Raw genomic sequence first — 56598 nt, forward strand, 5'->3', positions numbered from 1 at the left:
CTACAAGATGACGTCGATGCTGCCGGTGACGTCCCCGGCGAACACCAGTGTCCTGGACCCGATCCCGAAGGGATCGGGTTTCACCGCACCGGGCCGCTACATCACATTGACCACGTGCACGCCGGAGTTCACCAGCAAGTACCGGCTGATCGTGTGGGGCAAGATGGTCGAGGAACGGCCGCGCAGCAAGGGCAAGCCGGACGCGCTCATCTCGTAGGCGCAGGGCACGTGGACGCACGGGCACGTGGAACAGACAGGGCAGATGCAGTGGGAGTGACCACCGACCAGGACGAGCGGACCGCCGCTTCCCCGTCGGCTCGGGGCCGCGGGCGCGGCCGGATCGCGCTGGCCGTCAGCGTCTTCGGCGAGCTGCTGATCACGGCTGGCCTGGTGCTGGGCCTGTTCGTCGTCTACTCCCTGTGGTGGACGAACGTCATAGCGGACCGCAGGGCCGACCATCAGGGCGACAAGGTGCGCGACCACTGGGCGGCCGAGAAGGACAGCGGCCCGGGCGCCCTGGACACGAAGGACGGCATCGGCTTCCTGCACGTGCCGGCGATGAGGAACGGCGAGGTGCTGGTCGAGAAGGGCACGTCGACGAGCGTCCTCAACGACGGCGTGGCCGGCTACTACACGGACCCGGTCAAGGCGACGCTGCCGATGACGGGCAGGGCGGGCAACTTCACGCTGGCCGCGCACCGGGACGGGCACGGGGCGAAGTTCCACAACATCGACAAGCTGAAGAAGGGCGACCCGATCGTCTTCGAGACGAAGGACGACTGGTACGTCTACAAGGTCTTCGCGATCCTCCCCGAGACCTCGAAGTACAACGTGAAGGTGCTCTCGGCGATCCCGAAGGAGGCGGGCGTGAAGAAGCCGGGCCACTACATCACCCTGACGACGTGCACCCCCGTCTACACCTCGGAGTACCGGTACATCGTGTGGGGCGAACTGGTGCGGGTGCAGAAGGTGGACAGCGAACGGACGCCGCCGAAGGAGCTGGGCTGAGCGACACAGCCCCTGTGAGGAAGCCGCAACTACCACAGGCTCGACGGTCCGCGCGGCACCGGCGAACTTCTGCATGCCCGCGCTCGACACGTACTGCCGATGGTTGTACCGCTTGCACTGGACGGCCGCCGTGCGCCCGTCGGCCGTGCGGGCGGTGACGTCGATTCCTCGGTCGCTGTTGGCCCTCCGCACGACCACATCTGTACAGCCGTCGCGCCGGAGCAGGTCGGCGACGTGACGTTCAAGTTCTGAGCGGTGATCGAGATGTGGTCGGACGTCGTACAAAGAGCTGGACGTGCGGGCTTGGTTCCACGCGAGAGCCCCGGCACCTGCAGGTGCCGGGGCTCGATCGTCGGGCGTGGCCCGGTGCGGGCCGGTCGGCCTCAGCCGCCGGTCAGTCCGCTGAAGAAGCCGCCGCCGTCGTTGCCGCCGCCGTTGTTTCCTCCGGCCGGCACCGTGGTCAGGGTGATCGTCTGGCTGTTCGGGTCGGCCTGGGCGTTGGGCTGCGGGTCCTGGGCGGTGACCCGGGAGTTGCCGTCCGTCGGGCCGTTGACCTGAATGCGGGTGAAGCCCTTCTGCTGCAGGGTCTTCACCGCGTCGCTCAGCTTCTGGCCGAAGACGTTCGGGACCTGCGTCTGCTGGTTGGCCAGCTTGCCTATCTGGATGGTGACCGTCGTGCCCGCCTTCACCTGGGTGAGCACCCCGGGGTTGGTCTGTATGACCTTGCCGACCTGGTTCGGGTCGGTGGTGTCGGTGTCGACGCAGTTGCCCGGCGTGAGGTTGCTGGCCTGCAGCTGCTTCTTGGCGTCGTCACAGGACTGGTTCCTCACATCCGGCACCGTCACCGTCTGCGGGGCCGCGGCCACCGTGAGGGTTATCGTCGAGCCCTTCTCCCGATCCGTGCCGCCCGCGGGGTTCTGGTCGGTGACGACGCCCGGAGTCTGGTCGGACTCCGCCGTCTTCTTCTCGACCACGAAACCCTTGCCCTCGAGCTGGGACTTCGCCTTGTCGAACTGCAGTCCCCGCACGTCCGGCACCGCCACCTTGGGCGCCCCGGTGGACACCACCAGATTGACGGTGCTGCCCTTCTTGACCTCGGTGCTCGGCGTCGGGTCCTGGGAGCAGACGTTGCCCTTCTGCTGGTCTTCGCAGGGTTTCCTCGAGATGGAGAGCTTCAGGTCCGAGTTGTCCGCGAGCGTCTGCGCGTCCTTCTGGGACTGGCCGACGAAGTTGGGAGCCGGCACGGTGTCGTTGCCGATCCCGCCGTGGCCGCTGAAGATCCACTTGCCGATGAGGATCGCGCCCACCAGGACCAGGATGCCCGCGACGACCAGGAGGATCGTGGAGGTGTTCGACTTCTTGGGCTGGCGGCGGCGGTCCGGGCGGTCGTCGTAGCCGTAGCCCCCGTCGTCCGGGTTCATCGGCGGCATCATCGTCGTCGCGCCGGCGCCCGGGTCGGAGCGCAGGGCCGTCGTCGGCTGGTCGTCGGGGTAGCCGCCGTAGCCGACCGAGCCCATCGCCGCGGTCGCCGCGACCGGCTGGCCGTCGAGGCACGCCTCGATGTCGGCGCGCATCTCGTCGGCGCTCTGGTAGCGGTAGTCGGGGTCCTTGACCAGCGCCCTCAGCACGATCGCGTCCATCTCAGGCGTGATCTCGGGGTCGAAGACGCTCGGCGGCTGGGGCTCCTCGCGGACGTGCTGGTAGGCCACCGCGACCGGGGAGTCGCCGACGAAGGGCGGGCGGACCGTGAGCAGCTCGTAGAGCAGGCAGCCCGTCGAGTACAGGTCCGAACGCGAGTCGACCTGCTCGCCCTTCGCCTGCTCGGGCGAGAGGTACTGGGCGGTGCCGATGACCGCCGCGGTCTGCGTCATGGTCATGCCGGCGTCGCCCATGGCGCGGGCGATACCGAAGTCCATCACCTTGACCTGGCCGTTGCGCGTCAGCATGACGTTCGCGGGCTTGATGTCACGGTGGACGATGCCGTTGCGGTGGGCGTACTCCAGGCCCTGGAGGATGCCGATGGTCATCTCCATGGCGCGCTCCGGCAGCAGCTTGCGGCCGCTGTGAAGAAGCTCACGCAGGGTGGAGCCGTCGACGTACTCCATCACGATGTACGGGATCGAGACCCCGTCGATGTAGTCCTCGCCCGTGTCGTACACCGCGACGATCGCGGGATGGTTCAGCGAGGCGGCCGACTGGGCCTCCCGGCGGAACCGGGCCTGGAAGGAAGGGTCGCGCGCCAGGTCGGCGCGCAGCGTCTTCACCGCCACGGTGCGGCCGAGGCGGGTGTCGTGCGCGAGGTAGACCTCGGCCATGCCACCACGGCCGAGCACCTGGCCCAGCTCGTACCGGCCGCCGAGGCGACGCGGCTCTTCCATAGCTTCCTACCAGCCCTCTCCGTCGGTCCCGACCACACCCTCGTGTGGTCCGGCGGTGTGCTGTCCGGGCATACGGTACCCGGCTCGCTGTGTGTGACCTGGCCACATCCGCCACCCGATACAGGACCGGTATCGCAACGTGCACCGATGTGAAGGGGACGTGACAGGGGTCACTTCTTGCTGTTGATGACCGCCTCCATCACGTTCTTCGCGATGGGGGCGGCGAGGCCGCCACCGGAGATGTCGTCACGGTTGGCCTTGTCGTCCTCGACCACCACGGCCACGGCGACGGGCGAGCTGCCGTCCTTGAGCTTGGCGAACGAGATGAACCAGGCGTACGGCTTCTCGCTGTTGTTCAGACCGTGCTGGGCGGTACCGGTCTTGCCGCCCACGGTGACGCCGGGGATCTGCGCGTTGGTGCCGGTGCCCTTCTCGACGACGGTCTGCATCATCGACTGCAGGATCTGGGCGTTCTTCTCCGACAGCGGCCGGCTCAGTTCCTCCGGCTGGGTCTGCGTGATCACGTCGAGGCTGGGCGCCTGCAGCTTGTCCACCATGTACGGCTTCATCAGCTTGCCGTCGTTGGCGACGGCGGAGGCGACCATGGCCATCTGCAGCGGCGTCGCGGCGGTCTCGAACTGGCCGATGGAGCTGAGCGCGGTCTGCGGCCGGTCCATCTTCTCGGGGAAGGTGGAGGCGACCGAGCGCACCGGCGTGTACTGCTCGGAGTCGAAGCCGAACTTCTTCGCCTCCTCGAGCATCTTGTCCTTGCCGAGGTCGGCGCCGATCTTGCCGAAGACGGTGTTGCAGGAGTACCGCAGCGCCTCGCGCATGGTCGCGTTCTCGCAGGGGATGTTCCCCTCGTTCTTCAGTTCCGTCCTGGTGTTGGGGAGGGTGTAGGGCAGCGGGGACCTGGTCGGGTCGTCCGCGCTGGTGTACAGCCCGTTCTCCAGGGCCGCCGCCGCGGTGACCACCTTGAAGGTGGAGCCGGGCGGGTAGGTCTCGCGCAGCGCCCGGTTCAGCATCGGGTCGCTCGGGTCGTTCTTCTTCTGCAGCTTCTGCCAGGCCTTGGAGTCCGTCGACAGGGAGTTGCCCGCGAACGTGGACGGGTCGTACGACGGGTAGGAGGCCAGCGCCAGGATCGCCCCGGTCTGCGGGTCGAGCGCCACGGCCGCGCCCTTGCCGCCGACCTTCTTCAGACCGTCGTAGGCGGCCTTCTGCGCGGCCGCGTTGAGGGTGGTGACGACGTTGCCGCCCTGCTGCTGCTTGCCCGTCAGCATGTTGAGGGTGTTGCGGAAGAACAGCCGGTCGTCGGTGCCGGTGAGGATGCCGTCCTCGATGGACTCCAGCTGCGTGGCGCCGAAGGCCTGCGAGGCGTAGCCGGTGACCGGCGCCCACATCGCGCCGTCCTTGTAGGTTCGCTTGTACTTGAAGTCGTTGAGACTGTTGGTGGGCGTCTCCTTGGACCCGGTGATGGGGTTGCCGTCCACGATGATGTCGCCGCGCGGGGTGGAGTACCGCGCGATGAGGACACGGCGGTTGTTCGGGTCGGTACGCAGGCTGTCGGCCTGGAGGTACTGGAGCCAGTTGTCGCGGACGAGCAGCGCGAGGACGAGGAGCCCGCAGAAGAGCGCGATCCGGCGCAGGGGCTTGTTCACGGTCGGACCACCTGGGTCATTTCGGCGTCGGGGTTCGGGGCGGGGGCGGGGGCCGGGCGGCGCGCGGTGTCGCTGATGCGCAGCAGGATGCCGATCAGGGCCCAGTTGGCGATCACGGAGGAACCTCCGTACGCCAGGAAGGGCATCGTCATACCGGTCAGCGGGATGAGCCCCATCACACCGCCGGCGACCACGAAGACCTGCAGCGCGAACGCGCCGGACAGGCCGACGGCCAGCAGCTTGCCGAACGGGTCGCGGGCGGCGAGGGCGGTGCGGACGCCGCGCTCCACGATCAGGCCGTAGATCAGCAGGAGCGCCATGATGCCGGCCAGGCCCAGCTCCTCGCCGAAGGTGGCGAGGATGAAGTCGGAGTTGGCGGCGAAGCGGATCAGGTCGGAGTGGCCCTGGCCGAGGCCGGTGCCGAGGGTGCCGCCGGACCCGAACGCCCACAGGGCCTGCTGCAGCTGCTCGGAGTGGCCGCCGACGCCCTGGCGGCTGAGGGTGTACTCCTTCATCGGGTCGAGCCAGGCCTGGACGCGCATCTTCACGTGCGGCTCGATGCTGGCCACGCCGACGGCGCCGGCCGCGGACATCAGCAGACCGAAGACGATCCAGCTGGTCCGCTCGGTGGCGACGTACAGCATGATGACGAACATTCCGAAGAACAGCAGCGACGTACCGAGGTCCGTCTCGAAGACCAGGATGAGGATCGAGATCGCCCAGACGACGAGGATCGGTCCGAGGTCACGTCCGCGCGGCAGGTACAGACCCATGAAGCGGCGGCTGGCCAGGGCGAGCGCGTCGCGCTTCACCATCAGGTAGCCGGCGAAGAAGATCGCCAGCACGATCTTCGCGAACTCACCGGGCTGGATGGAGAAGCTGCCGACGTGGATCCAGATCTTCGCGCCGTAGATGTTGGCGCCGAGACCCGGGATGAGCGGCAGGATCAGCAGGACCAGCGCCGTGACCATGGAGATGTAGGTGTAGCGCTGCAGGACCCGGTGGTCCTTGAGGAAGACCAGCACGGCGACGAACAGCGCGATGCCCAGCCCGGTGTACAGCAGCTGCTTCGGCGCCGCGCTGCCCGCCTGGCCGATCGCCTGCAGCAGCTTGGACTGGTCGAGCCGCCAGATCACCACCAGACCGAGGCCGTTGAGCAGGGTCGCCAGCGGCAGTAGCAGCGGGTCGGCATACGGGGCGAACTTCCGTACGACGAGGTGGCCGACGCCCGCCAGCAGACCGAGGCCGACACCGTAGCTCAGCAGGCCGGGCGGCACCTTGTTGTTGATGGCGAGGCCCACGTTGGCGTAGGCGAACACCGGGATGACGACGGCGAACACCAGCAGCGCCAGCTCGGTGTTGCGGCGGCTCGGTGTGCCGATCGCGCCGATCGTGGACGTGTGGTGCGTCGACGTGTTCGTACTGCTGCTCATGGTGTGACAGGGCCCCTCACGGCTTGCTTACTGCTTACCGCACAGTGAGACGACCTTCTGCTCTTGCTCCGAGAGGCTGGGGCCGGGTGTGGGAGTGGGTGCGGTCTGGGTCTTGGACGCCGACGCCGAGGGGTTCGGAGTCGGTGTGGCCTTGGACGTCGGGGAGTTGCTCGCGGTTCCCGTGGTGCTGCCGGGCTTGGGGGTGTTCTTGGACTCCGCGGTGCGGCGTTCGACGTCCTTCCTGCACGCGGACGCCTGCACGGCCAGCTCGGAGATCTTCGACTGGGCCGCCTGGAGACCGCCCTCGGCGATGGTCGCCTTGACCTGCTTCTGCTGGTACGGCGGCAGGTACTTGAGTTCGATCTCCGGGTGGTCCTTCTCCACCTTGGACAGCGACACCCAGGCCAGGTCCTGGCTGATGCCGCGGTACAGCGCGACGTGCTCTGCGTTGGCGCCGACGTAGTACTGCGTCTGCGTCCACCGGTAGGCGCCGTAGCAGCCGCCGCCGATGACGGCGAGCGCGAGGACCGTGTAGAAGGATCTCTTCAGCCACCTGCGGCTCTTCCTCGGCTTGACGAAGTCCTCGTCGGTGTAGTCGCCGAAGCTGCCCGCGGGGATGTACCCGGTGGTGTCGCCGCTGCCGGGCGGCCCGAACTCGCCGCCGCCGCCGTGCCCGGCCGCGTGGCGGCCCAGGCCGGCGGCGCGGCCCGCGGGCGTCTGCATGATGCCGTTGTCGTGCAGGTGGTTCTGGTTCTCGGCGACCGCGCCCACCACGACCGGGGTGTCGGACAGGTGCCCGGCGAGGGTGTCCCCGGTGTCCAGGTCCAGCACGTCGGCCACGATCACCGTGATGTTGTCGGGGCCGCCGCCGCGCAGCGCCAGCTCGATCAGAGCCTGCACGGTCTCCTCGGGGCCGTGGTAGCTGGCGAGGGTCTCCTCCAGCGTCTGGTGGGAGACCACCCCCGACAGCCCGTCCGAGCAGATCAGGTACCGGTCGCCGGCGCGCACCTCGCGGATGGACAGGTCCGGTTCGACGTGGTCGCCGCTGCCCAGCGCACGCATCAGCAGGGATCGCTGCGGGTGGGTGGTGGCCTCCTCCTCGGTGATGCGGCCCTCGTCGACGAGCCGCTGCACCCAGGTGTGGTCCTGGGTGATCTGTGTGAGGACGCCGTCCCGCAGCAGGTACGCGCGGGAGTCGCCGACGTGGACGAGGCCGAGCCGCTGACCGGTCCACAGCAGCGCGGTGAGCGTGGTCCCCATGCCCTCGAGCTGGGGGTCCTCCTCGACCATGGCGCGCAGCTGGTCGTTGGCGCGCTGCACCGCGGTGCCGAGCGAGGTGAGGATGTCGGAGCCGGGGATGTCGTCGTCGAGCGCGACGATGGTGGAGATCACCTCGGACGAGGCGACCTCGCCGGCGGCCTGGCCGCCCATCCCGTCGGCGATCGCGAGCAGGCGCGGACCGGCGTAACCGGAGTCCTCGTTGCCCTCGCGGATCATGCCTTTGTGCGATCCGGCGGCGAAGCGCAGTGACAGACTCATGCGCACCTCGCCCGTCGGCTCCGGGTACATCCGCACGGTGCCCACCCTCCGGTCGGGAGCGCGCCGGGGCCCTGGGTGGGGGCCGCCGCTGCGTGCTCGCTCCGCTCGCTCATTGTCGTACTACTTCCGCAGCTCGATGACGGTCTTGCCGATGCGGATCGGCGCGCCCAGCGGAATCGGTGTGGGGGACGTCAGCCGGGTCCGGTCGAGGTACGTGCCGTTGGTGGACCCGAGGTCCTCGACGATCCACTGGCCGTCGCGGTCGGGGTAGATCCTGGCGTGCCGGCTGGAGGCGTAGTCGTCGTCCAGCACGATGGTGCTGTCATGGGCGCGGCCGAGCGTGATGGTCTGGCCCTGCAGCGCGACCGTCGTCCCGGTCAGCGAGCCCTCGGAGACGACCAGCTTGGTGGGGGCCCCGCGGCGCTGCCGGCCGCCGCCCGGCTGTTGGCGCTGCGGCGGGGGCGCCGCCTGGCGGGCGGTCTGCTGCGGCCGTGCGGCCTCGCGACGCGCGCCGCGCTGGGTGACCCGCGTACCGAACAGGTCGCTCCTGATGACCTGCACGGCCACGATCACGAACAGCCACAGTACGGCCAGGAAACCCAGCCGCATGACCGTGAGGGTCAGCTCTGACATTGCCCCCGCTTCACCCTTCGGCTTGCCTATAGATAACGGTGGTGCTGCCCACGACGATCCGCGAGCCGTCGCGGAGCGTAGCGCGGGTGGTGTGCTGCCCGTCCACCACGATGCCGTTGGTGGAGCCGAGATCCTGGATCGTCGAGGGCGTTCCGGTCCGGATCTCGCAGTGCCGGCGGGAGACGCCGGGGTCGTCGATCCGCACGTCGGCGTCGGTGCTGCGCCCCAGCACCAGCGTCGGGCGGGAGATCTGATGGCGGGTGCCGTTGATCTCGATCCAGTAGCGGGTGCGCCCGCCGGACGCCGGGGCACCGCCGGGGCGCTGCCCGGCAGGTTGCGGGTAGCCGTATCCGCCGGGACGCCCGCCGGGCGGTGGCGCGGACGGCATGGGCGGAGCACCCGCCGGCGGGGCGGCGGGCGGGTAGCCGTAGCCGCCTGGGCGCCCGGTGGCGCCGCCCTGCGCGGGAGCCTGCTGGTTGGTGGAGGAGGCGAGCGTACGGCTGCGTACCCGGTACAGGCCGGTGTCGAGGTCGTCGGCCTTCTCCAGATGGACCTTGATGGGGCCCATGAAGGTGTAGCGCTGCTGCTTGGCGTAGTCGCGCACCATGCCGGCGAGCTCGTCGCCGAGCTGCCCGGAGTAGGGGCTCAGGCGCTCGTAGTCCGGCGCGCTCAGCTCCACGATGAAGTCGTTCGGGACGACGGTACGGTCGCGGTTCCAGATGGTCGCGTTGTTGTCGCACTCGCGCTGGAGCGCGCCGGCGATCTCCACGGGCTGGACCTCGGACTTGAAGACCTTGGCGAAGGTGCCGTTGACCAGACCTTCGAGACGTTGCTCGAACTTCTTCAGGACTCCCATGGGGCACCTCCTCCGTCGTTGCCGTCCTGTGTACTGCTTACCTGGTACTGCTTACTGATCGTATCCACGCGCCGGAAAATCGGGTGGTTCCCCCCATCGGCCCTGTCGACGGGTGTCGACGCCTCCGGGTTTCCCTCCGGACGGCCGCTTCGAACACCTTCCGGGCGTACTCCTTGTCGTACTCCTCGGAGCACTCCGCGGTGGTACTCCCGCCATGGATCGTAGAGGCGGCCGCAGACCAGTGTCCCGCACCCGGCTGTGGACCCGGCCCGCCTCCTGGAGAGATGCGCGGGACCGGTACGAGGTTGATACGTGAACAGACACGCCTTGAGACGTGGCGGCGGCTCGGGGGCGGAGGGAGGCCGGGGTGCGGGGGCAGGGAGCTGGAGGCCTGGGAGCTGAGGGTGGGCGTCGGGCTGAGGCGTCGGTGGGTGGACCGAGCTGAGCTGGGGATGTCGGGTCGTGCCTGCCGAGGGCCGGATGTTCGATGTCTGGAGTCGGTGTCTGGTGTTCCGTGCCTGGTGCCATGCCTGGTGTTCGGCGGGGACAGGCGCCCGGGATGGGCCGGGGAGCCGGGGCGCTCGGGATGTCGCTGGTCGCGCGGGGTTTCCGGGGGCGGGGCCGCGGGCCCCAGGGGAAAGGGATGTGAACCCACCCTGCGCAGCGTGCTAATGTTCTGCGTGTCGGAAGGCGCCGGGCCGAAAGGGCCGGAGCCGGAGGACACACCCAATGCGCGGGTGGCGGAATAGGCAGACGCGCTGGATTCAGGTTCCAGTGCCCGCAAGGGCGTGGGGGTTCAACTCCCCCCTCGCGCACAGAGAGAAACCGACGAAACGGGTCTCTGCAGGTGACGGAAGTCACCGCAGGGGCCCGTTTCTCGTTCCATGATCGTTGTGAGGCATCACACAGCCCGATCAGGGCATACGGCAGGCCCCGGCGCGTGAGCTATCTCACGGGTGGGGGCCTGTCTTCGTGGTGCTGTGGTGCCGGAGTCGGATCGATCTAGGCCGCTGGCGCCAGGTGGCCGGTCGGGTCCAGCTCCTCGGCTCTTTTTTCGGTCGCCGGTGGTGGGTGCGTCGGCGGGGGCGTTCGCCGCCGAGCGACAGGGTGTGCAGCCACTTTCTGATCTTGCGGCGGTTGGCGTGGGCCAGTTGGAAGGCGAGCAGGATCGTTTGTGCTGCGATGCCGCGGATACGGCGGGAGCCCGCGGATTCGATGCCCTCGGCGAGGGGTTCTTGGCGTAGCCGTTGTAGCCCTCGACGCTGTTGCGGAGCCGGAAGTAGATCTTCTGCCATTCCGGGCCGCCGTAGTCCAGGGCTTGCCACTGCTTGGCGCCGGCTTCGGGGCTGACGGTGATCGTGCGCTGGCGGCAGACCTTGAGCGGACTGGTGGGGCTGGGTTCCGGGTCGATGAGGGGCAGGTGGATGCCGCGACCCATGCTGTAGGGCTTGATGGGGCACTGGGCCTTGCCTGCTGCGGCAGGGCACATCATCCGCTGGTAGAACAGCCGCCGTACGGCAGTGCCGCCACTCCGACGCAACTCCGGGCGGGGCCGCGGCGAGGTGAAGAACCGTGCGTACGCGGCGTTGAGCCGGGCGCGGTCGGCGACGTCGGTCAGATAGGCCACCTTGGTCCAGCGGCGGATGTCCGCGCTGGCGTGGGCGCAGAGGTCGTCCACGATGTAGATCCGGGTGCTGCCGGGCGACGCGGTGCGGATCATTGGTGCACAAGGTGGGGTGCCGCACCGCCTGGTCCCAACTGCTCGCGCCGGGCGTGGAAGCGGCGAGGCGAAGACCGCGGACATTCGGTCCACGACGACCGCCGCTTCCGACTGTGGCCCACCGTTCAACCGCCGACCGGCTGTGAGGGATACCGGCCACCCCTGAAAGGTGGACAGTGGACCGCAGCGATTGTCGTGCCACTGTGCCTGCGGCGGACGGCGACACGGCAGATCCGATCCCAGTGCCGCCACGAACCGAATCGGCCGGCGTTTTCCTGCCGCGCCCTCCTGCATACCTGGCCATGTCCGGCGGCAGGATCAGTCACCGGAGGTGGGCCGGTCGTTGATGAAGGAGTACAGCAGAGCGTTGACGAGGTCGGGGCGGGTGGCGAAGGCGAAGTGGTCGGCGCCGGGGAGTTCGGCCAGACGGGCGTGGGGGATGGTCTGGCGCAGGTGGAGGGAGACTCCGGAGGGGACTTCCTGGCCTCTGGTGCTGCTCATCAGCAGGGTGGGAGCGGTGATGGCGGGGAGCAGGTGGCGGTCGTCGTCCCGTGAGATGTTGTCGAAGAAGCCGAGCAGGGTCTCGACTCCCGCGTTGTAGCTCATCTCGCGGAACCAGGAGCCGAGTTCCGTGGCGCGAGCGGTGTCGACGTCGGCGAAGACCAGGCCGGGGTCGAGGACGGCGTCGGTGATGCCCTCGATGCCGCCGTCGCGGGCGGCGTCGGTGAAGTGGGCGATGGCGGCGTCGTCGAAGCCGTGGGGCCAGTCGTCGCCGCGGCGGAACTTGGGGGAGCCGTTGAGGACGGCGAGCTTGCCGAGCAGGTCGGGGTGCTGGGCGGCGAATCGCAGTGCGACGTGCCCTGCCGATGCGAAGCCGACCACGGTGGGCTTCTCCAGGCGGAGGTGGGCGATGAGGGCCGCGAGGTCGGCGGTGTACAGGGCGGTGACGCTCTCCACGTCGGGGGGTAGTTTGTCGGAGGCTCCGTAGCCGCGCAGGTCGAGGAAGACGTTGCGAGCGTGGTGGTCGAAGAACTCCTGCTGGGCGGCCCAGGAGCGGGAGTCCAAAGGCAGGCCGTGCACCCAGACGATGGGGCGGCTGCCCGTACCGGTCTCGTAGAAGGCGATCCTGCCTCCCTCTACGTCGAGGTGGCGGGCCTGGTCGAAGCTGAGCGGAGGCATGGTGGCGTGCTCCTGGCGTCGGGCGGGAGGTGCCGGGCGGCACCTCCCGCTGCGGGTGGTCACAGCCCGGTCGGGTAGGTGACGTTGTCCAGGCCGGGGACGGTCACCTTGGCGGGGTTGTTGTCGGCGGCGACGAGCTGGCTGACGGCGTAGTCCGTGACGGAGCCGGACAGGAGCTGGCGGGGGTCCTCCATGACCATCCGGAGGCGGGTGGTCATGGCGCGCCAGTCGTCGGGGCCGTGGATGACGGGCATCTCACTGATCTCGGTGACGGACGGGTCGGAGATGTCGGGGACGGCGAGACGGCCGGGGGCGTAGCGGGGAAGCCCGGGGAACATCAGGTCGCCCAGTTCGACGGTGGCGCGGGTGTTGGACCAGATCTGGCGCAGGGGCTGCTCCAGGGCCGCCACCTTCGACAGGTCTCCGTCCAGCGGGGTGGTGAAGGTGGGGGCGTGGGGCGCCATGTAGAGGCGTTCGAGGGGGAGCTGGTAGCCGGAGGCGCCCAGGAGCATGGTGGCGACGCTGGAGGTGTTCCAGGTGACACCGGCGGTGGGGCGACCCTGCTTGCCAGCGATGACCACCATGGCCCGGCTCCAGTCGATCTGCTGCTCGCGGAACCAGTGGATGATGCGGCGGGAGATGTCCAGTCCGGTGAGGAAGAACGTGGCGATCATCATGTGGTTGACGGTTCCGTGCCCCTCGGCCGTGCCCTTTTTCAGGTAGTCGGTGCGCAGGGCGGTGGCGTTGAGGCGGGTTTCGTCCTCCAGGGCGGCGCTGAGGAAGCGGTCGGTGACGGCGAAGGTGTAGTCGGCCATGTCGGCGATGGCCTGCTCGCGGCCGCGGTAGGTCTCGACGGCGATGGTGTCGCGCCACAGTTCGGCACTGTTGGCCTCGCGGCTGCGCCGCACCTCGGTCAGCAGCCGCTCTGTTTCGTTGCGCCAGCCGGGATCCGCGTACTTCTCCCGCAGCTGTACGAGGGTGGCGACGGCGGGGCCGAGGTGGGAGACGCCGGCGAGTTCCTTGAAGCCCTTGGTGGAGAAGCGGAAGCCCTCGACCGTGGGGGGCTTGCCACCGCCGGGGTAGAGCGCGAAGTCGGTGCCGGTGGCGACGATCAGGGGTGCGTCGGCCGTGTCGGCGGCGGCGGTACGGGTCAGGTGGGAGCCGATGCTGGTGGGCCCGGCCGTGTAGGTGGTGAACAGGTCGACGAGCTCGGGGCTTTCGTTGGCGGCCATGGCGGTTCCTTGTCGTGGAGCGGTGCGGTGCGGAGCGGCGGGATTCAGGGGGTGAAGCGGTAGAGGACGGTGCGGGCGGCGAAGCGCACGTCGGCGGTGAGACTGTGGGAGACCGCGATCAGCAGCCCCTCCTCGTCGTCGTGGATGACGGCGACGTCGGTGGCGCCCGTGGTGGGGAAGGTCTCCGTGCGTACCAGCTGCCCGTCGCGCCACTGGTAGATCTCGGAGTCGAGGTCGGTGGTCGGGTCGGCCGGAGTGCCTAGGACGAAGTTCACGCGCACGACGTACAAGGTCCCGTCCGGGGCCGGCACGACGGCGAACTCGCGCGCTCCCAGCCCGGGCAGCGTCTGATGGACGACGAAGCGGGAGCCGTCCCAGCGCAGCAGCTGCGACTCGCTCTGCAGCCGGGCCACCAGCAGGAAGAATTCGCCGTCGATGGCGAAGTGCACGAACGCGCGGCCGTGCCGGTCGGCCAGCTCCTGGTGCCACTGGAACTTCTCTCCGTCGAAGCGGTAGAGCACCGACGGACCGACATGCTCCGCGTGCGCCAGGAAGTGCTGGCCGTCGACTGCGAAGGCATGCCAGTTGTAGGCCCACTGGGAGTCGATGTCCTGGAAGTGGACGAAGCGTTCACCGTCCCAGACGAATATCGGGGAGGGCAGGTTGTCGTCCTCCTGCCCGGGGATGACCACTCCCTGGGCCAGGGCCAGGAAGTGACGGTCCTCGATCATGAAGTGCTTCCACTGCTTGGCGGCGAAGCTGTCGAAGGACTGGAACTCGACGAAGGAGCTGCCGTCCCATTCGAGCACACGTGAGGTGGCGGCGAACTGATAAGGGCCTTTACCGGTACGGATGCTTGCCACGGCGAGGAAGGAGCGGTCGCCGATACGGAAGAACTCCGCGTCCTCGCCGCCCGGCAACGACACGCGTTGGAACGGCTCGTACCCCTGGTCGCCTCGCTTGAGCAGCAGCAGGTCGGTGTCGCTGTCTCCCCCGTTCATGTCCACCGGGGTGCCCGGCACGTCATAGGCGAGCTGGGGAATGGCGAGCAGCCGCAGGCCGTCCAGGTCGAACGGCTCCACGCCCCGGGCGCCCGAGGTGGGGATGGACTGGAACTCGGTGAGGTGTGTGCTGGGCATGGTTGTCGGGCCTCTCCGCAGGAAGTACGGGTGGTGGGTGCGTTGACCGGGCGCGGTCCGTGTCGACGTGTCGCCCCGGCGGCTGCCGTTGGGCCGGGTCACCCGGGAAGGTCCGCCGACGGCAGGGCGAAGTTGTTGTCGAAGACGTGGTCGGGGTCGTAGCGCGACTTGAGGACCATGAGCCGGTCGAGCACCGCTCCGGGGAAGGCGTCCTGCAGCTGTCGTCGTCCCGTGCCCGTTTCGAAGCTCAGGTAGAGCCCCTTGAGGTGCGGGTGAAGCTGTTCCCAGTGCCGGTCGAGGTTCTTGCGCCCCGCCGGCAGGGTGGCGGCCATCAGCGAGAAGTTCTGCGTGCGGTGTGAGTAGGCCATCGCTGTCGAGGGCGTGTCGTTGACCGCTCCGCCGACTGACCGCAGCTGCACCATGGGCGCCCTTCCGGCCACCAGCAGTGACGCGATGGCCGCGGCGGCGGGCTCGGTGATGTGTTCCAGCAGCCCGGACCGCGACACCGTGAGCGGCTGCTGCGCGTGCTGCGCCGCGTGCGTGGCCGGCAGCAGTTGGTGGTACGGAGTGACGAAGGCCTGGTTCCGCAGCACGGGTCCGGCGGACAGCACGGGTGCGAGCGCCTTGCGCGCCGTCTCGGTGCCCGCCCCCGCGTGCACGGTCATCGCCTGGGCGACGGGCTGTCCACCGGGGCCCGCCATGAGCGTCAGGAAGCTGGTGACCGTTCGGGGTGCCGCCTCCACGGCGGTCCCCCACCGGGTCAGGAACGCGGCTGTGTCCCCGGCGTCGAAAGTGGTGACCGCGGCGATCACGTCGCCCACCGGCTCGGCCTGGAACTCGAACGCCGTCGCGACCCCGAAGTTGGCTCCCGCGCCGCGCACCGCCCAGAACAGATCCGGGTCGTGATCGGCGTCCGTCCGCACCCGGGAGCCGTCCGCCAGGACCAGCTCGGCGGCGCGCATGCGATCGATGGTGAGGCCGTGCAGGCGGGACATGAGGCCGATACCGCCGGTGGTGGCCAGCCCGCCGACTCCGACGTCTCCGGTGTCTCCAGAGGACAGGGCCAGACCGTGGGGCGCGATCTGGGCGGCGACGTCTCCCCAGCGTGCTCCCGCCTCCACGCGTACCAGCCCGGATCGGGCGTCGAGCACCTTCACGGCATTGAGTGCGGAGAGGTCGACGACGATGCCGCCGTCGTTGGTGGAGCGGCCGCTGATGCCGTGGCCGCCGCTGCGCACGGTGAGGGGAAGCTGTGCGGTGCGGGCGTGGGCCAAGGCGGCTGCGATGTCCTCGTGATCGCGGACGCGTATCACGGCGGCCGGTGATCCGGTGCGGGTGTAGGTGTGCCGCACGTTGTCGTAGTCGCTGTCGCCCGGCCGGATCGCGACCGCGGCGAGACTGTCGGGCAGGGAGAGCCGAGAGGCCGGCGGTGAGCTGTCGATGGTGCGCATGGATGCCTCCGCGGTCTCCGTATGGGGACGGGGATCCGCACGTGTCCTTTACTGGGGCGGGGTGGTCCGCACGCCGTGGGCGCGGGTGATCAGGTACTGCAGCGGGGCGTCGGCGTACGGGCCGCTGTGGGCGACGAGCCGGCCCGCGTGCCTGCCGAGGTCCTCGGCGCTGAACCAACCGGGGTTGTCCGCGCCGATCGCGGCCCGCGGGCGGGTACGGATGGGGCCGATGATGAGCTCGTACACGCGCGGGCCCCTACCGCCCAGTTCCGCGTCCAGTGAGCGCACCAGCGACTTCTTCGCCGCGTTCGTGGCTCCCACGAGGGCGGCGAAGGGATAAGGGATGTCCGCGCTGAAACCGCTCAGATGCACCAGCGCCCCGTCTCGGGACAGCAGGGGGGTGAGCGCGCGCAGCGCGTGGAAATGGCTCGTCAGGTTCGACGCGATCATTTCCTCCCACTCACGGTCGGAGATATCGAGGATGCCGGTGCGTTCTGGGCTCCCCCAGTCGCCGATCGAGACGACGGCGCCGTCCAGCGCGCCGTCGGGCGACAACTGTGCGCGCACCTTCTCGCTGTCGGCGTCGCCGACGTCGACCGTCCGGGTGATCAGGGTGCCGGGCCCGGCTTCCTTCACGTGGTCGGCGAGGCCGGCCAGTCGTTCCTCGCTGCGGCCGGTGGCCACGACGGTGGCTCCCTGGCGAAGCAGCGCGAGGGTCATTCCCTCGCCGATGCCACCGGTCGCGCCCGCCACCAGAACGGTCCGCCCGGACAGCAGCCGGTCCTCCTGTATGTCGCTCATGGGACGATCTCCTCTCTGCGTGGCGGGCCGGGACCCGCTGTGGGATGGGTGTGGTGACTGGCCGGTACTCGCGGTGCTCGCGTCGACAGCCTCAGGCGGCCGTGGCGGCGCGCTTGCCCAGTTCGACGGCGTTGAAGAAGGAGCGAGCGCTCATGGCCATGGCCGGCACGTTCTCCTGCATCAGGCGCATGCGGTGCGGAGCGTCGTGGAACTGGGGGTCGAGCTGGAATTCGGCGGCCAGGGAGAACCAGGTCACCGGGACGGCACCGGCCTGGACCATGCGCTGGATCGCCGCGTTGTGGGCCTCGAGCGAGGGGCTGGCGGAGGCGTCGACCGCCACGTGCACGCGGTAGCCCTCACGCAGGCCGCCGAGCACGGTCTGCAGCACGCACCCGTCGGTGGCGATGCCGCCGATCACCAGGTTCTGGCGGCCCTCCGCCCGGACCGCCTCGGCGAACGACTCGTCGAGGAAGGAGTTGAAGTCGACCGCGCGCTCGATGACCGGCTGGTCGCCGAGGGCCTCCAGCAGTTCCGGGTACAGCGGGCCGGACGGCTTGCTGGACTGGCCGTTGGTCACCACCAGGCCGCTTCCGTACCACTTCGCGGTCTTCGCCAGGCCCACGACGTTGTTGATGTGCTCCGCGAGGTAATGGGAGCGCAGGAGGTTCGCGAAACCGACGGCGTAGTCGACGAGGACGACGGTGGTGTTGGCCGGGGTGAGGGACTCAGGTGCCATGACTGGCCTTCTTTCTCTTGTGGTGAACGGCAGCGACGGTTCGGCTGCCGAGCAGACCGAGCTAGTTGGCTCATTGGTGACCGCTTGGTCATTAGTGAAGGTAGTTCCTCCGGCCCCTAATGTCCAGGTGGTCACTTAAAAAGTTTTGCCAGTTCGGAGCAATTAGGGCGAATCTACGCAACAAGGCAAGCTAGGGTCGCGTGTCTGATGACCAATGGGTCAGCAAATTGGTAACCTTGTGTACACTTACCGGATGGACACGCCATCCACGCCCCCCGTCGACCAGGACGCTGCTCCGGTCAAGAAGCGCAGGCGGGACCCGGAAGCAAGCCGGGCCGCGATCCTCGAAGCCGCCCAGGCCGCCTTCGCCGAGCGCGGCTACGCCAAGACGACCGTCCGCGACGTCGCGCGCCGGGCCGGAGTGACTCACGGCCTGGTCCTGCGGCACTTCACATCCAAGGAACAGTTGTTCCTCGCCGCGGTCCCCAGCCCCCGCACCCTCATGGCTGAAGTGGCCGGCGACACCAAGACCTTGCCGACGCGTATCGCCCGGTCCTACGTCCGGCGCATGGCCGAGAGCGGAGGCAGCGACCCGTTCGTGGCCATGTTGCGTGCGGTGGCCTCTGAGGAGGAGACCGCCAAACGGTTGTTCACCGCGATGCAGCAGGACAGTCTGGAGATGTACCGGCAGGTGATTCCCGGCCCAGACCTGGAGGAGCGTGTGGCGTCTGTGGGCGCCTATCTCATCGGGGTGACGTTCTCCCGGTACGTCTTCAGGAGCGGGCCGCTGGCCGAGATGTCGGACGAACAGCTCGTCCGGCACCTCATCCCCAACCTGCGCAGCATTCTGCTGGACTGACGACGGGTACCGCCTGAGCACCTTCGCCGCCAGAGCGTCTTCGGTGTCCGGCTCCGGTCGGTCCTTGCTGCCCTGTCGCCTCGGCGAGGGGAGCGCGAAGGGCCGTCGACGTTGCGGTCAGTGGTCCTCGAGCGTTTCCTGTGTGAGGAAGGCAGAGCTGGATGACGTGGCCCTTGGTCCAGGTGCCCAGGGCTTGGTCTTGCGGCGGCGGGTGTGCCGTCGGTGCGGCCGCTCGTCGCCCAGGGGGTTTTGGCGACGCCGACAGGAGAGACGAAGCCGCCGACTGGCGGTCTTCGAAACCTCAGGGTTCGTCGAGGCGATCTTTCACGCCACCATGGTCGGGACCGATCGAGTCGTCGGTTGTTTCTTCCAGGGGCAGAGGGCGCGTATGGACATTCGGCAGCTGGAGTACTTCCTTGCGATTGTTGATCGTGGGGGGTTCAACCGTGCGGCGTCGGCTCTGTACGTGTCGCAGCCGTCGCTGTCGCAGGCCGTGCGGGCGCTGGAGCGTGATCTGGGCTCGGAGTTGTTCCATCGCATCGGGCGTAGGGCAGTGCTGACGGAGGCCGGAAGGGCCCTGATCGAGCCTGCCCGGGAGGCCGTACGGAGTCTGCAGACGGCGCGGGCGAGTGTCGCGGCGGTGCACGAGCTGCGGGAGGGGCGCCTGGATGTGGCATCCATGCCGTCGCAGGCGGTGGAGCCGCTGACGACCTTGGTGAGTGCCTTCAGCCACCGGTACCCCGGCGTCTCCGTGGCCATCAAAGCGGCGTTCACCTCGCGTGATGTGATCGACATGGTGCGCACGGGTGCCGTGGAACTGGGGCTTTTGGCGTCCGCCGGTCCCCTCTCCGACAAGGAGGTCGCCTCCCATGCGCTGGGGCGGCAGCGTTTTGTGCTGATGGTGCCGGCCGACGGCCCGTTCGGTGACCGGACGGCGGTGGAGTGCCGGGAACTTGCGGGACAGCGGCTGATCGTCGGACAGCCGGGTACCGGGATGCGCGCCTACGTCGACGCGCTGCGTGAACAGGGCATCGAGTTCACCGTCGCCGCCGAGACCGAGCACCGGGTGTCGCTCATGCCCCTGGTGCTGGCCGGGGTCGGGCTCGCGGTGGTCACGGATTCCTGGCGGGATCTCGCCCGGCGGCTCGGCGCCCGCGTCCTGGACATCGAGCCGGAGACCACCTTGGACATCGCCCTCGTCAGCCGCCGCGGCAGCCTGTCGCCGGCAGCCGCCGCGTTCGTCACGGCTGCCACCGCGGCCGCCGACAGCTGATAGGGACTGCTTATAAGAGAGATCCGCTTTGCGTCTTGGACGCCCTGCGGACCCCCTTGCTGCAATCGACGGCATGACGACGAACCACCGCATTGCCCTGATCCCCGGCGACGGCATCGGCGCCGAGGTACTGCCCCCAGCACAGCAGGTGCTCGATGTTCTCGGCCGCCGGCACGGCTTCAGCCTGTCCTACACGTCGTACGACTGGTCGTGCGAGCGGTACCTGCGGGAGGGCGCCATGATGCCCGCCGACGGGATCGACCAGCTGCGCGACAAGGACGCGATCCTGCTGGGCGCGGTGGGATACCCGGGAGTGCCCGACCACGTCTCGCTGTGGGGGCTGCTGATCCCGATCCGGCGCAGCTTCCGCCAGTACGTCAACCTCCGGCCCATCCGTGTCTTCGAGGGCATCGACAGTCCGGTGCGCGGCGCACGGCCGGGCGAGGTCGATATCGTCGTCGTACGGGAGAACGCCGAGGGCGAGTACAGCGAGATCGGCGGACGGCTGAACCAGGGCACGTCCGAGGAACTGGCCGTCCAGGAAGCGGTGTTCACCCGGGCCGGGGTCACCCGGATCGCCGACTACGCGTTCTCGCTCGCCGCCCGCCGCCGAGGGAGGCTCACCTCCGCCACCAAGTCCAACGGCATCATCCACACCATGCCGTTCTGGGACGAGCTGATCGCCGAGCGGGCCGCCGAGCACCCCGGCGTCGCCTGGGACCAGGAGCACATCGACGCGCTGGCGGCCAAGTTCGTCCTCGACCCCGCCCGCTTCGACGTCGTCGTCGCCTCCAACCTCTTCGGAGACATCCTCAGCGACCTCGCGGCCGCGGTCGCCGGATCCATCGGCATCGCCCCGGCGGCCAACCTCAACCCCGAGCGGGACTTCCCCTCCATGTTCGAGCCGGTGCACGGTTCCGCGCCCGACATCGCGGGCGAGGGCATCGCCAACCCGCTGGGTGCCATCTGGTCCGCGGCCATGATGCTCGACCACCTCGGCCATCCCGCCGCGGCCAGGGACATCACGGACGCGATCGCCTCGGTCCTGGCCAAGACCGATACCCGCACCCCTGACCTGGGCGGAACCGCGACGACCGCCGAGTTCACCGACAAGCTGATCGAGCTCCTCTGAGCCATCTCCTTCCGCGGTGGGCGGCGGGGCCGGCGCCGCCCACCGCTCGCCCGTCCTGGCGGCCCCTCGCCGACGGCGTGAACTCCTCAGCGACCAAAGAGGCCCTCGCGCAGCCGCGCGGCACACCGATCTGCACGCATCTCACGAAGCTCCCCCGGTGCCGCCCAGTCCTGCTCGAGAGCCCCCTGCCATAACGTGAACTCAGGGTCGAACACGACGCACGTACACAAGGCGTTCAGCTCTGGCACCGGTGGCCGCAAGGCGACGCGCGTGACGGCCGACGCGCCCCGTCATACTCCGGGAACAGCTGCTCCACCCGCGTCCAGGACCAGCACCGCGACATGCAGGGACGTGCGCTGCAGACCTGATTCCAGGTCGCAGCCGAGGAGCCGCTCGATGGTGTGCAGGCGCTGGTAGTACGCCTGCCGGGACATGCCGGCGTGTTTCGCCGCGACCGACTTGTTCCCGGCCGCCGACAGATAGGCGCGCAGTGCCGGGAGCAGATCGCCGCCGTTGCGGTCGTCGTGCTCGATGAGGCGGGTCAGTTGCCGTTCCGCGTACCGCTGAAGACGGGTGTCCTCCCACAGGACGCCCAGCAACTCCGGCAGCCGGACGTCGGCGGGGACGTAGAACCACCGCTCGGGGGAGGCCGGTGTGATGGCCTCGGCCGTCTGCTCCGCCTCCCGCCACGACCGGGCGATCCCGCCGAGGTCGGTCACCCCGGGGCCGACGGCGACGACGGCCCGCGGTCCGAGCTCCTCCCGGGTCAGACGGCCGATCCGCTCGGCGACCGGCTGCCAGGCGCTCGCCTGTGCCAGAGCCATGAGTACGCCGATCCGGCCCGGGGCCGTCTCGCCGACCAGGGCGCGCACACCCGTGTGCGTCAGCGCCTTCGCGATCCGTTCGTCGAGGTGCTCACCCTCGGTGCCGGTGTACGGGTGGCGGATGACCACGGCGAAGAGGCGGTGTCCGAGGGTGGGCAGTCCCAGTGCCTCGGCGCGGGCGCGGGCGTCCGCGGGGGAGCGGAAACGCCGTTCGTACAGGTCTCGCAGTACGGAGCGGTGGGCCCGGCGCTCCCACCAGGCCTGCCCGGCCAGGCGCGCCATGGTCAGCGCCACCGCGGCACGTTCCAGCACCAGGACGTGTTCCGGGTCGGGCTCGGCGTTCAGCCGGTCCTCCAGCAGGACGAGCCGCCCCCACGGCCCGTGGTGGTCCTGCACCGGAGCGATCAGCCACCCCTCCGGGCCGCTCGGCGTGATCCTCTCCGGCGTCGGTGCGGCCCGCGAACGCCGCGACCAGGCCGACACCACCGGCTCGTACGGCCGGCCGAGCAGCTCGCAGATCAGGACCCGGTGGGTGAGATCCTCCAGCACGACGGGGGCTCCGGTGAGCTCCGCGGTGGTGTGCACCAGTTCCTCGGGGTCCGCGCCCCGCAGCGTCAGGGCGGTGAAGATGTCCTGGATGTCCCGCCCGCGGCGCAGCAGGGCCCCCTGGGCGTCGAGGATGAGCGCGTGCACCGTCTGCGTGACGTCGATGAACCGGACCCCACGGGCCAGCTCGACCAGCGGCACGTCACGGGCGCGGCACGCCGCCACCAGCTCGTGGGGCACCTTCTGGTACCGGTAACCGAGCTCCACGATCAGGCCGGCCGCGCCGACGTCCGCTAGTTGGTCGACGTAGCCGCGCAGCTCGGAGGCGTCCTCGGGATGCGGCACGCCGGTCGTCAGCACCAGCTCGCCGCCCTCCAGGAAATCGGCGGGGTTGAGCAGCTCGGTGACATGCACCCAGCGCACCGGGCCGTCCAGCTGTGACTCGCCGGCCAGCACGCGCGGCATCCCTTCGGCGAGCACGGGCAGGCGCAGTACCTCCCTGAGCGTGGGGAAGTGCCCGGGTGCGGGAGGTCTGGGCGGCATAGGCGGTGCTTTCGTCCGAGGGGATCGGGCTCACCCTCGCATCGGCCACCCATCGTGACAAGAGCGGGACCGGCATTTGTACACCATGGCCGTCCGCAGTGACAGACCGTCTCGAGAAGGCGCCAAGGCGGAACACCGTGTGGGTTGCCCTGCGGGTTCCCCCGGGCGGAAAGTGAACGCCATCCCCAGCAGAACCTGGACCGGAAAGGTCCGCACGGTGTCCGCACGGTGCTGGGGCCCGACTGCCACCCACCTCACCATCGAGAGGAGCGACCTCATGCGCATCCCGAAGCGCGTCGCCGTGATCGGTGCCGGCAGCATGGGCAGCCAGGCCATGTGGCGACTGGCCGCCCGCGGAGCCGAGGTCATCGGCTACGACCGGTACGCACCGGGTCACGACCGCGGCGCGGCCGGGGGCGAGAGCCGTATCTACCGAGCCGCCCACCTCGGCGAGCCCGGGTACATTCCGCTGCTGCGGCTCGCGGACCGGATGTGGGAGCAGCTCCAGGCGGAGACGGGCCTGCCGCTGCGACGCCGCAGCGGCAGCCTGGTGATGGGAGAGGCCGCCTCACCGTCCATGCGCCTCCTCCTCTCCACCAGCGCCGCCCAAAAGCTGGATCACGAGGTACTGGACCGGGAGGAACTCGCCCGCCGCTACCCGCAGCACCGGCTCCCGGACGGACACACCGCCGTCCTCGACCGGTTGGGCGCCGTCATCAGGCCGGAGGCGTCGATCCAGGCCGCCGCCGCCCGTGCCGAGCAGCTCGGCGCCCGGCTGCACCGCTACACCACGGTGCGCGAGGTCGTCCCCGCGGCGGGCGGCGGGGTGCGGGTCGTCACCGACCAGGGCACGGACCACGTGGACGCCGCCGTGGTGACCGTGGGCCCCTGGATCAACACCCTGCTCCCGGACCTCCCCCGGACCATCGACGTCCGCCGGGTGGTCTGCTCCTGGCACCTGCCCACCCGCCACGACTGGTTCGCGGGCGGTGCCCCTTCGTTCGTGCGCGCCACACCCCACGACTGCTTCGGAATCCCGTCGCCCGACGGCATCTCCGTCAAGCTCGGTCTCTCCTTCAAATACCATGCGCCGGTGCCCGAGCCCGAACGGCTCGACCGTACGGTCCGCCCCGAGGAACTCGGCGTCTTCCGCGAGCTCATCGGTGAACTCATGCCCGACCTGAACCCCGACCCCATCAGGATGTCGGCCTACATGGAGGGCTACACCAAGTCCGGAAACCCGCTCGTCGGCCATCTCCCCGGCGAGGACGACATCATCGTCATGGCCGGGTTCTCCGGCAGCGGCTTCAAACTCTCGCCCGCGATGGGAGAGATCGCCGCCGACCTGGCGCTCGACGGCACCACGCAGCATCCCGTCGACTTCCTCGCTCCGGCAGGAGTCGGCGCCGCCTGATCCCGGCGATTGTCGACGTCATCACCCCCCACTCCCGACGCCTCTGTCATGAGCATGCCTAAAAACGGGCCGGTCTGGCCCTGACCGGTTCCCCGAAGCAAGAAAGTGGAGCACTTCCATGCCCATCCCCTCGTTCCAGTTCCGCCCGAAGTACGTCTCGTTCGACTGCTACGGCACGTTGATCGAGTGGCCGATGACCCCCATCACACGTGAACTCGTCGGCGACCAGATCCCGGCCGAGCACTGGGACCAGTTCGTCAAGGAGTTCCGCGGCTACCGCTACGACTCGGTCTGTGGCGAGTACTACCCCTACGAGCAGACGCTGCAGGACGCCTTCGAGGGGGTCTGCCGCAAGTGGGGCGTGAAGGCCGCCCCGGATGCCGGCAAGCGGTTCGCCGACGGCGTGCGCAGCTGGGGCCCGCACGCGGATGTGCCGGAACCGCTGAAGAAGATGGGCGAGAACTACAAGCTGGTGATCCTCTCCAACGCCGAGGACGCCTTCCTCGAGGAGAGCGTGCCCCGGCTCGGTGCGGACTTCCACGCGGTCTTCACCGCCGAGCAGGCCGGCTACTACAAGCCCCGGTACGCCGCGTTCGAGTACATGCTCGACCAGCTCGACGCGTCCCCCGAGGACTTCGTGCACGTCTCCTCACACACCCGCTACGACCTGATGCCGATGCACGACATGGGCTTCCGCAACCTCGTCCTCCTGGACCGCGGCTGCGACCCGGTCACCCACGGCTACGACTACGTGACCGTCAAGTCTCTGAACGAGCTCAACCAGATGCTGGGCATCTGACGCGCGACGCACACCCGCTCACCCAGCACCTTCTTCCCGACAGGCGCCCGGTCTCGCGTGGCCGCCCATGAGCCCTGCGCGTTTCCGGGCGCCGACTGACGACGTCCCACCCCCCGTCCGATCCGCACGTCGTCCCCGCATCACGGATTCCCCGTATCCCCGGCATCCCCGTATCCCCAGCGTTCCCCAGGAGGCACCGCCATGGAAAGCAACCGGACAGGCCGCAGAACCGTACTCCGCACCGCAGGCGCTGTGGCCGCCGCCATGCAGGTGAACAGGCAGTTGAGCATCCCGATCGTCACGACGGCCCTGGCCCTCGCGCTCGCCGCGTGCGGGGCGAGCGGCACCGCGCAGAGCGTGGGGGCGAAGAGCACGGCGCAGGGCGGGGGTTCCGGCTCGTCGGCCGAGCACACCGACGACATCTCGGTGGGTGTGAAGCCGGATGCGAAGGCGGTGAAGCTGCTGCCCGCGGCGGTGAAGGCCAGGGGCACGCTCTCGGTGGCCATGGACCTGGCCTACCCGCCCACCTCGTTCATGGCGTCGGACAACAAGACCCCGATCGGTTTCAACCCGGACATGGCCCGGCTGATCGCCGCCAAGCTCGGCCTGAAGCTGCAGATCAACAACGTCAAGTTCGACACCATCATCACCGGACTGCAGGCCGACCGGTACGACTTCACCGCCTCCACCATGGGCGCCACGAAGGACCGGCTGAAGGTGCTCGACATGGTCGACTACGTCAACTCCGGGACCGGGGTGTCCGTCCCCTACGGGAACCCGCAGAAGCTGACCACGCACACGCTGTGCGGGCACCGCGTGGCTGTCGCCTCCGGCACCACCGCGGAGCTGCAGTGGCTGCCCCAGCTGTCCAAGCAGGACTGTACGAGCAAGGGCAAGCCGGCCATCAAGGCGGTGACCCTGCCCAGCGTGAACGACGCCCTCACCCAGCTGGTGTCCAAGCGGATCGACGCGGTGATGAACGACTTCATCGCGCTCGAGTGGGCGGCCACGCAGCAGCCCAAGACGTTCGACGTCCTCAAGCCCCTGGTGGCCACCAAGCCCGCGACCGTCGCGCTGAAGAAGGACTCGCCGCTGACCCCCGCGGTCAAGGCCGCCATCCAGTCGATCATCGACGACCCCAAGTACGCCGAGGCGCTGGGCCGCTGGGGTTTCCAGGACCTCGGGATCAAGACCGCGGCCATTGCCGTCCCGCAGGACTGACATGTCCACGGATCTGATCGGTACGAAGACCAGGAGCCGACCGGTGTCCCAACTGCTGGCCGAGGAAAAGAAGCGGATCACGCCGAAACGTCCGCGCGACTATGTCGCCTGGGTGGTCGCGATCGCGATCGTGGCCGGTCTGGTGTGGACCGCGGTGACGAACGAGAACTATCGCTGGCCGGTGGTGTTCAGCTACTTCACCACGGAAACCATCCTCAACGGCCTGCTGATCACGCTGCTTCTCACCGTGGCGAGCATGGCCCTGGGCACGCTGCTGGGGCTGGTGCTGGCGGTGATGCGGATGTCGCACCAGCGGCCCATCTCCGGGCTGGCCCAGCTCTACATCGCCTTCTTCCGTGGCACCCCGGTGCTGGTGCAGTTGATCTTCTGGTTCAACATCGCCGCGCTGTACCCGAACATCTCCATCGGCATCCCGTTCACCGACATCTCCACGCCGGTCAACGTGAACGCGATCATGACGCCGATGACCGCGGCCGTGGTGGGGCTGACGCTGAACCAGGCCGCCTACATGTCCGAGATCATCCGCGGCGGGTTCGCATCGGTTCCCCGCGGGCAGCACGAGGCCGCGGAGTCCCTGGGCATGTCGGCCTTCACCAAGCTCCGCCATGTGATCATCCCGCAGACCATGCCGGCGGTCATCCCGGCCACCGGCAACCAGGTGATCGGCATGCTCAAGGAGACCTCCCTGGTGAGCGTGCTCGGCGTCGCCGACCTGCTGAACAGCGCACAGTCGATCTACGCCCGCAACTACCAGACGATTCCGCTGCTGATCGTGGCCAGCCTCTGGTACCTGATCATGACGCTGGTGCTGAGCGTGCCGCAGTCCATGATCGAGCGCCGTTTCTCCCGCTCGACCCGAACGCGGCTGACCCCGGCCGCCACCTCGGCCGAGCCCGGGGCCGGCCAGCCCGTTCCCACCACGAGGGAGTCCCTGCTGTGAACCCGGACGGAACGATCGTCGCACGCAAGCTGTGCAAGAGCTACGGCCGTCACCAGGTCCTGCACGACATCGACCTGACCGTCAGGGCCGGGGAGATCTCCTGCATCATCGGGCCCAGCGGATCGGGCAAATCGACCCTGCTGCGGTGTATCAACGGGCTCGAGACCGTCGACCGCGGTGTGCTGCGGGTCAACGGTGAGGACTTCGGCTACGTCGAGAAGGACGACGCCTACCACGCCGTCCGCCCCAAGCGGCTGGCCGAGCAGCGCGCCCGCATCGGCATGGTGTTCCAGCAGTTCAACCTGTTCCCCAACATGACCGCCGAAAGCAATGTCATGGCCGGACCGGTGCTGGTGCAGAAGAAGGACCGCGCCACCTGCCGGGAGCGGGCGCAAGAGCTGCTGGCCAAGGTCGGCCTTGAGGGGTGCGGCCACAAGTACCCCGCCCAGCTCTCCGGAGGCCAGCAGCAACGCGTGGCCATCGCCCGCGCGCTCGCGATGGAACCCACCATCATGCTGTTCGACGAACCCACCAGCGCCCTGGACCCCGAACGCGTGGGCGAAGTCCTCGCCGTCATGCGCGACCTCGCCGGCAACGGCATGACCATGCTGCTCGTCACCCACGAGATGGCCTTCGCCCGCGAGGTCGCCGACGAAGTGCTGTTCATGGACGGCGGCATCGCGGTCGAACGCGGCGACGCCCGCGAACTGCTGGCCAACCCGCGCGAGAAACGAACGCAGGCGTTCCTCGAAAGGGTTCTGTAGAAGCGGCCCGGACACGCGGTAGCGGCTCCGGCAGCGAGTCCGGGGAAGACCCTGGTCGACTGCGGCTGACGTGGCCCCCGCACCCTGCCGGTCCCGGTCTTCAACGCCCTCCAGCTCGACGTCGATCCGACCGTCACAGCGCTGACAGCGCCGTCGGCCGGGCCCCTGGTGGTGCCCGGCCGCCCCACTTCGAAACTCCCCGCTAAGGACCCGACATGAAGACGATTCCCTACTGGATAGAAACCGCTGGGGCGTTTCCCGACCGGTCCGGCAAGCCGCTGACCGAGGACGCCGACCTGGTGGTCGTCGGCGCCGGCCTGACGGGTCTGTCCACCGCCCTGCACTCCGCCCGCAAGGGCGCCCGCGTCACCCTCGTCGAGAAGGGCCAGATCGGCTCCGGTGCCTCCGCCCGCAACGGCGGCATGGCCAACCTGGGCTTCACCATCGGCGTGGGCCAGGCCATCCGCCGGTACGGACTCGAACGGGCCCGCGAGATCTACAACTCCTACGGCGATGCGGTGGACACCGTCGAGCGGCTCGTGAACGAGGAGTCCATCGACTGCCAGTTCCGCCGCGTCGGACGCCTGGGCGTCGCCTCCCGCCCCGCCCACTTCGAGAACAAGAAGACCCAACAGCGCGACCTGGCCAAGTACTTCGGACACGAGACCACTCTGATCGGCAAGGCCGAGCTGCGTTCCGAGATCGGCTCCGACGCCTACCACGGCGGCCTGCTGGACCCCTTCAGCGCGGCCCTGCACGTCGGCCGCTTCGTGCGCGGTATGGCCGAGGCGTGCGAGCGCACCGGTGTCGAGATCCACGAGCGCAACGCTGCCATCGGCGTGCGGCGTACCGCCGCCGGCCGGTTCGAGGTCAGCACCGAGCGCGGTGTGATCCGTGCCGGGCAGGTCATGATGGCCACCGACGCCTACACCGACAGGAACTTCCCCTGGCTGCGCCGCCAGCAGGTCTGCGTGGGCAGCTTCATCATCGTCACCGAGCCGCTCGGCGAGGAGCTCGCCCGGGAGATCATCCCCAAGGGCCGCCTCATCGTCGACTCCAACAAGGTCTGCCACTACTTCCGGCTCACCCCGGACAACCGGCTGCTGTTCGGCGGCCGCGCCCGTTTCGCGCCGTCCGACCCCACCTCGGACAAGAAGAGCGGGGCCGTCCTGTTCCGTGAGATGTGCGAGCTCTTCCCCCAGCTCTCCCGCACCAAGATCGAGTACGTGTGGGGCGGCTCCGTCGGTTTCGCCATGGACCGCATCGTGCACGCCGGGCAGACCGAGGACGGCGTCTACTACTCCCTGGGATACGCCGGCCACGGCGTGCAGATGGCCACCCACATGGGGCAGGTCATGGCCGAGGTGATGGACGGCCACCCCGAGGTCAGCCCCGTCCGCGACATCGCCCCTCCCCGCATCCCCCTCTACAACGGCACTGCCTGGTTCCTGCCCTTCGCGGGCGCCTACTACAAGACGCTCGACCGCATCCGCTGACCGGTCGGCAGCCTCTCTACACCTACAAGGAGACACCCACGATGACTGTCGTCCGTGATGTTCCCAAGCAGCTCTTCATCGGCGGCGATTGGCAGGACGCCGAGTCCGGCCGGACCCTGTCCGTCGACAACCCGGCCACCGGCGAGGAACTGTGCCAGGTCGCCGACGCCTCACCCGCCGACGGCCGCCGTGCCGTCGAGGCGGCGGTCGCCGCGCAGGCCGCCTGGGCCGCCACCCCGCCGCGCGTGCGCAGCGAGATCCTGCGCCGCGCCTACGACATCATCATCGCGCGCACCGAGGACCTCGCGCTGCTGATGACCTTGGAGATGGGCAAGCCCCTGGCCGAGGCGCGTGCCGAGGTCGCCTACGGCGCGGAGTTCTTCCGCTGGTTCTCCGAGGAAGCCGTCCGTGTCGACGGCGGCATGATGACCGCTCCCGACGGAAGGAACCGTCTGCTGGTCGCCCGTCAGCCCGTCGGCCCCTGCCTGCTCATCACCCCCTGGAACTTCCCCCTGGCGATGGGCACCCGCAAGATCGGCCCCGCCATCGCCGCCGGCTGCACCATCGTCCTCAAACCCGCCCCCCAGACTCCCCTGTCCAGCCTCGCTCTGGCGGAGATCCTCACCGAGGCGGGTCTGCCGGCCGGCGTGCTGAACATCGTCACCACCTCGGACGCCGCCGGCGTCGTCGAACCCCTCCTTCGCGGCGGGCAGATCCGCAAGCTCTCCTTCACCGGCTCCACCCAGGTCGGCCGGATCCTCCTGGCCCAGTGCGCCGACACCGTCATCCGCACGTCCATGGAACTGGGCGGCAACGCCCCCCTCATCGTCTTCGACGACGCCGACCTCGACGTGGCCATCGAGGGCGCCATGGTCGCCAAGATGCGCAACATGGGCGAGTCCTGCTGCGCGGCCAACCGCATCTTCGTCCACACCTCCGTCGCCGAGGAGTTCGCCTCCCGCCTCGCCGCCCGCATGGCCGCCCTCACCATCGGGCCCGGCACCGAACCCGGCACCGATGTCGGCCCCCTCATCGACCTCGCCGGCCGCAGCAAGGCCCACGACCTGGTGCGGGACGCCGTCAAACGCGGTGCCACCGTCCTGACCGGCGGTGAACTCCCCGAAGGACCGGGCTGCTTCTACCCGCCTACCGTCCTCACCGGCATCGCCCCCGACTCCGCGATCATCGACACCGAGATCTTCGGTCCCGTCGCCGCGATCCACACCTTCGAGACCGAGGACGAGGCCGTCGCCGCCGCCAACGACACCGAATTCGGTCTGGCCGCCTACCTGTTCACCCAGAACCTCGACCGTGCCCTGCGTGTCGCCGAACGCCTCGAAAGCGGCATGATCGGCATCAACACCGGACTGGTCTCCAACCCCGCCGCGCCCTTCGGCGGCGTCAAGCAGTCCGGCCTGGGCCGCGAAGGCGGACGCGTCGGCATCGACGAGTTCCTCGAGTACAAGTACATGGCCGTCCCCGTCGGAGCCTGACATGCGCGACCGACTCGTCGTCCTCTACCGCGGCAACCGGCCCCCCGCCACCGCACGCATCGAAAGCCTCGCGGACACCGTCTACGCCACCGAGGAGGAACTGCCCTACCTCCTGCCCGGCGCCGACGTCCTCCTGGCCTGGGTGACCAGCACCCCGGCCATCCGCGAGGCCTGGCCCGACCATCCGGAGAAGGCACCCCGCTGGGTCCACGCGGCCTCAGCGGGCGTGGACTCCTTCCTGTTCCCCGCCCTGGTGGACGATCCGCGGGTTGTCCTGACCAACGCCCGCGGGGTCTACGAGCAGCCGACCGCCGAGTACGTCCTCGGCATGATTCTCGCCCTCGCCAAGGACTTCCCCGGCACCTGGGAGCACCAGCGGCGCCGCGAGTGGCGTCCGCGCCCCAGTGACGGCATCACCGGACGCACCGCGCTGGTCTGGGGGACGGGGCCGATCGGCCGGGCCATCGCCCGGCTGCTGCGCGCCGTCGGGATGCGTGTGTGCGGCGCGGGCCGCAAGGCCCGCACGGACGACCCCGACTTCGGCACGGTCCACGGTGCGAGGACCCTGCGCTCCGCGCTGACGCAAGCGGACTACGTCGTCCTGGCCGCACCCCTCACCCAGAACACCCGGGGCATGGTCGACGCCTCCGTGCTCGCCGCCATGAAGCCGGGGGCGCGGCTGATCAACGTGGGCCGTGGCGGACTCGTCGACGAGGAGGCGCTGGTCGACCATCTCGCCGCCGGACGGCTCGCCGGCGCAGCCCTGGACGTGTTCGCCCAGGAGCCGCTGCCTGCCGAATCACCCCTGTGGAACATGCCCGGCGTGATGATCTCCCCGCACACGGCGGGCGAGACCACCAGCGAGCGGGAGGCGCTCGTCGAGTTGTTCCTCGACAACTTCACCCGGCACATCGAGGGCCGGCCGCTGCGCAACGTGGTGGACAAGCGGCGCGGATACGTGGTCGACGACACGCACCCCGCCTGAAGGCGAGCAGCACGCGCCCCGGCCGGTAACTCCTACCGGCCGGGGCGCGTGCTCGTACCGCATCGCTGAACCGCGTTTATGAAACGGTCAGGTAGATCTTGCGCACGGTTTCGATGGTCTTCCATACCCCGACGAAGCCCGGCTTCATGACAAAGCTGTCGCCTGCCTTGTAGACCACCGGCTCGCCGCCTTCCGGCGTGAGTTCGATGACGCCGGAAAGGATGTGGCAGAACTCGAAGAGCTCGCCCTTGATCGAGCGCGTCTCGCCGGGCGTGGCTTCCCAGACGCCCGTTTTGATCGTTTCTCCGCGGGCGGCGTCCTGGGCCCAGGTCTTGTAGGTCGGGTTGCCGGAAATCAGGCGTTCCGGCAGCGGGCCGGACTCCTGGGGCGCGAAGGAGGGGTTGGGATCGATGGTCTTCAGGAGCGACATGCTTGTCCTCTGGTGGATGTGACAACGACGAAATACGGGAGCGGACATACCAGCGGCACCTGTCCGGGGTGGGCGGTCGACCTCCGCCGCCGTGATGGTGGTGACGGCGTGCCGGTCACCGGAGGCGACCTGATGGGCGGCCTCGGCAAGCACCGGATCGACGTGCCCGGGCATGATGCTGGAGCCGCCTGCACCGGCGGCGTGGAGCGTGCGACTGCTCCGGCCCATCGAGTATTTCCGACGCCCCGCACGGAGCCCACGCGTGATCTGTCCGTTGCGTGCACGGTGTTCGGACGTTGTGTCAGGCGTGAGGCCGAAGGCGGCATTCGGGGCCTCGACGGTCCACGGAGTTGCTGAAAGAGCAGTGCGGCGGCGACCTCATGTGCCGGACCCTCGGTGGCCGCGGTAGTCGTGGAGCCAGCGGAGACCTTCGCTCGTGCCGGCGCGGGGCCGGTACTCGCAGCCGATCCATCCGTCGAAGCCCAGCTCGTCGACCACGTCGAACAGGTGGCGGACGTTGGTCTCACCCCGGTCGGGCTCACCCCGGTCGGGCACGCCCGCGATCTGCAGATGACCGACCCGGCCGGTCGGCAGGTCGCGGCGCAGGGTCGTGGTGAGGTCCCCCTCGACGATCTGGCAGTGGTAGAGGTCGAGCTGCACCTTGAGATTCAGGGCTCCCACTTCCTGCACCACGGCGTGGGCCTCGGCCTGGGTGCTCAGGAAGTATCCGGGCATGTCGCGGCCGTTGATCGGCTCGATCAGGATGTCGACGCCGGCCGCGGCGGCCCGCTCCGCGGCCCAGGCCAGGTTGGTCAGGTAGGTGTCACGGTGCTTGGCCCGCTCGGCCGGTGGCGCGTCCGGTCGGACCAGCCCGGCCATCAGGTGCACCCGCGGGCAGCCCAGCGCCGCCGCGTACTCCAGCGCCCGGTCGACCCCGGAACGCACCTCCGCCTCGCGTCCGGGCAGTGCCGCCGTCCCGCGCTCCCCGGACTCCCACGCTCCGGGAGGTGCGTTGAACAGCACCTGCCCCAGCCCGTGGTCGTCGAGCCGGCGGCGCAGTTCGGCGGCGTCGTACGCATAGGGGAAGAGGTACTCCACGGCCTCGAAACCGTCAGCCGAGGCCGCGGCGAAGCGGTCGAGGAAATCGTGCTCGGTGTACATCATGGTCAGGTTCGCTGCGAACCTCGGCATGCTGGCTCCTGTGTTCCGGCCGGGGACGGCCAGGGCAGTGGTCGACGACCTGCTTCTTGAGGGCTGTCGCAGGGGACAGGCCATACTCCTGGTCCGGGCCGACCGTGTTCACCTGCGTGGACGGAAGAGGCGGGCGGTGGTCCCGGAGCAGGCCGACCAGGCGGCCATCCGCAGGGAAAGGGGCCGGGCTGAGGCCACCCGGGCGGCCACTCATCTGGCTCCGCAGCCTCCCTGCCATTCCATGGTCTCGAAGGCCCTGACCGTGGCACGGACAGGTTCAGCCGTCTGCTCGTTCAGCACACGCACCGCGTCCTCCGCTCCGCTGCGCGGGCTGGAGAGCACGGGCTTGCCGACGGCTTCGGCGATCGCGGGAGCCAGCCGTGCCATGGACGCCTGGGCCAGCACGATCACGTCGACCTCGGTGGCCAGTGCCCGTGCCCCGTCCAGCACCATCGCGTCGTGGCGGTCGCGGTCACCGGACATCAGCACAGAGAAGGCGCCCTCGCAGAGCCGCTCCTGGACGGTGATGTCGCGACCGGCCGCCCGGGCCTTCTCCTCGACGAGGGCACGGGTCGGCGGCAGTGTCGTGGGGACCGTCGCCAGCACGCCGATGACGTCCGCTTTCTCGACCGCTGACGCGGTCATCGCGTCGTCGATCTTGACGATCGGGACGGAGACCAGGCGACGGGCCACGTCGATGGCCGGACCGACCGAGGAGCAGGCGGAGAAGATGACGTCGGCCCCCGCGGACTCCGCGGCCTGGGCCAGGTGCACCATGCGCTGGGTGCTGGCAGGTGAGATCCCACCGTCGCGCACCACGGCAGCGAGCACGTCGCTGTCGACGAAGTGCAGGACCTTGGCGTCCGGCGCGAGTTCCGCGAGGTACTCGTTGATGACCGAATCGGGGGTGACGAACAGCAGGCTGGTGTGCAGCACGGCGATCGAGGCTGTGGTGGACATGGTGTCTCCAGCAGGGTGAGGTATCGGCCCGCGTGCCGATGAGGGCACGAGAGCACGAGAGGAAGTGGTGCGAACCGCGCGCGACGCGCACGGCCGGGGACGTACGACGGTCTGGTGTCCGTCGCTGTGGTGCGGTTCCAGGTCAGCGGGGCTGAAGTTCAGGTCATGCGTGTCCCCCTTCGGCGCGGGGGCTCAGCCGGCCGATGACGTCCAGGGCGGCGTCCCGGACCGCGTCGCGGCCCGCCGCCCACAGGGAGACCACGTCGGAGCCGGGCAACGCGGACGGAAGCGTCGCGCGGGTGGCCTCCAGATAGGCGCGGCGCAGTTCGGCGTTGACGTTGACCTTGGCGACGCCTCGGGCGAGGGCGCCGTGCAGCTCCTCGACGGGCAGACCGCTGGCGCCGTGCAGGACGAGCGGGACCGGTACGGCCTCGTGGATCGCGGCCAGCCGTTCCAGGTCCAGGCGGACCGGGTGCTGGGTGAAGCCGTGGACGTTGCCGACGGCGACGGCGAGCGCGTCCACGCCCGTCGTGGCGACGAATTCGGCTGCCTGCCGCGGGTCGGTCATCGCCGCGGCCTGCGCGACGGCGTCGGTGGAGACGTCCTCGTCGCCCGGCAGGGCACCCAGCTCGGCCTCCACCCAGGCACCGTGGTCGCGGGCCCGGCGGACCGCCTCTTTCGTCAAGGCGATGTTCTCGGCGAACGGCAGATGGGAGCCGTCGACCATGACGGAGGTGTAGCCCGCCTCCAGGCAGGCGGTGATCTCGTCCAGGTCCCGGCTGTGATCGAGGTGCACGCCGAGGCGGGCGGCGGAGTGTCCGGCCGCGTGCAGCGCCAGCCGCATCAGGGCGTCGCGGCCGGCGTGCTTGAAGGGGCTGGAGCCCGCCTGGATGATCACCGGACGTCCGGCGGCCTCGGCGGCGGCCGTGATGCCCTGGACGGTCTCCAGGTTGTAGGCGACGAACCCGGGCAGGGCGTGACCGGCGGCCGCGGCTTCCTTCAGGGCATCGGTTCCGTGCAGCAGCATCAGGCACTCCTGAGCAGGTCGAGGGCGTCGGCGAGGGCGTCGGCGCCCCCGACGTTCCCGGCGAAGACGATGTAGGGGATGCCGGCGGCGGGGCCGTCCACCGGCTCCCAGAGCGAGACGATGCCCGGCAGCAGCGTGCCCCGGGCCCAGGCACGGCGGATCCCAAGGCCGTGGGTGGCGGTGTCGCTGGAGGTGATCCCGCCCTTGGCGACGACGAACGCGGGCCGCCGGGAGCCGTTGACCTGGCGCACGGCCTGAACGAGCGCGGCCGAGACCCGGCGGGAGATCGCCAGACTGTCGTCCGCGTCGGCACCCGTCACCAGCACGCGAGAGGTGCGGATCACCGCGTCCGCCGAGTCCAGCGCGCCGGCGGCCGCGGCCGCGACCTCGGCGATATGGGCGTCACGCCGCTCATCGTCGAGCAACAGGGCCACGTCCAGCTCGTACTCGGCGATCCCGCCTCGCTCCCGCAGCCGGTCCAACTGCCGTGTCGTCAGCGCCACATGAGACCCCACGACGACGAGACCGTGCGGCGCGTCCCCGCGCAGCGGGCGCAGTTCGGCCGGGGTGAGCGGTGCCCGCCCGGCCTGTCCGGCGCGGGCCCTGACGAAGGACGGCCCGACCCGGTACAGCAGCCGCGTGCCGTTCTCCTCCGCCTCGGCGAGGGCCAGGGCCAGCACCCGCAGATCGTCGTCGCACACCGCGTCGACCACGGCCGTACGTCCGCCGCGCAGCGAGGACAGCAGCCGCGCCGTGTGCGCCGGGCCGCCGCCGCGCAGGTCGTCGAGGGTGACGCGCAGGACCTCGTCAGCGGGCACGCGTCCGCCCGTCTTCTCCTCGACCCACTCGGGCAGCGACGAGCTGCGGTAGCCGAAGGTCGCGTCGCGGGCGAACTCGCTCTCGCCGACCGGCAGCAGTCCGTCGGCCGTCCGCATCCAGTGGCACGAGCCGACGGTCAGCCGGCCCGCCTCGATGTAGGCGGGGACCAGTACCACACCGTCCGGAGCACCTGCGCCCAGCTCGGTCAGCTCCTCGGCGAGGACATCGGTCTCCCGCGGGAAGTGGCCGCGCAGGGTCGAGTCCCCACGGCTGGCCAGGACGTAGCCGGTGCCCTCGGCCGCCGACGCCGCGTGCAGGGCGCGGACCACCTCGCGGTTGCGGGCGGCGGCGTCCTCAGGGGACAGGCTGCGGGTGTTGGTGAGGACGAAGAAGACGGAGCTGTCCTGGCGCAGCGCCCAGCGCAGGTCGTCCACCGACCAGGACGTCAGGACGGGCACGTCGGCGACGGTCTGGGTGCCGGTGGGGTCGTCGTCGAGGACGACGAGACGGGGGCCGCCGGCTATACGGGCGGTCACTTCCGCGGCGCTCACCTCGCGCACGGGAGGCAGCCCTTCCAGCACCGCTGCCTCGGGGACGGGCCGCGTCTGGTCATGAGGGGGTAGAGACATGGCGAATTCCTGGTCTGTTACGAGTAGGTGAGAGGGAACGTCAGCCGAGGTGGCGTTTGATCACGTCACACCAGGGCTTGACCCGGTCCCGCGGCGGCCTCGGGACGGAGCAGCTCGGCGAGGGTGCCGGCGGGCAGGAGGCCCTTGTCCAGGACGAGTTCGGCGACTCCGCGTCCGGTGGCGAGGGCCTCCGTGGCGATGCGGGGTGCGGCCTCGTAGCCGATGTACGGGTTGAGGGCGGTGACCAGGCCGATGGAGTTCTCCACCGCCGCCCGCAGCGCCTCGGTGTCGGCCGTGATCCCGGCGACGCACCGCTCGGCCAGGGTCAGGCAGGCGCGCTCCAGGTGCGTGATGCTCTTGGAGAGGGAGTGCCGGATGATCGGCTCGAAGGCGTTGAGCTGGAGCTGTCCGGCCTCGGCGGCCATGGTGACGGTGACGTCGTTGCCGATCACCTTCGGGACTCGCCGTGCGGACGGCAGGACCTCGGTCCCCATGCCGTCACCGTTGGTGAGGATGATGCGGTGGTTGGTTCGTCATACGGCCGATTGCACCAGCGGGCCGGGCAGCGCGTCCAAGACACAATCCCGATGTGCCTTATAAGGTCGCCCTATAAGGCGACCTGCTCGCGGTTTCGTCAGCGCTCCGTCCAGGAAAGCCATCGCCGCCGGAGTCGCACCACACCTCTGCGGCTCCCGATCCGACCAGGGCTGTCCGGTCCGGGGACACCTGGACGCACGTGACCCCGCGCTGCCGGCCTGGCCCGCGATAGGCCGTTCACCGGCGCGGTGGGAAACGATCGACCTGAGCTCGGGAAACGATCTGTGGCTGCCTCGACGACTGTGGTCTGCTCGGGTGCCGGGGACTCGGCCTCCAGGAGTGCGGCTGTCGCTTGGCCGACGTGCAGCCGCTGCCCTGTGAATTCGGGGAAGCGCGACAGAGGCCCCCACCTGCACGGGCGCACCCACCGACATGATCTAAACACTCCGCGTATACGCACGATGTATACACGGTGTGTAGAGTGCTGGGCATGTCCATCGGCAATACCCTTCTGGGGCTCCTGGAGTCCGGTCCGCGACATGGTTACGAGCTGAAGCGGGCCTTCGACGAGAAGTTCGGTCATGACCGGCCGCTGCACTACGGCCAGGTCTACGCGACGATGTCCCGGCTGCTGAAGAACGGCCTCGTCGAAGTCGACGGCATCGAGGCGGGCGGTGGGCCCGATCGCAAGCGGTACGCGATCACCGACGCCGGGATCACCGACGTCGAGCGCTGGCTCGCGACGCCGGAGAAGCCCGAGCCGTACCTGCAGTCGCTGCTGTACAGCAAGGTCGTCCTCGCGCTGCTGACGCACCGGGACGCGGCCGGCATTCTCGACACGCAGCGCTCGGAGCACCTGCGCAGCATGCGGATCCTGACCGACCGCAAGCGTCAGGGCGACCTGGCCGACCAGTTGATCTGCGACCACGCCCTGTTCCACCTCGAAGCGGATCTGCGCTGGCTGGAGCTCACGGCCGCGCGTCTGGACAAGCTCGCCGAGGCGGTGACCGCGTGACCCGTGTTCCTCCTCCCGGTTCTCTGCTCGCCGCCCAGGACCTGCGCAAGGCGTACGGGCCGACCACCGCGCTCGACGGCGCCGACTTCTCCATCCATCCCGGTGAGGTCGTCGCCGTGATGGGCCCCTCCGGGTCCGGCAAGTCGACGCTGCTGCACTGCCTCGCCGGGATCGTGCGGCCCGACTCCGGATCCATCACCTACAACGGGCGTGAGCTGGCCACCATGAACGACGCCCAGCGCAGTGCGCTGCGCCGCTCCGAGTTCGGCTTCGTCTTCCAGTTCGGTCAGCTGGTGCCCGAGCTGACCTGTGTGGAGAACGTGGCCCTGCCGCTGCGGCTGAACGGCGCCTCCCGCAAGGAGGCCGAGCAGGCCGCGCTCCGGTGGATGGAGCGGCTCGAGGTCGACGACCTGCGCACGAAGCGGCCCGGCGAGGTCTCCGGCGGTCAGGGCCAGCGGGTGGCCGTGGCCCGGGCGCTGGTCACGGGACCGCGCGTGCTGTTCGCCGACGAGCCGACCGGTGCGCTCGACTCGCTCAACGGCGAGCGCGTGATGGGGTTGTTCACCGAGGCGGCCCGCTCCACCAATGCGGCCGTCGTGCTCGTCACGCACGAGGCGCGGGTCGCCGCCTACTCCGACCGCGAGGTCGTCGTCCGCGACGGCAGGTCCCGGGACATGGAGCACGCCATATGAGTGCACGGCAGTGGTCCAGGGACCTGGCCATGGGGGCCCGGTTCGCCTTCACCGGCGGGCGGGAGGGGTGGGTGCGGATACTCCTCACCGCCGTCGGCGTGGGGCTCGGCGTGGCACTGCTGCTGCTCGCCACCGCGGTCCCGAACGCGCTGGCCGTCCGGCACGACCGGGAGAAGGCGCGCTCCGACCTCACGTACACCGGGTTGGAGCCGAAGAAGAAGGCGGACGACACCCTGGTGGTCGGCGAGGCCGGGACGACCTTCCATGACAAGGAGGTGCGCGGGCGGGAGGTGCAGCCCGAGGGGCCCAGGGCGCCCCTGCCGCCAGGGGTCTCGAAGTTTCCCGGGGCGGGCGAGATGGTCGTCTCTCCCGCGCTGAAGCGGCTGCTGGAGTCCGGCGAAGGGAAACTGCTGCGCGAACGGCTGCCGGAGCGGATCGTCGGCACCATCGCGGAACCGGGACTGATCGGGGCCCAGGAACTGGCCTTCTACCGCGGCGCCGATCACCTCGTGGTCGTGCCGGGGATGGGCTTGGTCGAACGCATCGACCGATTCGGCGCTGGGTTCATGCCCTCGGAGAAGAAGGACCCCGTCCTCGTCCTGCTCGGCCTCGTCGTGTTCCTGGCGCTGCTGATGCCGGTCGGCGTGTTCATCGCCGCGGCCGTGCGGTTCGGCGGCGAGCGCCGTGACCGGCGACTGGCGGCGCTGCGGCTGGTGGGTTCGGACAGCGGGATGACCCGGCGGATCGCCGCGGGCGAGGCCTTCGCCGGCGCCGTGGCCGGCCTGGCCTTCGGCACGGTCTTCTTCCTGATCGTCCGGCAGCTTTCCGGGTCCGTGGACCTGTTCGACGTAAGCGTGTTCCCCGGCTATCTGATCCCCTCGCCCTCGCTCGTCCTGCTCGTCGCGGTCGCGGTCCCGGCGGCCGCCGTGCTGGTCACGCTGTTCGCGCTGCGCGGCGTGGTGATCGAGCCGCTCGGCGTGGTGCGCACCGCGAAGCCCCCGCGGCGCCGGCTGTGGTGGCGGATACTGCTGCCCGTGGGCGGGCTCGGACTGCTCTACCCGATGATCGGCAAGGACCGGTTCAGTAAAGACTTCAACCAGTACCAGGTCATCGGTGGTGTCCTCCTGCTGCTCGTCGGGGTGACCGCGCTGCTGCCGTGGGTCGTGGAGGCGGTCGTCGCCCGGCTCGGCTCCGGCGGGGTCTCCTGGCAACTGGCCATCCGCCGACTCCAGTTGAGCAGCGGAACGGCCGCCCGCATGGTCAACGGCATCGCGGTCGCGGTGGCGGGCGCCATCGCCCTGCAGATGCTGTTCTCCGGGGTGCAGGGCCAGTACACCAAGCACACCACCGACGACCCCACCCGGGCCCAGATGCGCGTGGAACTGCCGGACGGGGTCCCGCTCGCCCGGGCGGCGGCCGACTTCAAGGCGACCAGAGGCGTTGCGAAGGTCTACGCCTACGACGAGGGCCTTGTCCAGCGCACGGAAGCCGGCAAATCCGCCCCGGTCACCATCGCCGACTGCGCGTCCCTGCGCGAGGTGGCTTCCCTGCCCTCCTGCGAGGACGGTGACGCCTTCGCCGTCCGGGGCGGCGCCGAGGAGGCCGAGGAGCTGGGGGCGGCCGACCTTTCCAAGGCCGGCACAAAGGTGTGGTTCAACGGGACCCTAGGCCCCCTCGTCGGCAACAGGCCGATGCCCTGGACCGTGCCGGCGGGCGTGAAGCAGGCACGGGCGATGACGGACCCGACCGGCTGGAAGCGTGGCGGGCTGCTGCTGACGCCGGGCGCCCTGCCCTCGGGCGGCGCACATGGCCTGGACGGGAAGATCTACCTCGCGCTCGACCAGAGGCTGGCGGCCGCGCCGGAGTACGCGCGGAACACGGCCCGCCGTCTCGGCATGCCGACCGACCCGGCGATGCTGGTGTCCAGCAAGAGCGACGACACCTACGCCTCCCTGCGCACCTTCCTGTTCGTCGGCGCCGCCTGCGTACTGGCGCTGATCGGCGCGAGTCTGCTGGTCGCGCAGCTGGAGCAGCTGCGCGAGCGCCGCAAACTGCTGTCGTCGCTCATCGCCTTCGGCACCCGGCGCCGCACCCTGTGCCTGTCCGTGCTGTGGCAGACGGCGATCCCGATCGGCCTCGGCCTGACGCTGGCCACAGCGATCGGGATGACACTGGGCGCGGCACTGCTGAAGATGACGGACAAGCCGGTGGGCGTGGACTGGACGAGCGTACTGTCCATGACCGGCACCGCCACCGCCGTCGTCCTGCTGGTGACCGTGCTCAGCCTGCCGCCGCTGCTGCGGCTGATGCGCCCGGACGGCCTGCGCACCGAGTGAGCCGTACGGCGAGGGCAGTACGGGGGGTGTGAGCTTGGAGGGCTTCTCGAAACCGAGGGCGGTTTCGAGAAGCCCTCATTGCTGGGCGGTGGTGTCAGCCGAGGCGCCACTGCTGGTTGGTGCCGCCGTTGCAGTCCCACAGTTCGACCAGTGCGCCGTTGGCGGTGGAGGCGCCTGTCACGTCCAGGCACAGGCCTGACTGGACGCTGGTGAGGGTGCCGTTGGAGTTGAGGTTCCACTGCTGGTTGGTGCCGCCGTTGCAGTCCCATATCGCGACCTTGGCGCCGGCCGTGGTGCCGGTGGCGTCGAGGCACTTCGCGCCGCCGTAGACGGTGAGCTGCTTGGTCGACGTGCGGGTCCAGGTCTGGTTGGTGCCGCCGTTGCAGTCCCAGATCTGCGTCTGGGTTCCGTTGGTCTGCGAAAGGCCGGGCACGTCAAGACACTTGCCCGAACCGGTGGCGTGGATCGGACCGGTGGTGGTCCCGCCGGTCCCGCCGGAGCCGTCGAGTCCGAAGAAGGCGATGGCCCGGGCCGCCATACCGCTGGCGGGCAGGGAGTGCCCGACACCCTGGATGCTGATCGCCTCGACCGGGGCCTGCGCGGTGGCGGAGCCGTAGCGGGTGCGGGTCCAGCCGGACTGCGGGGAGTCGGTGAAGACCGGGGTCTGGCTCACTCCGAGCACATTGGTCCACTGCTTGATCTCTTCACCGAAGTTCACGTAGTTCAGCGCTTCGTCCTCGGTGCCGTGCCACAGCTGCATCCGCGGCCGGGGGCCGGTGTACCCCGGGTAGGCGCCCCGGACGAGGTCGCCCCACTCCTGCGGGGTCTTGGTGATCTTGCCGGTGGCGCAGTCGGTGTTCCAGCCGGAGCCGTCGGTAGTGGCGAAGCAGCCGAACGGCACGCCCATGAACGCCGCACCGGCCTTGAACAGGTCGGGGTAGTCGCCGAGCAGGACATTCGTCGTCATCGCGCCGGACGAGGCGCCGGTGACATAGACCCGGCCGGCGTCGGCGTTCATGTTCTGCACGGTGTACCGGACCATCTGGGCGATGCTCGTGGGGTCGCTGCCCCCGTCATGCTTGAGCGCCTGGGGCGAGGAGACGTCGAAGCACTGCCCGCTGACGTTCGCGTCCGGGTAGACGACGATGAACCCGTACTGGTCGGCCAGGCGGGCGAACTCCGTGTTGGCGTAGAAGGTGGGCCCCGTGCCGGTGCAGTAGTGCACTGCCACCAGCACCGCCGGGCGTGCCGGAGCGCTGTCGGGCTTGTAGACGTACATCCGCAGGTTTCCGGGGTTGCTGCCGAAGTTGGTCACCTCGGTCAGTGACGCGGCCGACGCGGTGGTGGCCGAGGTGCCGGTCAGTACGAGCGCCGCGATCAGCGGCGAGATCGCCATCAGCAGAGCTGCCAGTAAATCTCTGACGCTTCTCTTCTTGGGCTTCCGGGACATGACGCTGTCCTTTCCTGGAATCCGGCGCGAGCGGGGTGATGCTCCCGGCCGCGTCCACCGAACCGGAGTGGCAGGCACGGTGGTTGGTGTGGTCAAGGAGGAGCAGGCGACACCGGGTGGTGAAGCGCTTCGACGCTCCCATTGCGCTGGATGTGATGTCAATGCCCCCGTCGAGAGCAAGGCCGCGTCGCCCCTATTCCTCTGGTTCGCCAGAGAATTCACATTGACTTGAGGCGTGAATGTGAAGCGCTTCGACAATGGGCTGAGTGAACACCGGCCATGTGATCCGATGGTGATGACCGGGCGGTGGCCCGGTACTGCTCGGTCCGTGGTGAACGGCTTCGGCTGGATGCCGGCCCGGGGGCCCGGTTTCGTTCGGAGGTGTGTCGGCCGACCCGAAAAGGCCGCCCCCGGGGCGACGGGCATCGCCCCGGAGGCCACGCGAGCCCCGCCGACCCGAGCACCGCAAGGAACGCCAGATGCACGGCGAGAGCATCCGCCGACCCCGCCACGGCCTCCCACTTCGCGCTCCGCATGCCTTGGCGCCACGCGCGGCACGCCGGGCGCGCCCGGCACGCCCGGCGTGCCGCCGCCTCGAGGCGAGCGGTCTCCCGCTCCTCGGCACCGGAGGCCTTCACCGTACGGAACGCGCCGAAGACCCGCTCCAGGCCCGTGGACATCTCCCCGACCGCGGCCTGGGATCGCTCGGTGGCTTGGGCGATCTTCGGCATCACCAGGGCGACACCCACGCCGAGGCCCGCGACGACGCCGAGGGCGACGCCGAGCGTGACGCCGAACAGGACGGCATCGAGGAAAGCCGTCACCACGACCGCCGCGACGAGCGTCACCGCCCCCGTCGCAGCGGAGACCAGTGCCTGGGTGCTGACCGCCCGCAGCAGCGTGGTGTCGGAGGTCACCCGGGTCATCAGATCGCCCGGCTGCATCCGGTCCACCTCCGCCAGCCGCAGCCGCAGCAACCGGCCGATGAGGCTGCGGCGGGCGGCGAGCACCACCGACTCCGCCGTCCGTTCCAGCACATAGGCGCCGAACGCCTCGGCCACCCTTCCGGCGGTGGGAGATCGTCGACTGGGAGACATCGAACGGTCCGGTCAGTTCGCACACGCGCGCCTCGCTGCCCCCGTGCGATTGCGATCGGTCCTTGAAAGCGGCTGTTCCCCGAACTCACCGGTAGCGCAGCAGCAGCATCGCGGCGTCGTCCTGGAGCGGGCCGTTCACGTGCTGGAGCAGGTCCTGGCGCAGGGTTTCCAGCGCGGTCTCGGGGTCCGGTTCCTTGAGCAGGTGGGCGCGTTCGGTGAGTGGATAGAAGCGGCCGTCGGTGTCGCGTGCCTCGATGATTCCGTCGGTGTACAGCAGGAGTTGGTCGCCGGGGAGGAAGTCGGTGTCGAACGGCTCCGGTTCGGCCGGGCCGTGTTCGCTCAGGCCGAGCGGCAGCGCGTACGCGGTCGGTTCGGGAAGGTGCACGGTGCCGTCGGAGCGGATCACCATGGGTGCGGGGTGGCCGAAGTTGAGGAAGGTGGCCTGGTGCCCGCTCACCTCGACCAGGACGGCGGTGACGAACTTCTCGCCGTCCAGTTGCCGGGCGACCGACCGCTCGAGCCTGCGCCCCACCTGCACCAGGTCCGCTTCGTCCAGCGCGGCCTCCCGGAAGGCCCCGAGGACCACGGCCGCGGTCTCCACCGCCTCCAGCCCTTTGCCCTGGACGTCCCCCACGACGACCCGTACACCCTGGGGCGCGGCGACGACTTCGTACAGGTCTCCGCCGATCCGGGCCTCGGCGACGGCGGAGGTGTAGGAGACGGCTGCCCGCAGACGGCCGGCCAGACGCGGTACCGGCTTGAGCAGCACCCGCTGGGCCGCCTCGGCGATCGACCGGACGCTGTCCAGCTCCGCCTCCCGTTTGCGGCGCATGGAGACGGCCACGAGCCCCGCGACGGTGACCCCCGCGACGGAGGCGAGGGTCATGGAGGCGCGCCGCACGTCGGTCAGGTCGTCGTACCAGGCGAGGCCGACGCAGAGCAGCAGCGCTGTCCCGCCGACGCACGCGGTGCGTCTCCAGCCGCCCACGAGAGGGGCGAAGGCCGGTCCCAGCGACACCAGCGGCAGGAAGTGCATGGACGGGCCGGCGGCGATGTCGACGAGGGCGACCGTGGCCATCATGGCGAAGGGCAGCAGGGACAGGACGGTCGACTGGCGGTTGGTCGCGGACACGTCGGCCTCCGGCACCATGGGCGGCCTGTCCCGGACGGACCAGAGGGGGACAGGTGACAGGCCACTGGAACCCTTCCCCCCGCGCTGCGGGCCTAGCACAACGCATCGTCGCAGAACGTACTTGCCGAATCTGAGAAAAAGCTTCACCGATCCTCGCAAGGAGTGCCGTCACCGCGGCGTCGGCACACACCCACGAGTCCTTCTCCATCGACCTGCGCCTCGCCGTGGACAAGAAGGCTCCGGCCGGCCTCGGCTTCGCCATCAGCATCGGCATGTACGCCGACGACGAGGGCAACTGCGTCTTCTCCGGTGACGACGGCTACTACGAGTTCGACATCCTCAAGGCCGGCTCCGCCTCGACCGACCCGGGTGACGCCAAGCCGCAGGGCGGCCGCAAGCCGCTGCCGAACAAGCCCGCCGGCAACACCGAGATCGATCCGCAGGGCCACCTCGCCGAGACCGGCTCCAGCTCCGCGCTGCCGGTGATCGCCCTGGCGGGCGGCGCCGCCGTGGCCGTCGGTGCGGGTGCCGTCTTCGTCGTACGCCGCCGCAAGGCCACCGGCACCGGCATCATCGCCTGACCGGCATCACTCCGCGCAAAAGGAGCCGCCGTGCCGCCACACGCGGACACGGCGGCCCCTCAGATCTGCGGGTCCTGACCCGGCGAGGTGGCCTCGCGATGTTCGCCTTCGCTGCCGTCCGCCTGGCCACCGGACAGACCATCCGCGCGCAGCCGGCGTGCCATCGCGCAACGCGCGGATGCCGACGCGAAGGTTTTCCACAGCCGCGGAGTTGTCCACAGCTCTGACGCGCCTCAACGGCCGACCTGTACGGTCGTCCGCAGTTGATGTTCACGCGGCTGCATGGACAGCGGGGGAGGCGATCGGTGTGACCGAGGTCGAGACTGGGACGGGGACGGCGAAGCCACGGCACGCGGCCCGGATCTCCGGGGTACGCGGCTTCGCGCGGTGGCCGGTCGAGGGCTCACCGAAGGAGGAGGGCAAGGCACTGCGCGCACGGGTCCCGCGCCGGGCCCACGCCGAACTGGTGCTGGACATCGACCGCCCGGACGCGGTCACCGCCGTCGAGGAGTCCAACCGCGGCCGCCTCCCCGAGCTGACGCCCATACGCGTCGGCAGAATGGCGGCCACACCGTTCGCGTTCCTGCGCGGCTCGGCGGGCCTCATGGCCCACGACCTCGCACGCACCCCGATGACCGGCATCCGCGCCCACATCTGCGGCGACGCCCACGCGGCGAACTTCGGCCTGTACGGGGACGCCCGTGGCGGCCTGGTCATCGACCTGAACGACTTCGACGAGACGGTGCACGGCCCCTGGGAGTGGGACCTCAAGCGGCTCGCCGCCTCGCTGGTGCTCGCCGGCCGTGAGGCCGGGGCCGACGAGGACCGGTGCCGTCAGGCGGCGCACGACGCGGTCGGCGCCTACCGGCGCACCATGCGCCTGCTGGCCAGGCTCCCGGTCCTGGACGCCTGGAACGCGATCGCAGACGAGGAGCTCGTCTCCCACACGGACGCCCACGACCTGCTCGGCACGCTGGAGCGGGTCTCGGAGAAGGCGCGGGCCAACACGAGCGGGCGGTTCGCGGCGAAGGCGACCGAGCCGGTCGAAGGCGGCGGCCGACGCTTCGTGGACGCGCCGCCGGTGCTGCGCCGCATACCGGACGCGGAGGCCGAGTCGGTCGCGGCGGCGCTGGAGGAGTATCTGACGACGCTGCCCGAGGACCGGCTCCCGCTTCTCGCCCGGTACGCGGTGCACGACGTGGCGTTCCGCGTCGTCGGCACGGGAAGCGTGGGCACCCGCTCCTATGTGGTGCTGCTTCTCGACCACCGAGGCGAACCGCTGGTCCTCCAGGTCAAGGAGGCCCGCCCGTCGGCCCTGCTCCCCCATCTGGCCACGTCCGGGCACCCGGTGCCGGAGGTGGAGCACGAGGGCCGCCGGGTCGTCCAGGGGCAGAAGCGCATGCAGGTCGTCAGCGACATCCTGCTGGGCTGGACGACGGTCGACGGACGCCCCTACCAGGTACGGCAGTTCCGCAACCGCAAGGGCAGCGTCGACCCGGCTGCCCTGGCCGCCGACCAGATAGACGACTACGCCCGCATGACCGGGGCGCTGCTGGCCCGCGCCCACAGCCACAGCGCCGACCCGCGCCTGATCTCGGGCTACTGCGGCAAGAACGAGGAACTGGACGAGGCGGCAGCGGCGTTCGCCGTGGCGTACGCGGACCGCACGGAGGCGGATCACGCGGCACTGGTGGCGGCGGTGCGGAGTGGGCGGATCGCGGGGGAGATGGGGGTCTGAGGGGCCGGGGGAGAGGGGGAGGGGAGGGGAGGGAGGCCCCAAGAGCGTCGATCTGCTGTGCATCCCCGACCTCACCGGACCACGGCAGAGCCCCCTCGACCGTGTCTTACGCTGGTGCGGTGACGACGCCCGATGCCGAGCAGAGCCAGACCGTGTCCGGGACCGATGAGCCGGTGGCCGAGGGCACCGGCTCGGGCGGGGCCGGGGGTGCCGGGGCGCGGCCTGAGGAGCGGCTGGAGCGGGCTGTGCGGGCCGCCGAGCAGGCGTTGATCGAGTACGAGATCGCCGTGGAGACCTTCCGTGTGGAGGTCGAGAACTTCTCCCGGTTGCACCACCAGAAGCTCGGCCCCGTGTACGCGCGCCTGGAGGAGCTGGACGCGGAGATCGCCGAGGCGCGGGCCGCCCGCACCCAGGACCCGGAGGACATACGCCGGGCCCATGAGGCACGTGCCCGGGTCCTGCCGATGCCGGGCGTGGAGGAGCTGTTCCACGGCTGGATGGACTCCGGCGGGCTGTTCCCGGAGGCGCAGGCCATGCTGACGGACCAGCCCGTGCGGCCTCCGCAGCGCGTGCGGCCCAGCGAGGAGGCCCGCAAGCTCTACCGCGAGCTGGCCCGCAAGGCCCACCCCGACCTCGCCCAGGACGAGGACGAGCGCAAGCGGCGGGACGAGTTCATCGCCCGGGTCAACGCCGCCTACGCCCGCGGTGACGAGGTGCTGCTGCGGGAGCTGTCCGAGGAGTGGGCCGCCGGCCCTGTCCCGGAGGAGCGTCGGCCGAGTCACAGCGAAGAGCTCTACGCCCGTCTCGAGTGGCTCTCCCGGCGCAAGGAACTGCTCACGCTGGTGGCCCGGGAACTGGAGGAGGGTGCGATCGGCTCGATGCTGCGGCTGGCCCCCGACGACCCGGACGGTCTCCTCGAGGAGATCGCGGAGCAGCTGCTGGCCCAGGTCGCGCAGAAGGAAGCCGAGCTGGAGGCGCTGCGCGGCTGAGCGCACCGCTGCGGTCGGCGATGGCGGGCACGTCCGCGTCGGCGTCGGGTAGCGTCGGGGTATGCATTTCGGAGCTGGTGTGCCCACGGTCGAGGTCGCGGACCTCAAGGACGACGACTTCCTGCTGGACGTCCGTGAGGACGACGAGTGGCGGGCGGGTCACGCCGAGGGGGCGCTGCACATCCCCCTCAGTGAGTTCGTCGCCCGCTACGGTGAGTTCACCGAGGCGGCGCCGCAGGACGGCCGGGTGCATGTGATCTGCCGTTCCGGGGGCCGTTCGGCTCAGGTGGCGATGTACCTGGTCCAGCAGGGCATCGACGCGGTGAACGTCGACGGCGGCATGCAGGTGTGGGCCGCCGAGGGCCGACCGGTCGTGGACGCCAAGGGCGAGCCCGGCATCGTGCTGTAGTACGGCCCTGGGAGGCCGTGCCGCAGGCCGGGCCTGGGGCGTCGGGTCGGACTCCGGGGCTGGGACGTAGGCCCGCCGTGCGGCTCTGGCACGTCGGGCTGCAGTCCGGCCGGGGATTTTTGCGAGCGGGGTCGCCCCGCTCAGCCCAGGGGGTGCGCCGCCAGCAGGTCGCCCAGGGTCTCCTCGTGTGCCGCCGCGGGGCCGAGTGACAGCTCCAGGTGCTTGGCCCAGGCGTGGTACCGGTGCAGGGGGTAGTCGGTGTCGGCGCCGAAGCCGCCGTGCAGATGCTGCGACGTCTGCACCACCCGCCGTACGCCCTCCGCAGCCCAGATCTTCGCCACCGCCACGTCGCCGGCCGCCGGCAGCGCTCCCGCCGTGCCGGACGTGATCCTCCATGCGGCCTGCCAGAGTGTGGCCTCCATGGCCCGCAGGTCCATGTACCGGTCGGCGGCCTGCATCGCGACCGCCTGGAAGGTGGCGATGGGGTGGCCGAACTGTTCCCGCTTGCCGGCGTACTCGCTTGTCATCCTGAGCGTGGCCTCGGCGAGGCCGAGTGCCAGCGCGCACGTCCCGGTGGTGAGCAGCAGGCGCAGCCACTCCCAGGCTCCCTCGGTGTCGAGTACATACCGCTCGGCGATCCGTGCCGATTCCAGCCGCAGCTCGGCGAGCCGCTCCCCGGTCGTGGAGAGCTGCTCGGCGAGAACGGCGCCCTCGTGCGTACGCGGCACCAGGGCGAGGACGGCGCGGCCGGCGTCGTCGTGTGTCCCTTCCAGCACCCAGGTGTCGCCCTCCTGCTGTGCCGCCACTGCGAGTTCGGCGGGGTCGTGCCCGGTCCGGCCGTGTGCGGCGACCGTGAGGACCGTCTTGCCCCGGCCGGTCCGCGTGAGCAGTTCCTCCTTCAACTCGGCGCTGCCGTAGGTCTGTACGGCGACCGCTGCCGTCGTGTTCGCCAGTAGCGGCACTCGCGCGAGCACCTTGGCCGATTCCCGCAGCACCAGGCAGAGGGCGATCGTGTCGAGACCCGCGCCGCCGTACTTCCCGTCCAGCAGCAGGCTGAGCGGTCCGCGTCGGCGAGCCGCGCCCACAGCGCCCGGTCGAAGTCGTGGGCGACAGCGCCGGCGGTCAGTGCGGGGCTGGGCACTCCGTCCGGCGCGACCCCGGCGAACACGGCCCTCGCCGCCTCGACTGCCGCCTGCTGCTCCTCGCTGAAGGTGAAGTCCACGGCCTGTCCTCCTGGCGGTCCGCTGAACTGACGGTCCGTCAAGATAGAACAGGTTCCAGACGAAGGGAACGGTCCGCGGACAGGTCCTTCCCGGAAACACCGTGCAGCGGCTCCGGGGGGAGCGCTCACCGGTCGAAGTCCAGCTCCACCGTCTCCGTGACCGGATGCGACTGGCACGCCAGCACATATCCGGCCTCCGTCTCCTCCGGCTCGAGCGCGAAGTTGCGGTCCATCCGTACCTCTCCCGAGACCAGGAACGCCCGGCAGGTCCCGCACACCCCGCCCTTGCAGGCGTAGGGCGCATCAGGACGGTTGCGCAGCACCGTCTCCAGCAGGGACTCGCCGTCGTGGACCGGCCAGGTGCCGCCGCGTCCGTCGAGCCGCGCGGTCACCCTGCTGTGCGCGGGGGCGGGAGCGGATGGCGTTGCCACGGCTCCGTCGTCCACATGGAAGATCTCCTCGTGGATCCGCGCCCGCGGCACTCCCAGGCCGCGCAGCGCCCGCTCCGCCGACTGCACCAGGCCGAACGGTCCGCACAGGAACCAGCCGGCGACCTCCTCCACCGGCAGCAGCGCCGGCACCAGCCGGGCCAGCCGGTCCTGATCGAGCCGCCCGGAGGGCAGTCCCGCCTGCTGTTCCTCCCGGGAGAGCACCGTGACCAGCTGGAACCGCTCGGGGTAGCGGTCCTTGAGGTCGGCGACCTCCTCCAGGAACATCGTCGAGGCCGTCGTGCGGTCGCTGCGTATGAGGCAGAACCGCGCGGTGGGCTCCCGCTCCAGGAGTGTCGTCACGATCGACAGTACGGGGGTGATGCCGCTGCCGCCCACCACGGCCGCGTACAGCCCGGGTGCCGGCTCGAGTGTGAACCGTCCCGCCGGTGTCATCACCTCCAGCTCGTCCCCCTCGGCGATCTCCTTGAGCGCGTAGGTGGAGAAGGCTCCGCCCTCGACCAGCCGCACCCCGACCCGCAGCGTGTGCGGACCTTCTTCGTCCGGTGCCGGAGCGGGAGAGCAGATCGAGTACGTACGCCGTATCTCCCTGCCGTCGGCGGTGCGGCGCAGCGCGAGGTGCTGACCGGGCGTGTGCCGGTATTCCTCGCGCAGTGCGGGTGGCACGGCGAGGGTCAGGGCCACGGAGTCGTCTGTGAGCGGCTCCACCGAGGCCACCGGGAGCAGGTGGAACCGGGCCATCACAACTCCTTGAAGTGGTCGAACGGCTCACGGCAGGCGAGGCAGCGGCGCAGCGCCTTGCACGCGGTGGATGAGAAACGGCTGAGCAGTTCGGTCTCGGCGGACCCGCAGGACGGGCAGCGCACGGGGGCGTCCGCCTCGGCGGAGTCGGTCACTGCACGGGTCGGGCCCAGCTCCACGGGCACCGGGCCCGATGTGTGCCGTCCGCGGACGCGAGGGGGCGCTATCCCGAACTCCTGCAGTTTGCGGCGGCCCTCATCGGAGATGTCGTCCGTCGACCAGGCGGGGCTGAGGACCGTGCGTACGACGACCTTCCGTACGCCGTGCTCGCGCAGCACCCGCTCTATGTCCACGGACATCGTTTCGAGCGCGGGGCATCCTGTGTACGTCGGGGTCAGCTCGACCTCCACCGCGTCCGTGCCGCGCACACGGACGGACCGCAGAACGCCCAGCTCCTCCAGGGTGAGCACGGGCAGTTCCGGGTCGGGGACGGAGCCGGCGAGCCGGCGCAGTTCCTCCTCGAGGGCTGTGGCCGTCACCATGACGCCCCCGGGTGACTGCGGTGCAGATGCTGCATCTCGGCGAGCATCCGTCCGAACGGTTCGGTGTGCAGGCCCTGCCGTCCCGCGCCCGCGGTCCACGCCCCGGTACGCGGCCCCTGGGGGACTTCGAGGGTGGCCCGGCGCAGGATGTCGCCGACCGAGTCCAGCCAGGCCTGCTCGATGCCGGTCCAGTCGGCGTCCACGCCCTCCACCGGCTGGAACATCTCTCCCGTGTACCGCCACAGTGCCTCGCACGCGCGACGCATCCGTTCATGGCTGATGTCGGTGCCGTCGCCGAGCCGCAACGTCCACTGTTCGGCGTGGTCCTGGTGGTAGGTGACCTCCTTGACCGCCTTGGCGGCGAGGCCCCCGAACTCGCTGTCCCCGGTGGCGAGTTCGCTGTACAGGAGCCGCTGGTAGGTCGAGAAGTACAGCTGGCGGGCGATGGTGTGCGCGAAGTCGCCGTTCGGCTGTTCCACCAGCTGCAGGTTGCGGAAGGCGCGCTCCTCGCGCAGGTAGGCCAGCTCGTCCTCGTCGCCCACCATGGACAGCAGCACCCTGGCCTGGCCCAGCAGGTCGAGGGCGATGTTGGCCAGGGCGACCTCCTCCTCCAGTACCGGCGCGTGGCCCGCCCACTCCCCCAGGCGGTGCGAGAGCACCAGGGCGTCGTCGCCGAGTGCCAGGGCGGCGGCCGTGTGCACGGTGACGGTCACAGGTGCTTCACCCCTTCCGGGATCTCGTAGAACGTCGGGTGCCGGTACGGCTTGTCGGCAGCCGGTTCGAAGAACGGGTCCTTCTCGTCCGGTGAGGATGCGGTGATCGCGGCGGAGGGCACGACCCAGATCGAGACGCCCTCGCCGCGCCGGGTGTACAGGTCGCGGGCGTTGCGCAGGGCCAGTTCGGCGTCCGGGGCGTGCAGGCTGCCGGCGTGGGTGTGCGAAAGCCCGCGGCGTGAGCGCACGAAGACCTCCCACAGGGGCCAGTCGGTGTTCGTCATGCCTGCTGCGCTCCCGTCCCGCCGTTGTGCCTGGCCGCGTACGCCGCGGCTGCCTCTCGTACCCAGGCGCCTTCCTCGTGGGCCTGCCTGCGCTGGGTCAGCCGCTGCTCGTTGCAGGGGCCGTTGCCCTTGAGGACCTCCCAGAACTCCGTCCAGTCGATGGGGCCGAAGTCGTGGTGCCCCCGCTCCTCGTTCCACTTCAGGTCCGGGTCGGGGAGGGTCAGGCCCAGGGACTCCGCCTGGGGGACGCAGATGTCCACGAACCGCTGGCGCAGCTCGTCGTTCGAGTGCCGCTTGATCTTCCAGGCCATCGACTGCGCGGAGTGGGCGGACTCGTCGTCGGGTGGGCCGAACATCATCAGGGACGGCCACCACCAGCGGTTCACCGCGTCCTGCGCCATCGCGTGCTGTTCCGGTGTTCCTCCGCTCAGGGCCAGCAGAAGTTCGTAGCCCTGGCGCTGGTGGAAGGACTCCTCCTTGCAGATGCGGACCATCGCGCGCGCGTACGGCCCGTAGGAGCAGCGGCACAGGGGCACCTGGTTGGTGATCGCGGCGCCGTCCACCAGCCAGCCGATGGCGCCGACGTCCGCCCAGGTCAGCGTCGGGTAGTTGAAGATCGATGAATACTTCTGACGGCCGGTGTGCAGCTTGTCGAGCAGTTCGTCGCGGCTGGTGCCGAGCGTCTCCGCCGCGCCGTACAGATACAGTCCGTGGCCCGCCTCGTCCTGGACCTTGGCCATCAGGATCGCCTTGCGGCGCAGCGAGGGGGCGCGTGTGATCCAGTTGGCCTCCGGCTGCATGCCGATGATCTCGGAGTGCGCGTGCTGGGCGATCTGCCGGACGAGGGTGGCGCGGTAGGCGTCGGGCATCCAGTCGCGAGGCTCGATGCGCTCGTCGGCGGCCACGGCGGCGTCGAACACGGCCTCGTACTCCGTCGCGTCCGCCGTTGTGCCGTCCGCGCGGGCCGGCCGGTGCGCTGCTGCTGTCGCCATGCGGTCCCCCTGACCACTCGCCTGCTCCCGACCGATCGTTCGGTCCGGTCGATTCAATGGTGGGGCGGGGCGCCGTAGGGTGTCAACCGCTGTGGACGACCCGTGGCGACCGTCCGGCCGCTGTGCCGATTGGGCTGTGCGGGACCGGCGGGGCTGAGTACCGTTCGGGTGCGTGTGCCCGGCGTGCTGCGAACGGGTGAGGCGAGGCGGCGGTCCGCCGCCGAAAGGCAGGCGGTGGCCCGGTCGGCGGCACAGGGACGGCGCCACGGCAGGAGAGCTCGGGAGACGGGGCCTGATGGACGCGTACGACGAGGGACCGGACGCCCGGCGGGATCGGCCGGGCGACTGTGCCGATCCGGTGTCCGCCCTGCCCGAGGGCGCCGTGACGGACGTCACCGAGGAGCAGGAGGAACAGAGGGGCACTGTGGGTGCCTCTCCCGCCGAACCCGCCGCCTCGTCGGCATCCCCCTCCCTGGAATCCCCCTCCCCGGCCTCCGCGCCCCGCACCGGCATAGCCGCCCTTTCACTCCGCTACCAGGCCGCCGCCGCGCTGGCGCTCGCGGTCGTGGCGGTCGCGGCCTGTGTGCATCTGGGCATGGTGTTCCTGCACGTAGCGCCCCCGAACACACTCACGAAGAAGCACGGCAAGGCGATCGACGACTGGATCTACCCGGAGTTCGAACAGAACTGGAAGCTGTTCGCCCCCAACCCGCTGCAGCAGGACATCGACGTCCAGGTCCGCGCCGAGGTGCGCACCCGTAGCGGCGCAGAGCGCACAACCGGCTGGTACGACCTGTCGGCGCTCGACGGCGACGCCATCCACGGCAATCTGCTGCCGAGCCACACCCAGCAGAACGAACTGCGTCGCGCCTGGGACTTCTACGTCGCCTCGCACGACGGCGACAACCGCCCGGCGGGCCTGCGCGGCGCCCTCTCCGAGGACTATCTGCGCCGCGTGGTCGTGGTCCGCCTCGGCCGGGAGCACGCGGCAGGCCGCGGCGAGACCCTCGAGAGCGTCCAGGTCCGCTCCCGCACCACCAACGTGCCGCCACCCAAGTGGAGCGACGAACAGGTCTCAGGTACGCCCGTGTACCGCCGGCTGCCGTGGTGGTCGCTTCCGGACGGCGAGCGGACGGGGGCGAGCGCCCGATGAACCGTGTCGCCCTGTCCGTCTCGCGCGGAATCGCCCGAGTCGCCGACGCCGCCCTCGGCCCGTACCAGAGCGCGGTCGTGCGCATCGGCTTCGCGGCCACCTGGCTGCTGTTCCTGCTGCGGGAGTTCCCCCACCGCCAGGAGATGTACGGACCCGACGGCCCGTGGAGCTGGGACCTGGCCCGGCAGCTCATCGCGGACAACCACGCCTTCACGATCCTGATGTGGTCCGGCAGCCAGGTCTGGTTCGAGGCCGTGTACGCCCTCGCCGTGCTGTCGAGCGCCCTCTTCCTCGTGGGATGGCGCACCCGCACGATGTCCGTGCTCTTCATGGTGGGCGTGCTGTCGCTGCAGAACCGCAGCGTGTTCATGGGCGACGGCGGTGACAACGTCATCCATCTGATGGCCGTCTACCTGGTCTTCACGCGCTGCGGGCAGGTCTGGTCGCTGGACGCGCGACGCGAACGGCGCGCCCGTGCGGCACGCGCGCGTGGGGAGCGGCCCCGGCCCGACCGGGCGGGGCCCGTGCTGTGGGGCGTTCTCGGCCTCGTGCTGGCCCTGGCGACGGGCGCGGGCCGGCTCGGCGCCGGCTGGCTCGCCGTGTACTGGGGGCTGTGGGCCGTACAGGTCCTGTGGTGGTACGTCGTCCGGCGCGCCCCGGACGGCGAGCCCCGCATCCTGCTGGACGTCGTCGCCAACCTCGTGCACAACGCCGCCCTGCTCGTGATCATGGCTGAGGCGTGTCTGATCTACTCGACCGCCGGCTGGTACAAGATCCAGGGCTCGCGCTGGCAGGACGGCACCGCCGTCTACTATCCGCTGCACCTGGACTCCTTCTCGCCGTGGCCCGCCCTGTCCGACCTGCTGTCCGCGCAGGGCACGATCGTGCTGCTGGTGACGTACGGGACGGTCGCCGCGCAGGTCGCGTTCCCCTTCACCCTCTTCAACCGGCGTGTGAAGAACGTCCTGCTGGCGTGCATGATGACCGAGCACGCGGTGATCGCCGTGGTCCTCGGGCTGCCGTTCTTCTCCCTGGCGATGATCGCCGCCGACGCCGTGTTCCTGCCGACGTCCTTCCTGCGCCGACTGGGCGGCTGGGCGTCACGCGCGCGTGGCCGCCTGGCCGCGGGCCGTGTCGCCCGGGCGCTGCCCCGTCCGCGCCCGCACCGGCGGCCCGCTGAGGAGCCGACCGAGCCCGCCCAGGCAGGCTCGCCCGGCCTGAGCCGCACGTAGGCTGCACAGCATGACCGACCCGTCCCGCGGCGCCACCGACCCGCTGACCACCTGGCGCAGGCTCTCCGGCTCCTGCGTGCTGCTCGACGGTTTCCACGCGCTCAAGCACGCGGTCCGCTTCCACGCGCGGGTGCCGGTCGCCGTCACCACCGACCGGGGTGCGGC

At 70.1% G+C, this 56598-nt stretch carries 49 protein-coding genes, 1 tRNA gene and 4 pseudogenes (2 of these 54 running past the window's edge); 24 read left to right on the plus strand and 30 right to left on the minus strand.

All coding sequences use genetic code 11. From position 1 onward, the window contains the following. Positions 1 to 217 carry the 3' portion of a class E sortase gene (locus C3488_RS00805; RefSeq protein ID WP_103837315.1) on the plus strand. It extends 926 nt beyond the left edge of the window, so 217 of the gene's 1143 nt are visible here — the last part of the coding sequence; its start codon lies off the left edge, out of view; its stop codon occupies positions 215 to 217. 50 nt (positions 218 to 267) lie between these two features. Next, entirely contained in the window at positions 268 to 1008 is a 741-nt protein-coding gene (locus tag C3488_RS00810; RefSeq protein WP_103837316.1) for a class E sortase, read from the plus strand. 54 nt (positions 1009 to 1062) lie between these two features. Here the strand turns inward: C3488_RS00810 and C3488_RS42480 are convergent. The 7 genes and pseudogenes from C3488_RS42480 to C3488_RS00850 form a co-directional block, all read right to left on the minus strand. After that, positions 1063 to 1293: pseudogene (locus C3488_RS42480) on the minus strand (restriction endonuclease); the annotation flags it as partial. A gap of 98 nt (positions 1294 to 1391) precedes the next feature. Next, positions 1392 to 3386, minus strand: coding sequence for a Stk1 family PASTA domain-containing Ser/Thr kinase (gene pknB, locus C3488_RS00820; protein ID WP_103837317.1), 1995 nt, complete (start codon positions 3384 to 3386; stop codon positions 1392 to 1394). 170 nt (positions 3387 to 3556) lie between these two features. Beyond that, positions 3557 to 5044: a penicillin-binding protein 2 gene (locus C3488_RS00830; protein ID WP_103837318.1), complete on the minus strand. Its 1488-nt coding sequence runs from the start codon at positions 5042 to 5044 to the stop codon at positions 3557 to 3559. Next, complete coding sequence (locus C3488_RS00835) at positions 5041 to 6477, minus strand: FtsW/RodA/SpoVE family cell cycle protein (protein ID WP_103837319.1); 1437 nt, start codon at positions 6475 to 6477, stop codon at positions 5041 to 5043. Before C3488_RS00835 ends, C3488_RS00830 begins: the two co-directional genes overlap by 4 nt. Before the next feature lie 27 nt (positions 6478 to 6504). Continuing rightward, positions 6505 to 8016, minus strand: coding sequence for a Stp1/IreP family PP2C-type Ser/Thr phosphatase (locus tag C3488_RS00840; protein ID WP_258053227.1), 1512 nt, complete (start codon positions 8014 to 8016; stop codon positions 6505 to 6507). 120 nt (positions 8017 to 8136) lie between these two features. Further along, positions 8137 to 8649, minus strand: a complete 513-nt coding sequence (locus tag C3488_RS00845) for an FHA domain-containing protein (protein ID WP_103837321.1) — start codon at positions 8647 to 8649, stop codon at positions 8137 to 8139. A 10-nt stretch (positions 8650 to 8659) separates the two neighbouring features. Beyond that, complete coding sequence (locus tag C3488_RS00850; RefSeq protein WP_103837322.1) at positions 8660 to 9505, minus strand: DUF3662 and FHA domain-containing protein; 846 nt, start codon at positions 9503 to 9505, stop codon at positions 8660 to 8662. A gap of 731 nt (positions 9506 to 10236) precedes the next feature. Here C3488_RS00850 and C3488_RS00855 point away from each other — a divergent pair. Beyond that, positions 10237 to 10320 (plus strand) — tRNA-Leu (locus tag C3488_RS00855). An 86-nt stretch (positions 10321 to 10406) separates the two neighbouring features. On the opposite strand, the gene C3488_RS41220 is transcribed toward C3488_RS00855, so the two are convergent. From C3488_RS41220 to C3488_RS00890, 7 genes are all read right to left on the minus strand, one after another. After that, complete coding sequence (locus tag C3488_RS41220; RefSeq protein WP_258053228.1) at positions 10407 to 11225, minus strand: hypothetical protein; 819 nt, start codon at positions 11223 to 11225, stop codon at positions 10407 to 10409. Positions 11226 to 11543: 318 nt separating this feature from the next. Further along, on the minus strand, positions 11544 to 12404 hold the full coding sequence (locus tag C3488_RS00865; protein WP_103837323.1) for an alpha/beta fold hydrolase: 861 nt from the start codon (positions 12402 to 12404) through the stop codon (positions 11544 to 11546). Positions 12405 to 12463: 59 nt separating this feature from the next. Further along, on the minus strand, positions 12464 to 13636 hold the full coding sequence (locus C3488_RS00870) for a DUF5624 domain-containing protein (protein ID WP_103837324.1): 1173 nt from the start codon (positions 13634 to 13636) through the stop codon (positions 12464 to 12466). 44 nt (positions 13637 to 13680) lie between these two features. Then, the gene (locus C3488_RS00875) at positions 13681 to 14775 is read right to left on the minus strand and encodes a hypothetical protein (protein ID WP_103837325.1); all 1095 of its coding nucleotides are present in this window, start codon (positions 14773 to 14775) and stop codon (positions 13681 to 13683) included. A gap of 98 nt (positions 14776 to 14873) precedes the next feature. Beyond that, positions 14874 to 16226: an FAD-binding oxidoreductase gene (locus tag C3488_RS00880; protein WP_103837326.1), complete on the minus strand. Its 1353-nt coding sequence runs from the start codon at positions 16224 to 16226 to the stop codon at positions 14874 to 14876. 48 nt (positions 16227 to 16274) lie between these two features. After that, the gene (locus C3488_RS00885) at positions 16275 to 17027 is read right to left on the minus strand and encodes an SDR family NAD(P)-dependent oxidoreductase (RefSeq protein ID WP_103837327.1); all 753 of its coding nucleotides are present in this window, start codon (positions 17025 to 17027) and stop codon (positions 16275 to 16277) included. A 91-nt stretch (positions 17028 to 17118) separates the two neighbouring features. Continuing rightward, positions 17119 to 17763: an isochorismatase family protein gene (locus tag C3488_RS00890; protein WP_103837328.1), complete on the minus strand. Its 645-nt coding sequence runs from the start codon at positions 17761 to 17763 to the stop codon at positions 17119 to 17121. 253 nt (positions 17764 to 18016) lie between these two features. Between C3488_RS00890 and C3488_RS00895 the strand changes: the two genes are divergently transcribed. The 3 genes from C3488_RS00895 (at position 18017) to C3488_RS00905 (ending at position 21027) form a co-directional block, all read left to right on the plus strand. Continuing rightward, the gene (locus tag C3488_RS00895) at positions 18017 to 18622 is read left to right on the plus strand and encodes a TetR family transcriptional regulator (RefSeq protein WP_103837381.1); all 606 of its coding nucleotides are present in this window, start codon (positions 18017 to 18019) and stop codon (positions 18620 to 18622) included. Between the two features lie 388 nt (positions 18623 to 19010). Beyond that, positions 19011 to 19895 (plus strand): LysR family transcriptional regulator, encoded by an 885-nt coding sequence (locus tag C3488_RS00900; protein ID WP_103837382.1) that lies wholly within the window; start codon positions 19011 to 19013, stop codon positions 19893 to 19895. A gap of 73 nt (positions 19896 to 19968) precedes the next feature. Next, positions 19969 to 21027, plus strand: a complete 1059-nt coding sequence (locus tag C3488_RS00905; protein ID WP_103837329.1) for a tartrate dehydrogenase — start codon at positions 19969 to 19971, stop codon at positions 21025 to 21027. 290 nt (positions 21028 to 21317) lie between these two features. Here the strand turns inward: C3488_RS00905 and C3488_RS00915 are convergent, their stop codons facing one another. Further along, complete coding sequence (locus C3488_RS00915; protein ID WP_103837330.1) at positions 21318 to 22940, minus strand: PucR family transcriptional regulator ligand-binding domain-containing protein; 1623 nt, start codon at positions 22938 to 22940, stop codon at positions 21318 to 21320. A 277-nt stretch (positions 22941 to 23217) separates the two neighbouring features. Here C3488_RS00915 and solA point away from each other — a divergent pair, with 277 nt between their 5' ends. The 8 genes from solA (at position 23218) to C3488_RS00955 (ending at position 32073) form a co-directional block, all read left to right on the plus strand. Continuing rightward, positions 23218 to 24354 (plus strand): N-methyl-L-tryptophan oxidase, encoded by a 1137-nt coding sequence (gene solA / locus C3488_RS00920; protein ID WP_103837331.1) that lies wholly within the window; start codon positions 23218 to 23220, stop codon positions 24352 to 24354. A 118-nt stretch (positions 24355 to 24472) separates the two neighbouring features. Continuing rightward, entirely contained in the window at positions 24473 to 25153 is a 681-nt protein-coding gene (locus C3488_RS00925) for a haloacid dehalogenase type II (protein ID WP_103837332.1), read from the plus strand. Positions 25154 to 25354: 201 nt separating this feature from the next. Then, entirely contained in the window at positions 25355 to 26374 is a 1020-nt protein-coding gene (locus C3488_RS00930; RefSeq protein WP_103837333.1) for an ABC transporter substrate-binding protein, read from the plus strand. A 1-nt stretch (position 26375) separates the two neighbouring features. Further along, positions 26376 to 27335: an amino acid ABC transporter permease gene (locus C3488_RS00935; protein ID WP_258053229.1), complete on the plus strand. Its 960-nt coding sequence runs from the start codon at positions 26376 to 26378 to the stop codon at positions 27333 to 27335. Next, positions 27332 to 28099, plus strand: coding sequence for an amino acid ABC transporter ATP-binding protein (locus C3488_RS00940; protein WP_103837334.1), 768 nt, complete (start codon positions 27332 to 27334; stop codon positions 28097 to 28099). Before C3488_RS00935 ends, C3488_RS00940 begins: the two co-directional genes overlap by 4 nt. A gap of 215 nt (positions 28100 to 28314) precedes the next feature. Continuing rightward, positions 28315 to 29595 (plus strand): FAD-binding oxidoreductase, encoded by a 1281-nt coding sequence (locus tag C3488_RS00945; RefSeq protein WP_103837335.1) that lies wholly within the window; start codon positions 28315 to 28317, stop codon positions 29593 to 29595. A gap of 41 nt (positions 29596 to 29636) precedes the next feature. Beyond that, positions 29637 to 31088: an NAD-dependent succinate-semialdehyde dehydrogenase gene (locus C3488_RS00950; RefSeq protein WP_103837336.1), complete on the plus strand. Its 1452-nt coding sequence runs from the start codon at positions 29637 to 29639 to the stop codon at positions 31086 to 31088. 1 nt (position 31089) lies between these two features. Further along, positions 31090 to 32073 carry a D-2-hydroxyacid dehydrogenase gene (locus C3488_RS00955; RefSeq protein ID WP_103837337.1) on the plus strand — a complete coding sequence of 328 codons (984 nt, stop codon included), beginning with the start codon at positions 31090 to 31092 and terminating at the stop codon, positions 32071 to 32073. A 76-nt stretch (positions 32074 to 32149) separates the two neighbouring features. On the opposite strand, the gene C3488_RS00960 is transcribed toward C3488_RS00955, so the two are convergent. The 6 genes and pseudogenes from C3488_RS00960 to aspA all read right to left on the minus strand — a co-directional run. Next, a complete protein-coding gene (locus C3488_RS00960; RefSeq protein WP_258053230.1) occupies positions 32150 to 32677 on the minus strand; it encodes a cupin domain-containing protein in 528 nt (175 codons plus the stop codon). Between the two features lie 204 nt (positions 32678 to 32881). Then, entirely contained in the window at positions 32882 to 33694 is an 813-nt protein-coding gene (gene otnI, locus C3488_RS00965; RefSeq protein ID WP_103837339.1) for a 2-oxo-tetronate isomerase, read from the minus strand. A gap of 210 nt (positions 33695 to 33904) precedes the next feature. Then, the gene (locus C3488_RS00970) at positions 33905 to 34654 is read right to left on the minus strand and encodes an aspartate/glutamate racemase family protein (RefSeq protein ID WP_103837340.1); all 750 of its coding nucleotides are present in this window, start codon (positions 34652 to 34654) and stop codon (positions 33905 to 33907) included. Between the two features lie 163 nt (positions 34655 to 34817). After that, a complete protein-coding gene (locus C3488_RS00975) occupies positions 34818 to 35681 on the minus strand; it encodes a class II fructose-bisphosphate aldolase (protein WP_103837341.1) in 864 nt (287 codons plus the stop codon). After that, the gene (locus tag C3488_RS00980) at positions 35681 to 37129 is read right to left on the minus strand and encodes a four-carbon acid sugar kinase family protein (protein ID WP_258053231.1); all 1449 of its coding nucleotides are present in this window, start codon (positions 37127 to 37129) and stop codon (positions 35681 to 35683) included. The genes C3488_RS00975 and C3488_RS00980 overlap by 1 nt, the downstream gene beginning before the upstream one ends. 65 nt (positions 37130 to 37194) lie before the next feature. Further along, positions 37195 to 37584, minus strand: a pseudogene (aspA, locus tag C3488_RS00985) (aspartate ammonia-lyase); the annotation flags it as partial. A 572-nt stretch (positions 37585 to 38156) separates the two neighbouring features. Between aspA and C3488_RS00990 the strand changes: the two are divergent. The 3 genes from C3488_RS00990 to C3488_RS01000 are packed head-to-tail and all read left to right on the plus strand — an operon-like array spanning position 38157 to position 41709. Further along, positions 38157 to 38681, plus strand: coding sequence for a PadR family transcriptional regulator (locus C3488_RS00990; RefSeq protein ID WP_103837384.1), 525 nt, complete (start codon positions 38157 to 38159; stop codon positions 38679 to 38681). After that, a complete protein-coding gene (locus C3488_RS00995; RefSeq protein WP_103837343.1) occupies positions 38678 to 39373 on the plus strand; it encodes an ABC transporter ATP-binding protein in 696 nt (231 codons plus the stop codon). Before C3488_RS00990 ends, C3488_RS00995 begins: the two co-directional genes overlap by 4 nt. Continuing rightward, entirely contained in the window at positions 39370 to 41709 is a 2340-nt protein-coding gene (locus C3488_RS01000) for an ABC transporter permease (RefSeq protein WP_103837344.1), read from the plus strand. The genes C3488_RS00995 and C3488_RS01000 overlap by 4 nt, the downstream gene beginning before the upstream one ends. Before the next feature lie 94 nt (positions 41710 to 41803). Here C3488_RS01000 and C3488_RS01005 read toward each other — a convergent pair whose 3' ends face one another. From C3488_RS01005 to C3488_RS01015, 3 genes and pseudogenes are all read right to left on the minus strand, one after another. Continuing rightward, on the minus strand, positions 41804 to 43159 hold the full coding sequence (locus C3488_RS01005) for a PHB depolymerase family esterase (protein ID WP_103837385.1): 1356 nt from the start codon (positions 43157 to 43159) through the stop codon (positions 41804 to 41806). A 399-nt stretch (positions 43160 to 43558) separates the two neighbouring features. Continuing rightward, a pseudogene (locus tag C3488_RS01010) lies at positions 43559 to 44226 on the minus strand (ABC transporter transmembrane domain-containing protein); the annotation flags it as partial. A 115-nt stretch (positions 44227 to 44341) separates the two neighbouring features. Next, positions 44342 to 45406, minus strand: a complete 1065-nt coding sequence (locus tag C3488_RS01015; RefSeq protein WP_103837345.1) for a PP2C family protein-serine/threonine phosphatase — start codon at positions 45404 to 45406, stop codon at positions 44342 to 44344. A gap of 206 nt (positions 45407 to 45612) precedes the next feature. Between C3488_RS01015 and C3488_RS01020 the strand changes: the two genes are divergently transcribed. The 4 genes from C3488_RS01020 to C3488_RS01035 all read left to right on the plus strand — a co-directional run bounded on the left by C3488_RS01020 (position 45613) and on the right by C3488_RS01035 (position 49105). Beyond that, the gene (locus C3488_RS01020) at positions 45613 to 45969 is read left to right on the plus strand and encodes an LAETG motif-containing sortase-dependent surface protein (RefSeq protein ID WP_258053232.1); all 357 of its coding nucleotides are present in this window, start codon (positions 45613 to 45615) and stop codon (positions 45967 to 45969) included. Positions 45970 to 46147: 178 nt separating this feature from the next. Further along, positions 46148 to 47707, plus strand: coding sequence for a DUF2252 domain-containing protein (locus C3488_RS01025; RefSeq protein ID WP_103837346.1), 1560 nt, complete (start codon positions 46148 to 46150; stop codon positions 47705 to 47707). Positions 47708 to 47826: 119 nt separating this feature from the next. Further along, positions 47827 to 48696, plus strand: coding sequence for a J domain-containing protein (locus C3488_RS01030; RefSeq protein WP_103837347.1), 870 nt, complete (start codon positions 47827 to 47829; stop codon positions 48694 to 48696). Positions 48697 to 48775: 79 nt separating this feature from the next. After that, complete coding sequence (locus tag C3488_RS01035; protein WP_103837348.1) at positions 48776 to 49105, plus strand: rhodanese-like domain-containing protein; 330 nt, start codon at positions 48776 to 48778, stop codon at positions 49103 to 49105. 140 nt (positions 49106 to 49245) lie between these two features. On the opposite strand, the pseudogene C3488_RS01040 reads toward C3488_RS01035, so the two are convergent. The 6 genes and pseudogenes from C3488_RS01040 to paaA form a co-directional block, all read right to left on the minus strand. Then, a pseudogene (locus tag C3488_RS01040) lies at positions 49246 to 50327 on the minus strand (acyl-CoA dehydrogenase family protein). Between the two features lie 125 nt (positions 50328 to 50452). Beyond that, positions 50453 to 51517 carry a 2Fe-2S iron-sulfur cluster-binding protein gene (locus C3488_RS01045; protein WP_103837349.1) on the minus strand — a complete coding sequence of 355 codons (1065 nt, stop codon included), beginning with the start codon at positions 51515 to 51517 and terminating at the stop codon, positions 50453 to 50455. Beyond that, the gene (gene paaD, locus C3488_RS01050) at positions 51517 to 52059 is read right to left on the minus strand and encodes a 1,2-phenylacetyl-CoA epoxidase subunit PaaD (protein WP_103837350.1); all 543 of its coding nucleotides are present in this window, start codon (positions 52057 to 52059) and stop codon (positions 51517 to 51519) included. The genes C3488_RS01045 and paaD overlap by 1 nt, the downstream gene beginning before the upstream one ends. Then, the gene (gene paaC / locus C3488_RS01055) at positions 52053 to 52772 is read right to left on the minus strand and encodes a 1,2-phenylacetyl-CoA epoxidase subunit PaaC (protein ID WP_103837351.1); all 720 of its coding nucleotides are present in this window, start codon (positions 52770 to 52772) and stop codon (positions 52053 to 52055) included. Before paaC ends, paaD begins: the two co-directional genes overlap by 7 nt. Then, positions 52769 to 53056, minus strand: a complete 288-nt coding sequence (gene paaB / locus C3488_RS01060; RefSeq protein WP_037614825.1) for a 1,2-phenylacetyl-CoA epoxidase subunit PaaB — start codon at positions 53054 to 53056, stop codon at positions 52769 to 52771. Before paaB ends, paaC begins: the two co-directional genes overlap by 4 nt. Next, the gene (gene paaA / locus C3488_RS01065) at positions 53053 to 54048 is read right to left on the minus strand and encodes a 1,2-phenylacetyl-CoA epoxidase subunit PaaA (protein ID WP_103837352.1); all 996 of its coding nucleotides are present in this window, start codon (positions 54046 to 54048) and stop codon (positions 53053 to 53055) included. The genes paaB and paaA overlap by 4 nt, the downstream gene beginning before the upstream one ends. Positions 54049 to 54343: 295 nt before the next feature. Between paaA and C3488_RS01070 the strand changes: the two genes are divergently transcribed. The 3 genes in view from C3488_RS01070 to C3488_RS01080 are tightly spaced (at most 10 nt apart) and all read left to right on the plus strand, a layout consistent with a single transcriptional unit that may run on beyond the window. After that, complete coding sequence (locus C3488_RS01070) at positions 54344 to 55201, plus strand: DUF5819 family protein (RefSeq protein WP_103837353.1); 858 nt, start codon at positions 54344 to 54346, stop codon at positions 55199 to 55201. Further along, complete coding sequence (locus C3488_RS01075; RefSeq protein ID WP_103837386.1) at positions 55198 to 56433, plus strand: HTTM domain-containing protein; 1236 nt, start codon at positions 55198 to 55200, stop codon at positions 56431 to 56433. Before C3488_RS01070 ends, C3488_RS01075 begins: the two co-directional genes overlap by 4 nt. 10 nt (positions 56434 to 56443) lie before the next feature. Beyond that, positions 56444 to 56598: the beginning of an RNA methyltransferase gene (locus tag C3488_RS01080; RefSeq protein ID WP_103837354.1), read on the plus strand. Its footprint extends 616 nt past the window's final position; the window shows 155 of its 771 coding nt (coding positions 1-155); its start codon is at positions 56444 to 56446; the stop codon falls past the right edge of the window.

It is taken from the genome of Streptomyces sp. Ru72 (genome assembly GCF_002920635.1).
In the GTDB taxonomy this organism is placed as follows: domain Bacteria; phylum Actinomycetota; class Actinomycetes; order Streptomycetales; family Streptomycetaceae; genus Streptomyces.

Excerpts from the sequence above, each read along its gene's own strand:
- C3488_RS00955 (WP_103837337.1), top strand. The coding sequence starts at position 31,090 with ATGCGCGACCGACTCGTCGTCCTCTACCGCGGCAACCGGCCCCCCGCC.
- C3488_RS00905 (WP_103837329.1), top strand. The coding sequence starts at position 19,969 with ATGACGACGAACCACCGCATTGCCCTGATCCCCGGCGACGGCATCGGC.
- C3488_RS01015 (WP_103837345.1), bottom strand. The coding sequence starts at position 45,406 with ATGGTGCCGGAGGCCGACGTGTCCGCGACCAACCGCCAGTCGACCGTC.
- C3488_RS00895 (WP_103837381.1), top strand. The coding sequence starts at position 18,017 with ATGGACACGCCATCCACGCCCCCCGTCGACCAGGACGCTGCTCCGGTC.
- C3488_RS00980 (WP_258053231.1), bottom strand. The coding sequence starts at position 37,129 with ATGTCTCTACCCCCTCATGACCAGACGCGGCCCGTCCCCGAGGCAGCG.
- solA (WP_103837331.1), top strand. The coding sequence starts at position 23,218 with ATGCGCATCCCGAAGCGCGTCGCCGTGATCGGTGCCGGCAGCATGGGC.
- C3488_RS00840 (WP_258053227.1), bottom strand. The coding sequence starts at position 8,016 with ATGAGTCTGTCACTGCGCTTCGCCGCCGGATCGCACAAAGGCATGATC.
- C3488_RS00900 (WP_103837382.1), top strand. The coding sequence starts at position 19,011 with ATGGACATTCGGCAGCTGGAGTACTTCCTTGCGATTGTTGATCGTGGG.
- C3488_RS00870 (WP_103837324.1), bottom strand. The coding sequence starts at position 13,636 with ATGGCCGCCAACGAAAGCCCCGAGCTCGTCGACCTGTTCACCACCTAC.
- C3488_RS01005 (WP_103837385.1), bottom strand. The coding sequence starts at position 43,159 with ATGTCCCGGAAGCCCAAGAAGAGAAGCGTCAGAGATTTACTGGCAGCT.
- C3488_RS00960 (WP_258053230.1), bottom strand. The coding sequence starts at position 32,677 with ATGCCCGGGCACGTCGATCCGGTGCTTGCCGAGGCCGCCCATCAGGTC.
- C3488_RS00975 (WP_103837341.1), bottom strand. The coding sequence starts at position 35,681 with ATGCTGCTGCACGGAACCGATGCCCTGAAGGAAGCCGCGGCCGCCGGT.
- C3488_RS00970 (WP_103837340.1), bottom strand. The coding sequence starts at position 34,654 with ATGTCCACCACAGCCTCGATCGCCGTGCTGCACACCAGCCTGCTGTTC.
- pknB (WP_103837317.1), bottom strand. The coding sequence starts at position 3,386 with ATGGAAGAGCCGCGTCGCCTCGGCGGCCGGTACGAGCTGGGCCAGGTG.
- C3488_RS00930 (WP_103837333.1), top strand. The coding sequence starts at position 25,355 with ATGGAAAGCAACCGGACAGGCCGCAGAACCGTACTCCGCACCGCAGGC.
- C3488_RS01000 (WP_103837344.1), top strand. The coding sequence starts at position 39,370 with ATGAGTGCACGGCAGTGGTCCAGGGACCTGGCCATGGGGGCCCGGTTC.
- C3488_RS00835 (WP_103837319.1), bottom strand. The coding sequence starts at position 6,477 with ATGAGCAGCAGTACGAACACGTCGACGCACCACACGTCCACGATCGGC.
- C3488_RS00935 (WP_258053229.1), top strand. The coding sequence starts at position 26,376 with ATGTCCACGGATCTGATCGGTACGAAGACCAGGAGCCGACCGGTGTCC.
- C3488_RS00850 (WP_103837322.1), bottom strand. The coding sequence starts at position 9,505 with ATGGGAGTCCTGAAGAAGTTCGAGCAACGTCTCGAAGGTCTGGTCAAC.
- C3488_RS00875 (WP_103837325.1), bottom strand. The coding sequence starts at position 14,775 with ATGCCCAGCACACACCTCACCGAGTTCCAGTCCATCCCCACCTCGGGC.
- C3488_RS00945 (WP_103837335.1), top strand. The coding sequence starts at position 28,315 with ATGAAGACGATTCCCTACTGGATAGAAACCGCTGGGGCGTTTCCCGAC.
- C3488_RS01045 (WP_103837349.1), bottom strand. The coding sequence starts at position 51,517 with ATGGCCCGGTTCCACCTGCTCCCGGTGGCCTCGGTGGAGCCGCTCACA.
- C3488_RS00890 (WP_103837328.1), bottom strand. The coding sequence starts at position 17,763 with ATGGCACCTGAGTCCCTCACCCCGGCCAACACCACCGTCGTCCTCGTC.
- paaB (WP_037614825.1), bottom strand. The coding sequence starts at position 53,056 with ATGACGAACACCGACTGGCCCCTGTGGGAGGTCTTCGTGCGCTCACGC.
- C3488_RS01025 (WP_103837346.1), top strand. The coding sequence starts at position 46,148 with ATGCCGACGCGAAGGTTTTCCACAGCCGCGGAGTTGTCCACAGCTCTG.
- C3488_RS00880 (WP_103837326.1), bottom strand. The coding sequence starts at position 16,226 with ATGCGCACCATCGACAGCTCACCGCCGGCCTCTCGGCTCTCCCTGCCC.
- C3488_RS41220 (WP_258053228.1), bottom strand. The coding sequence starts at position 11,225 with ATGATCCGCACCGCGTCGCCCGGCAGCACCCGGATCTACATCGTGGAC.
- C3488_RS00845 (WP_103837321.1), bottom strand. The coding sequence starts at position 8,649 with ATGTCAGAGCTGACCCTCACGGTCATGCGGCTGGGTTTCCTGGCCGTA.
- C3488_RS00865 (WP_103837323.1), bottom strand. The coding sequence starts at position 12,404 with ATGCCTCCGCTCAGCTTCGACCAGGCCCGCCACCTCGACGTAGAGGGA.
- C3488_RS00950 (WP_103837336.1), top strand. The coding sequence starts at position 29,637 with ATGACTGTCGTCCGTGATGTTCCCAAGCAGCTCTTCATCGGCGGCGAT.
- C3488_RS00990 (WP_103837384.1), top strand. The coding sequence starts at position 38,157 with ATGTCCATCGGCAATACCCTTCTGGGGCTCCTGGAGTCCGGTCCGCGA.
- C3488_RS00925 (WP_103837332.1), top strand. The coding sequence starts at position 24,473 with ATGCCCATCCCCTCGTTCCAGTTCCGCCCGAAGTACGTCTCGTTCGAC.
- C3488_RS00885 (WP_103837327.1), bottom strand. The coding sequence starts at position 17,027 with ATGAGCGACATACAGGAGGACCGGCTGCTGTCCGGGCGGACCGTTCTG.
- C3488_RS01075 (WP_103837386.1), top strand. The coding sequence starts at position 55,198 with ATGAACCGTGTCGCCCTGTCCGTCTCGCGCGGAATCGCCCGAGTCGCC.
- paaD (WP_103837350.1), bottom strand. The coding sequence starts at position 52,059 with ATGGTGACGGCCACAGCCCTCGAGGAGGAACTGCGCCGGCTCGCCGGC.
- C3488_RS00915 (WP_103837330.1), bottom strand. The coding sequence starts at position 22,940 with ATGCCGCCCAGACCTCCCGCACCCGGGCACTTCCCCACGCTCAGGGAG.
- paaA (WP_103837352.1), bottom strand. The coding sequence starts at position 54,048 with ATGGCGACAGCAGCAGCGCACCGGCCGGCCCGCGCGGACGGCACAACG.
- C3488_RS01070 (WP_103837353.1), top strand. The coding sequence starts at position 54,344 with ATGGACGCGTACGACGAGGGACCGGACGCCCGGCGGGATCGGCCGGGC.
- otnI (WP_103837339.1), bottom strand. The coding sequence starts at position 33,694 with ATGCCGAGGTTCGCAGCGAACCTGACCATGATGTACACCGAGCACGAT.